This window comes from Pseudomonas sp. BF-B-30, assembly GCF_019956305.1.
Taxonomy (GTDB): Bacteria; Pseudomonadota; Gammaproteobacteria; order Pseudomonadales; family Pseudomonadaceae; genus Aquipseudomonas; species Aquipseudomonas jessenii.
Genome location: NZ_JAHBDG010000033.1, coordinates 57,380 through 113,509 on the forward strand (window position 1 = coordinate 57,380; position 56,130 = coordinate 113,509).

A 56,130-nucleotide genomic window follows, 5' to 3' on the forward strand; every position below is an offset into this window, starting at 1 on the left:
CAACCGCTGCTACCCCCTCGCGCGCAATCGCGCAACAGCAACGGCGAAGGACGCAATGTGTTGTTGGTCGAAGACAACCCGGTCAACCAGACCGTCATCGAAGCCATGTTGCGCAGCCTGGGCTTCAAGGTCAGTGTCGCTGCCGACGGCGCGCAGGCGGTGCGCAGTGCCGAGAGCCTGATCTTCGAAGCGATCCTGATGGATTGCCGCTTGCCGATCATCGATGGCTATGAAGCCACCCGACAAATACGCAAGCTACCCGGTTGCACCGACCTGCCGATCATCGCCCTGACCGCCAACGCCTTGCAGGGCGACCGCGAAGCCTGTCTGTCGGCGGGGATGAACGATTACCTGGCCAAGCCGTTCAAACGGACTGATCTGCAGCAAATTCTTCAGCGTTGGGTGCAGTAGTACAGGCCTTTCGACCATCTGCGACTGGCGTGAAAGGCGAAAGTGCGGCAGTCTTAGTCACCCGAACAGGCCCGAAAAGGGGCTTGAATAATAATTTCAGTGCACAAGTGTACATTCATGTCCTTGGTGCTGTGACTTTCACCACAACGCAATAGTCTATGAGTAGGCTGCCGGTTCGAGGCATGAACGCTTCGATCGGCCGGGAAGATTTGCCCCACCTGCCGCATGGGACTATTGAGGAGCTCGCATGACCAAACAAAACGCCTTTACCCGGGAAGATCTGCTGCGCTGCAGTCGCGGTGAGCTGTTCGGCCCTGGTAACGCGCAACTGCCCGCCCCGAACATGCTGATGGTTGATCGCATCACCCTGATCAGCGAAGAAGGTGGCAAGTACGGCAAAGGTGAATTGGTCGCCGAGCTGGATATCAATCCGGACCTGTGGTTCTTCGCCTGCCACTTCGAAGGCGATCCGGTGATGCCGGGCTGCCTGGGCCTCGACGCCATGTGGCAACTGGTCGGCTTCTTCCTGGGCTGGCAAGGCCTGCCGGGCCGTGGCCGTGCGCTGGGTTCGGGCGAAGTGAAATTCTTCGGCCAGGTCCTGCCGACCGCCAAGAAAGTCACCTATAACATTCATATCAAGCGCGTCCTCAAGGGCAAGCTGAACCTGGCCATCGCCGACGGTTCGGTCACTGTCGACGGTCGCGAAATCTACACCGCCGAAGGCCTCCGGGTCGGCGTGTTCACCTCCACTGACAACTTCTAAGGGTTATCCGCATGCGCCGCGTCGTTATCACTGGTCTGGGCATCGTTTCTTGCCTGGGCAATGACAAAGAGACCGTCTCCGCTAACCTGCGTGCAAGCCGCCCTGGCATCCGGTTCAACCCGGAATATGCCGAAATGGGTCTGCGTAGCCAGGTTTCCGGCTCCATTGACCTCAACCTTGAAGAACTGATCGATCGCAAGATCTATCGCTTCGTCGGCCACGCGGCAGCTTATGCCTACCTGGCCATGAAAGACGCCATCACTGACTCCGGCCTGACCGAAGAGCAGGTTTCCAACCCGCGTACCGGCCTGATCGCCGGTTCCGGTGGCGCATCGACCTTGAACCAGATGGAAGCGCTGGACATCCTGCGCGAGAAAGGCGTCAAGCGCGTCGGCCCATACCGCGTAACGCGGACCATGAGCAGCACCGTTTCCGCTTGCCTGGCCACTCCGTTCAAGATCAAGGGCCTGAACTACTCCATCGCTTCTGCCTGCGCCACCAGTGCTCACTGCATCGGTACCGCCATGGAACAGATCCAGATGGGCAAGCAGGACATCGTCTTCGCCGGCGGCGGTGAAGAAGAGCACTGGAGCCAGTCGTTCCTGTTCGACGCCATGGGCGCCCTGTCCAGCAAGCGCAACGACACCCCGGAAAAAGCTTCCCGTGCCTACGACGCTGACCGTGACGGTTTCGTCATCGCCGGCGGTGGCGGCATGGTCGTGGTTGAAGAGCTGGAACACGCTCTGGCCCGCGGCGCGAAGATCTACGCGGAAATCGTTGGCTACGGCGCGACCTCCGACGGCTACGACATGGTTGCCCCGAGCGGCGAAGGCGCGATCCGCTGCATGCAGCAGGCGCTGTCCACCGTCGACACCCCGATCGACTACCTGAACACCCACGGCACGTCGACCCCGGTCGGCGACGTCGCGGAAATGAAAGGCGTGCGTGAAGTGTTCGGCGACAAGGCTCCGGCCATCAGCTCCACCAAGAGCCTGTCGGGTCACTCCCTGGGCGCTGCCGGCGTTCACGAAGCGATCTACTGCATGCTGATGATGGAAGGCAACTTCATTGCCGGCTCCGCCAACATCGACGAGCTGGACCCTGAAGTGGCCGACCTGCCGGTGCTGACCAAGACCCGCGAAAACGCCACCATCAACACCGTGATGAGCAACAGCTTCGGCTTCGGTGGCACCAACGCCACTTTGGTACTGAAGCGCTGGGAAGGTAAGTAATTTCCCGCTGCTGAGTCGCACATGAAAACGCCCCGACTGGTTCGGGGCGTTTTTTTTTGCCTCAAGGAATTCAACACCACAACCATTGTGGGAGCGAGCTGGCTCGCGAAGAGGGAGTGTCAATCGACATCATTGCTGTCTGACCCACCGCCATCGCGAGCAAGCTCGCTCCCACAGCTTCCGTGCTCGACACTGGATTTGTGGTGCCTTCAACATGAAACGTTTGTCATGAAACTTAACGCCCCGCGACTGAATGTCGCGGATTCCGCTGGCTGCAGGACTGTTTCCATTTTTGCAAAAACCCGTTACCAAACTCAGTCATTTACTTAGCAAACTAACAAAACATATAACAGAGACCTGCACACGCCTTGCTGCAGATAACAGAGATTGGAGCTAGCAGATGACTGTAAAAGTAACTGAACGCGACGATTCACATAAATCCCACGAGGGTGTAGCCGCCGGTATCCGGATCTGGGACGTGCATCAACAAGACCTGCTGGTCGGGATGTTCCACTCCGAGATCGACGCGCAAAACTACAGGGCCGAACTGGAAATACTCGAGCGCAACCGCGAGCTCGCAACCGGTTGAATACAGACTCCACCACCGTGCAGCCTGCCCCTTCCCAACACGGGCAGGCTGCAACCGGAGCACGCGGCTCAGGCAATCTGAATGGCCGCTAAATGAAGGGAGTCGTCGATCACCACCGAAGGAACAACACCGACGATCCAGCCCGCCTCAAGCTTCACCACCTCGCACTCACCATCGCCCATGCCGTCATTGCGGACGGCAAACTGAAGCGAAGATAGATGACGCTTGCCGTAATCGAAGTCCATGCCACAGGCGATCAGGAAATCGATTTTGGCCCCCGCCAGTTCAATCTCCTTGTCCCGTTCACCGTCTTTCAACACCGCATAATCGAGGCACAAGTTGATGCCGAATGGGCAACCCACTACAAGACTATTAATAAATATTCCTTCGTAGCCACCAAAGTAACTGTGCTCGGCCTGTACACTACTGACCTTCTTTACCCGTACTACAACCTCATCGAACAACTTGAAAAACCAGTACCCGTCTTCCGAGCCTACATGTTTTCCAAAATCGATTCCTGACACATAACGCTTCGGCCACATCGACATCAGCGGCATGTCGACCTCATATTCCTTATTGGAAATTGTGAGCACATAATTAATGACATCGTAATAGCTCGACTCCCCCTCTCCCACCTTGATCAGCGTCGCACAACTTCCCGCCAACAAAACGATCTTGCCGTAGCGCTCCACTGGCAGATCACTTATCAACAGCGTCACACACTCGGTCACCTTCGTCAGATAAGCAGAGTTCAGTTCGTGAAGCTCCTGTTCATTACGGACTTCGTGCCAGGGAATGTTCCAGAAAAACTCAGGCAGGGTTACGAAAACGCACGCGGGCCTGCCGTGATCGTCGCGAGCAGCTTTCGCAGCAATTTTGATCTTTCGGCGCACAAGCTCCGCTCGTGCGACAAGCTCGTCGTCCAGATAATCGTGAATGGATTGATCGGGTTGTCGCGGCTGTGAAAGCTGCGATTTAAAAGTGGGTTGGCGTAACGAGGCGATACTTACCAGCATTGACAATATCCTTATTCATTTAATTTCATTCCATTAGTTCTCTCCCCTGAGAATACTTCGGGCAAAAGAAAACCCGAGAGATCGTATCGACGCGATCTTTCGGGTTCAATTCATTAATCCAGCAATGTACTAACAAACATGTAATGGAAGAGGAGCGATTACCACATCAGATCATCAGGGATCTTGTAGGCCGCATACGGATCGTCCTCGACGCTGACTTCTTCGGTCTGCACATTCAGCTGCACGATGCGTTGCGGGTCGCGCTCCTGAATCTTCAATGCCGCCTCGCGCGGAATCACTTCGTAGCCGCCAGCGTGATGCACGATGGCCAGCGAACCGCTGCTGAGCTTGTTGCGCATCAGGGTGTTGACGCAGATGCGCTTGACCTTTTTGTCGTCGACGAAGTTGTAGTAATCCTCGGTCGTCAATTTCGGCAGGCGAGAGACTTCGATCAATTGCTTGACCTGCGCGGCACGGGCCTTGGCCTCAGCCTTTTCCTGCTGCTGGCGGTTGAGTTCCTGGTCGCGCTTGACCTTCTCGGCCATGGCTTCCTGTGCCGCGCGCTGCTGGGAGTCATCCAGCTCGATCTGGCCTTTGTGGGCCAGGCGTTGCTGTTTCTGCTTGTCTTTGCTGACCTGCTTGGCCTGCTTCTGGTTGACCAGCCCTGCTTTGAGCAACTGGTCGCGAAGGGAAATGCTCATGGTGCTTATTACTCACTTAGGCCACTGCTCAACCGCAGCTGGGCAAATTCTTTTCCTGACGTTTGGCTTCGCCCCACAAGGCGTCCAACTCTTCGAGGGTGCAATCTTCCATGGGACGGCGGGTGTCGCGCAATGCCTGTTCGATAAAACGAAAGCGTCTTTCAAACTTGCCGTTGGCACCCCGCAGTGCGGTTTCCGGATCAACCTTGAGATGCCGCGCCAGATTCACCACGGAGAACAGCAGGTCACCGATCTCTTCGGCCACGGCCTCGGGATCATTTTCCGACATGGCTTCGAGGACTTCATCGAGCTCTTCACGCACTTTGTCGAGCACCGGCAAGGCGCCCGGCCAGTCGAACCCGACCTGCCCCGCGCGCTTTTGCAGTTTCGCCGAACGCGACAACGCCGGCAATGCAGCGGGGACGTCATCGAGCAATGACAGCTGTTCGGGCGCGCAGGACTTCTCTGCGCGCTCCTCGGCCTTGATCTCTTCCCAGCGCTGCTTGACCTGCTCTTCGCTGAGGCGCGGAACATCCAGCGGTGCGTAGAGGTCGCCCGTAGGGAACACATGGGGGTGACGACGGATCAGCTTGCGGGTGATGCTGTCGACCACACCTTCAAACTCGAAGCGCCCTTCTTCCCGGGCCAACTGGCTGTAATACACCACCTGGAACAACAAGTCGCCGAGCTCTCCCTGCAAGTGATCGAAGTCACCGCGCTCAATGGCGTCGGCGACTTCGTAGGCTTCTTCCAGAGTGTGGGGGACGATGGTGGCGTAAGTTTGCTTGATGTCCCACGGGCAACCGTACTGCGGGTCGCGCAGGCGATTCATCAGGTGAAGCAGGTCTTCAAGGCTGTACATCATTTATGTCTCACCACAAAACCATTGTGGGAGCGGGCTTGCTCGCGAAAGCGGTAGACCAGGCAACATTGATGTCGACTGACACCCCCTCTTCGCGAGCAAGCCCGCTCCCACATTGAGTTGACGTCGATCTTCACGGCGTCCGGTTACGCCGGGTTTCGATGATGTTCGGCAACTGGGAAATCCGCCCCAGCAACCGCCCCAATGCATCCAGCCCCGGAATCTCGATGGTCAGGGACATCAGCGCGGTGTTGTCCTCCTTGTTCGAGCGGGTGTTGACCGCCAGCACGTTGATCCGCTCGTTGAGCAGCACCTGCGAAACGTCACGCAGCAACCCGGAACGGTCGTAGGCGCGGATGATGATGTCCACCGGATAGGTGAGCACCGGCACCGGCCCCCAACTGACCTGGATGATTCGCTCCGGCTCCCGCCCACTCAGTTGCAGCACCGAGGCGCAGTCCTGGCGGTGAATGCTCACGCCGCGGCCCTGGGTGATGTAACCGACGATGGCATCACCCGGCAATGGCTGGCAGCAGCCGGCCATCTGGGTCATCAGATTGCCGACGCCCTGGATCTGGATGTCGCCGCGCTTGCCCGGTTTGTAGCCGGTGGCCTTGCGTGGTATGAGTTCAAGCTGTTCGTTGCCACGCTCCGGCTCGACCAGTTGCTGCGCCAGGTTGACCAGTTGCGCCAGGCGCAAATCCCCGGCGCCGAGGGCGGCGAACAGGTCTTCGGCGGTTTTCATGTTGGCCTTGTCGGCCAGCTTGTCGAAATCCACCGCCGGCAGGCCGAGGCGATTGAGTTCGCGCTCGAGCAAGGTTTTACCGGCCGCGACGTTCTGGTCGCGAGCCTGCAACTTGAACCAGTGAACGATCTTCGCCCGTGCCCGCGACGTAGTGACATAACCCAGGTTCGGGTTCAGCCAGTCACGGCTCGGGGTGCCGTGCTTGCTGGTGATGATCTCGACCTGTTCACCGGTTTGCAGGCTGTAGTTGAGCGGTACGATGCGCCCGTTGATCTTGGCGCCACGGCAGTTGTGACCGATTTCGGTGTGTACGCGGTAGGCGAAGTCCAGCGGGGTCGCGCCCTTCGGCAAGTCGATGGCGTGACCGTCCGGGGTGAAGATGTAGACCCGGTCAGGTTCGATATCGACCCGCAGCTGTTCCGCCAGGCCACCGATGTCGCCCAGTTCTTCGTGCCATTCGAGCACCTGGCGTAGCCAGGAGATTTTCTCTTCGTAGTGATTGGAACCGGATTTGACGTCGGTGCCTTTGTACTTCCAGTGGGCGCATACCCCCAGCTCGGCCTCTTCGTGCATGGCGTGGGTGCGGATCTGCACTTCCAGTACCTTGCCCTCGGGCCCGATCACCGCCGTGTGCAGCGAGCGGTAGCCGTTTTCCTTCGGGTTGGCGATGTAGTCGTCGAACTCTTTCGGGATATGCCGCCACAGAGTGTGGACGATGCCGAGCGCGGTGTAGCAGTCGCGCATTTCCGGCACCAGCACGCGCACGGCACGCACGTCGTAGATCTGGCTGAACTCCAGACCCTTGCGCTGCATTTTGCGCCAGATCGAATAGATGTGTTTGGCCCGGCCGCTGATGTCGGCATCGACGCCGGTGGCCTGCAGTTCGTTTTTCAGCTGGCTCATCACGTCGCTGATGAAACGCTCGCGATCCAGGCGCCGCTCATGGAGTAACTTGGCGATCTGCTTGTACTGGTCCGGCTCAAGGTAACGGAAGGACAAGTCTTCCAGTTCCCACTTGATATGACCGATACCCAGACGATGGGCCAATGGCGCGTAGATGTCGAAGACTTCACGGGCCACACGGTTGCGTTTTTCGTCGTCGGCGGTTTTCACCGCACGGATCGCGCACGTGCGTTCGGCCAGTTTGATCAGGGCGACGCGAACGTCGTCAACCATGGCCACCAGCATCTTGCGCAGGTTTTCCACCTGGCCCTGGGTGCCCAGCACCAGGGATTTTCGCGGACTCAGGCTGTCGCTGATCGCGGCCATGCGCTGCACGCCGTCGATGAGCTTGGACACCACCGGACCGAAGCGCTGGCTGACGGCCGGCAACTTGATCTGGCCTTCGCGCACGCCTCGATACAGGATCGCGGCGACCAAAGAGTCCTGGTCGAGTTTGAGATCGGCGAGGATCTCGGCGATCTCAAGCCCTGTACGGAAAGTCGAGTTACCTTCCGACCACAGATTCTGTGCCGCATTGGCTTGTTGTTCGGCCTCGCGAGCGTACTCGCAGGCCTCTTTCAAGGCTTCGCGATCCAGTGCCAGATCGACACTTACCGCGTGATCGAGCCAAGCCTCGAGATTGATACTGCCGTCGGTGTTGATCGGCTGGTGTGCTCTCACCTGTACCATCTTGCTTACCTTCCCTACGACGCAGATTCAATGCGTCAAATCGCTGACCTTCGTTGCCGGTGCGCCCACGTCGGGCTGGGTGCGCGGCTGCACGGGCGGGCCAGTCGGACCAGACGAGCATCCTAGCTCGCTTCAAATAACGCCATGGCCTCGACATGTGCCGTTTGAGGAAACATATCGAGAATCCCGGCACGTTTTAACCGGTAGCCCTGCTTGATCAATTCGACCGTGTCGCGCGCCAGAGTTGCAGGGTTGCACGACACATACACCAAACGTTCGGCGCCCAGGCTCCTGAGCTTGCGCACAACCTCGAAAGCACCGTCACGCGGTGGGTCCAAGAGTACCGCACAAAAGCCTTCGGCGGCCCATTCGGCGCCCGTCAAAGGCTGGGATAAATCGGCCTGAAAAAACTTCGCGTTATGCAGATTATTGCTGGCCGCATTCGCCGCGGCCCGATCGACCATCACCTGCACGCCTTCGACCGCCACCACTTCACGAGCGGCCTTGGCCAGCGGCAAGGCAAAGTTGCCCAGGCCACAGAACAGATCGAGTACGCGCTCATCCGCTGTCGGCTTCAGCCAGTCCAGTGCCTGGGCGACCATCGCTTCGTTGACGGCGGCGTTGACCTGGATGAAATCCCCGGGACGATACGCCAGCTCCAGGTCCCACTGTTCAAGACGATAGCCCAACGACTGATCGGCCTCGACCGGTTGTGGTTCTCCATCGCCATGCAGCCACAACTGGGCTTCATGGAACGCGCAGAATTCCTTGAGGATCGTCAGGTCGGCATCGGACAACGGCGCCATGTGCCGCAGCAACACCGCCAGCGTCGAGCCGCTGAACAACTCCACATGCCCGAGTGCCTGGGGTTTGCTCAAGCGCCGCAGCATCTCCGGCAAGCGGGCCATGATCGGTTGCAAGGGCTGTACCAGCACCGGGCAGTCATCGATGCCCACGATGTCCTGGCTGCCAGCGGCACGGAAACCGACTTCGAGTTTTTTTGCCTTCATGTCCCAGCGCACCGCGACGCGGGCGCGCCGGCGGTAAGCGAACTCCGCACCGCTCAATGGCGCTGCCCACTCATCGGGTTCGACCCCCGCGACTCTCGACAACTGCTCGGCGAGCATGCGCTGTTTCAGGGCAAGCTGTTCGTTGTGGGGCAGATGCTGCACGCTGCAACCGCCACAGCGACCGGCATGGGCGCACGGTGCAGGGCGGCGTAATTCGCTGGCCTTGAACACCCGTTCGGTGCGCGCCTCGACCACTTTGCCGTGGGCACCGAGGACGCGCGCCTCGATCTCTTCACCGGCCAATGCGCCGATGACGAACCAGGTGCGACCTTCGAAAAACGCGATACCGCGACCGTCATTGGCCAGGCGCTCGATGGTCAGGCGCTGCTTTTTGCCGGTCGGGACTTGCGGGGCCTTGCTGCCGCCGGTGGGCTGGAAGCGCAGGCCTCTTTCATGTTTGGCCATCAGTTGGGCGCGTCGAAAATGCCGGTCGACAAGTAACGGTCGCCACGGTCGCAGATGATCGCGACGATCACCGCGTTTTCAACTTCTTTGGACAGGCGCAGCATTGCCGCCACGGCACCGCCCGAAGACACGCCACAGAAAATGCCTTCTTCGCGGGCCAGACGACGGGTCACGTCTTCGGCTTCGCTTTGCGCCATGTCGACGATCCGGTCCACGCGGTCAGCCTGGTAGATCTTCGGCAGGTATTCCTGAGGCCAGCGGCGGATCCCCGGGATCGCCGAGCCTTCCATCGGTTGCAGGCCGATGATCTGCACGTTGTCGTTCTGCTCTTTCAAGTAGCGCGACACACCCATGATGGTACCGGTGGTGCCCATGGAGCTGACGAAATGGGTGATGGTGCCCTGGGTCTGGCGCCAGATTTCCGGGCCGGTGGTGGTGTAGTGCGCCTCGGGGTTGTCACCGTTGGCGAACTGATCCAGTACCTTGCCCTGGCCTTCGGCTTCCATCTTCTGCGCGAGGTCACGGGCGCCTTCCATACCCTGCTCCTGGCTGACCAGAATCAGCTCGGCGCCATAAGCTGTCATGGCTGCCTTGCGCTCGGCGCTGGAGTTGTCGGGCATGATCAGGATCATCTTGTAACCCTTGATCGCAGCGGCCATGGCCAGGGCGATCCCGGTGTTGCCCGAGGTCGCCTCGATCAGCGTATCGCCGGCGTGGATCTGCCCGCGCAATTCGGCGCGGGTGATCATCGACAGCGCCGGACGGTCCTTGACCGAACCCGCCGGGTTGTTCCCTTCGAGCTTGAGCAAAAGGGTATTGCTGGTGGCGCCGGGCAGGCGCTGCAAACGGACCAGCGGAGTGTTGCCGACGCAATCGGCGATGGTTGGGTACTGCAAGGTCATGGCGTATTCGCAATCCAGACTGCGGGGGGGCCTATCATACCGGCAAACGTTCCCAGGCCATATCACGCAAAGTGCGGTGCTTATGGCTTATGGGAATAAGGGCGAATTTGGCGATGAATGGGAGGATCTGGTCGCAGCTTTCCGACCCGCCTTGAAAAACGCGGGGTAAGGTAAGAAATCGCTGTCAGAAAACGCAATTTACTGTAGGAAAATAGAATGAATTCATCGGAAGTTTCCTGCACCTCATAACGACAGGCATGAACTAGTGCGCCCCCGAAGCAGCAGATAATCTTTTTCAATGCTCAGTCAAACAAGATGTCTGCCTGAGCATAGGGTGCCGGGCAACGCAGCAACTCGTTTGCGGTGCCGACGCCTTAAAGTTTTTCCAAGCTGGATTTATATCAAGGAAGAAAACAAATGAAGACTTTACTTGCCCTACCCTTCGCTGCTCTGATATTTGCGACCGGCCAAGCTTCTGCTGCATGCATTTACATTCAAAACACTTATAGCGGAATTGTGCCTGCCGACTCTGACGTTATCGTACAAGGCCCCTTTACCATCACTGGCGCAAATGGATGCCGACAAGCAAATATCACTTCTACCATTACGGCCTTGGGAGTGGGTTCCCCTCCGAGCCTTGTAATTGAAAAACTGGATGGCTCAACCTGGAAGCACGTTGACGGAGGCAATCGCAGCACTGCTTCGACACTTGGGCCACTAGGTACATATAGGGTTCGTCATGTAAATAATCATAACGTGGCCAGAGGATATTCCGGCACTACGCGTTATGGTCGATAAACAGTAAGCCTGCCAATGCCCGCCTGCTCCACGGCGGGCATTGGCAGGTCAGGCTTGGATGCTGACCGAAAGGTCACTTTGAGCCGAGTTCGCAAAATAAGAGAGCGCCCCCAAGACATGGTTCGCTTGAATCAAGCCCTTGGTTATTCTATGAAAACCTTCCGCGTGCGTTTCACCATCCGCCAGCCTGTCTTCAAGCATCTGATTGAACATGGCTATTGCATTGAATTTAACATCCGTTCCCGTTGGACGACCAGTTTCATCATAGGCCATCCTGCCGGAAGTAAAAAAGTGCGCCACATCGTCACCTAACAGGCCATGTTCAAAAAGCAAAGAACCTGCCATTGCAAGTTCATAGGTACTGACTGACGTGAAATCATACCCCTTCAATGAGTTTTTCAGCTCTTCAAGTGAAAGCTTGCCATTTAGTTTTAGCGCATCAACGGCATCATCGGCGCTCCCCTTTGTGTAGCTGTTGACTGTTTCGAGAGGATTCTTGACAAAATAGGCATCTGCCTTCATCGACAAGGCCGGATAATTAATATTCATCGACATCTCCTTGGCTTTTTATTCTCAAATCAGATATCGCCACTCAACTTTAAACCTTGAGGGTTTTATCCAAGGAATACCCTGTGAAGATGTTGCGAATTATCTCAAAACAAAAATCTGAATATCGCCCGTTAAACCGGCGACGTATGAACCAACAACCGCATATTCATCCGCAAACCGCTCCCGGTGTTCTGCGCCCAAAGCTGCCCACCCTGACGCTGCACCGCGTTTCGGGCGATGCTCAAGCCCAACCCAAACCCACCATCCCCCGGCCGCGAACCGTCGAGTCGGGTGAACGGCAGGAAGATCCGCTCCAGATCAGCTTCCGCCACGCCGCCGCCCTGATCCTCCAGCCATAGATGCCAGAAATCTCCATCACGTCGGCCGCCGAGCAGGACAACCCCACCATCAGGTGAATGCCGAATCGCATTGCGCAGAATGTTTTCCAATGCCTGGGCCAGGGTGTTGAGATGACCGCGAACCCAACAGGATGAATCTACGGTGCATTGCAACTGCGTATCGGGCCAACCACTTTCATAGCAGGCGTTCTCCGTGAGCATTTCCCACAAGGCCTGGATCTGGATCGCTTCGTCAGGCAATCGGGTGCGCTCGGTATCGAGCCACGCCAGTTGCAGCGTGTCTTCCACCAGGCGCTGCATGCCATCGACTTCACGGCCGATGCGTTCGCGCAATGGCTCCAACCCCTGCTCGCTTTCACTGGCCACCCGCAGGCGGCTCAAGGGCGTGCGCAATTCGTGGGACAAGTCGCGCAGCAGTTGCTGCTGCAAGGCCACAGTGCTTTGCAGGCGCTCGGACATGTGATCGAACGCCCTGCCCAACTCGCCCAATTCATCGGAACGGTTGGTGGTGCGGCTCGACAGGCGCACATTCAGTTGGTCGGCACGCCAGGCATTGGCCTGTTCACGCAGGCTGTTAAGCGGCACCACCAACAAACGATACAGCCCGACGCACAACAGCAAGGTGAACAACCCCGGAATCACGCCGTTGGTGATCACCCGCCAGAACACCCGGTAACGCCCGGGTACGAAGCGCTTGGGCAACTCGATCACCAGGCTGCCGACGGAGGGGTCACCGGGAAAGGGTATGCGCATCCACGGCCGGCCTTTCTTGTGGATGGGCCAATCGAGGCCGCGCAAAAAAGTCAGGCGTTCAACTTCCTTGTCCGTCAGCGATTGATTGCTCAAGGACTGCAAATCACCGCCGATGACACCGACCCAGCCTTTTTCCCGCTGATGCATGCCTTGCAGCCAGTCATCGATACCGGCGCTCTGACGCTGCTGCCATGCCTGCTCGGCTTCGGCAGCATAACCGGACAGGGTGCCGCGGGCCTCATCGGAGAGGAACTGGTTACGCTGCTCCATGTAACGGCCCCAGGACCAACTCAGCCAGATCATCAGCAGACAGAAAGCGACCAATAGACAGGCCAGTTTCCAGAACAGCGAATGCCTGCCCGGCAAGTTACATGTCATCGGAGGCGCTCAGGATGTAGCCCTTGCCCCAAACCGTACGCACTTCGCGCTCGGTATATCCAATGGCCTTGAGCTTGCGGCGGATCTGGCTGATGTGCATGTCCAGGCTGCGGTCATGGGCCGCGTAACCGCGCTGCAGCACCTGCTGATAAAGGAAGGCTTTGCTCAGAACTTCGTCGGCGCTGCGGTGCAGCGTCTCCAACAACCGATACTCGCTGCGGGTCAGGCCACCGGCCTGTTCGCCATAAAAGACCTCGAAGCTTTCATCGTCGAAACGCAGGCTGTCCATCGACGGGGCCGGCACTGCGGGTGCCGGTCGGCGGTCGAGTGCCACCCGCCGCAGAATGGCTTCGATGCGCACCCGCAACTCCACCATGCTGAAGGGTTTTGGCAGGTAATCATCAGCCCCCAGGCGAAAGCCGCTGATGCGATCGGCCTCGGCACCGAGGGCCGACATCAGCAACACCGGGGTGGAATGGCTCTGGCGCAATTGGGTCAGTACCGCCAGGCCGTCCATGCCTGGCAGCAGAATATCCATCAACACCACGTCGAATGGTTGCCGGCGGGCAATGTCCAGGCCTTCCTGACCGTTCTGGCACCAGGTCACCTGGAAGCCGCTGCGGTCCAGATGCTCATGCACGTAGGCTCCGAGCACAAGGTCGTCTTCGATGGACAGGATTCGGGGAAGGCCGGCAGTGATGGGAGTCATGACTATCTGCAAATAATTCTCAGTTGAAAGATTATTCAAGATTGCCTCGCCAGGAGCAACCCACCGTTTGTCCGTATTGCCAATGAGTCGTCCGGACCGACGAATGACGGCACCATTTTTACGAAGATTGCCCGCGAGCAAATCGCTACACTGCGCAAGTGGTGCATGGCGGATGCATGTGCAGGCCTATGAATAGCGGGATGCAGGAGAGATGCGTGCTCAAGAAACTGGGAATCAAAGGCCGCGTGCTGTTGCTGACCCTGTTGCCAACCAGCCTGATGGCGTTGGTGCTGGGGGGATATTTTACCTGGATGCAACAGGCTGACCTGCAAGCCCAACTCATGCAGCGCGGCGAAATGATCGCCGAGCAGTTGGCTCCACTGACGGCGCCTGCCATGGGCCATCAGGACAACGAACTGCTCGAACGCATCGCCACCCAGGCCCTGGAACAAACCGATGTGCGGGCCGTGACCTTCCTGGCTCCTGACCGCACGCTGCTGGCCCACGCCGGCCCGACCATGCTCAACCAGACACCCTCCGGCAGTGGCACGCAGATGCTGCGCCGCAGTGGCAACGATGCGACCCGCTATCTGCTGCCGGTATTCGGCAAACACCGCAACCTGGCCGGGGACGTGATTCCCGAAGAAGCCGACCGCCTGCTGGGCTGGGTCGAGCTTGAACTGTCCCATAACAGCATGCTGTTGCGCGGTTACCGCAGCCTGTTCGCCAGCCTGATGTTGATCGCGGCGGGGCTCATAGGTGCGGCACTGCTGGCCTTGCGCATGGGTCGCACGATCAATCGGCCATTGAGCCAGATCAAGCAAGCCGTGGCTCAACTCAAGGACGGTCATCTGGAAACCCGCCTGCCGCCGCTCGGCAGTCAGGAACTGGACGAGTTGGCCTCCGGCATCAACCGCATGGCCGGCACCCTGCAAAATGCGCAGGAAGAATTGCAGCACAGCATCGACCAGGCCACCGAAGACGTGCGCCAGAATCTGGAAACCATCGAGATCCAGAACATCGAACTGGACCTGGCGCGCAAGGAAGCCCTGGAAGCAAGCCGGATCAAGTCCGAATTCCTGGCCAACATGAGCCATGAAATCCGCACGCCGCTCAACGGCATTCTCGGCTTCACCCACCTGCTGCAAAAAAGCGAGCTCACCCCGCGCCAGCTCGACTACCTGGACACCATCGAAAAATCCGCCGACAGCCTGCTGGGCATCATCAACGAGATTCTCGACTTTTCGAAAATCGAGGCCGGCAAGCTGGTGCTCGACCATATTCCGTTCAACCTGCGCGACCTGCTACAGGACACCCTGACCATCCTCGCCCCGGCTGCCCATGCCAAGCAGCTGGAACTGGTGAGCCTGGTGTACCGGGACACGCCGCTATCGCTGGTGGGCGACCCACTGCGGCTCAAGCAGATCCTGACGAACCTGGTGAGCAACGCGATCAAGTTCACCCGCGAAGGCACCATCGTCGCCCGCGCCATGCTCGAAGAAGAACACGAAGACACCGTGCAGTTGCGCATCAGCATTCAGGACACCGGCATCGGTCTGTCGAACCAGGACGTACGCGCCCTGTTCCAGGCCTTCAGCCAGGCCGACAACTCGCTGTCGCGGCAACCGGGCGGTACTGGCCTGGGCCTGGTGATTTCCAAGCGCCTGATCGAACAGATGGGCGGTGAGATCGGCGTCGACAGCACGCCGGGGGAAGGGTCTGAATTCTGGATCAGCCTGAGCCTGCCAAAAACCCGCGACGATGCCGAAGACCTGCCCTCGGCACCCTTGCTCGGGCGACGGGTGGCGGTACTGGAAAACCACGAACTGGCACGGCAGGCGTTGCAGCATCAACTGGAAGACTGCGGCCTCACCACCACACCGTTCAATACCCTGGAAAGCCTGACCAATGGCGTCACCGCCGCCCACCAGACCGACCAGGCGATCGACCTCGCCGTGCTCGGTATCACCAGTAACGACATGCCGCCGGAACGCCTCAACCAGCACATCTGGGACCTCGAGCATCTTGGCTGCAAAGTGCTGGTGCTGTGCCCGACCACGGAACTGACGCTGTTCCATCTTTCCGTGCCCAACCCTCACAGCCAGCTCCAGGCTAAACCGGCCTGCACCCGCAAGCTGCGACGCTCCCTGTCTGACCTGGTCAACCCGCGGTCTATGCGCAGCGAGCCGGGCGAACCGGTATCCAGCCGTGCCCCGAAGGTGCTTTGCGTCGACGACAATCCGGCCAACCTGATGCTGGTGCAAACCCTGCTCGAAGACATGGGCGCCAAGGTACTTGCGGTGGAAAGCGGTTATGCCGCCGTCAAGGCGGTGCAGAACGAGACATTCGATCTGGTGTTGATGGACGTGCAGATGCCCGGCATGGACGGTCGCCAGAGCACCGAGGCGATCCGCCAGTGGGAAAGCGAACGCCATTGCACGCCCCTGCCGATCGTGGCCCTCACTGCCCACGCCATGGCCAACGAAAAACGCGCGCTGCTGCAAAGCGGCATGGACGACTACCTGACCAAACCGATCAGCGAACGGCAATTGGCGCAAGTGGTGCTGAAGTGGAGCGGCCTGGCGCTGCGCAATCACAGCCCGGAGCGCTCCGGCGATGGGCATGCTGGCACCCATGACCTGTTGGTGCTCGACCACGAGGAAGGATTGCGCCTGGCTGCCGGCAAGGCCGATCTGGCCGCGGACATGCTGGCGATGCTGCTGGCGTCACTGGAGGCTGACCGCGAAGCCATCCGACTGGCTCGGCAAAGCAATGAACACAACGCTCTGGTCGAACGGGTCCATCGCCTGCATGGCGCGACGCGTTACTGCGGCGTACCGCAATTGCGTGCGGCCTGCCAACGCAGCGAAACCCTGCTCAAGCAGCAGGACCCGAAAGCCAGCCTGGCACTGGATGAGCTCGACCGGGCAATCAATCGCCTGGCAGCCCAGGCGCGCATCAATGCTTGATGCAGCGCAATCGCGAAGGGCTGCCGGCGAGTTAACCTGAGGACTGTCGAATGCCGGCTTGCTCAACGGCGCAGGCCACCTTCAAGGAGCACCGCATGCGTACGATTCTTTTCAGCAGCCAGAACTACGACCGCGACAGCTTTCTCGCGGCCGGGCAACCGGCCGGCATCGAGCTGCAATTTCAGACTGCGCGCCTGAGCCTCGACACGGTAGCGCTCGCCCAAGGGTATGAAGCGGTCTGCGCGTTCATCAATGATGACCTTGGCGCTGCGGTACTCGAGCGCCTGGCCGCTGGAGGCACACGCCTGATCGCCCTGCGCTCGGCCGGTTACAACCATGTCGACTTGCCGACAGCAAAACGCCTGGGACTGGCCATCGTGCGTGTCCCGGCCTATTCGCCCCACGCCGTTGCCGAACATGCAGTAGCGCTGATCCTCGCACTCAACCGCCGCTTGCCCCGCGCCTACAACCGCACTCGCGAAGGGGATTTCAGACTACAAGGGCTGACCGGATTCGATCTGGTGGGCAAGACCGTCGGCGTGGTCGGCACCGGTCAGATTGGTGCCACCTTCGCCAAAATCATGAGCGGATTTGGCTGCCGGTTGCTGGCCTATGACCCCTACCCCGACCCGCAGGTCGAAGCCCTCGGCGCTCGCTACCTGAGCCTGCCGCAATTGCTGGCCGAATCGCAGATCATCAGCCTGCACTGCCCGCTCAACGAACAGAGCAGGCACTTGATCAACCGCGAGTCCCTGGCGCACATGCAACCGGGCGCGATGTTGATCAATACCGGGCGTGGCGGTCTGGTGGACACCCCGGCACTGATCGATGCCCTGAAAGACGGCCGCCTGGGTTACCTGGGGCTGGATGTGTATGAGGAGGAAGCGCAGCTGTTCTTCGAGGACCGCTCCGACCTGCCGCTGCAAGACGATGTGCTGGCACGGCTGCTGACCTTCCCCAACGTGATCGTCACCGCACACCAGGCCTTCCTGACCCGCGAAGCGCTGGACGCGATTGCCGCCACAACATTACACAACATTGCAGCCTGGACGGCGGGCACCCCGGAAAACCTGGTGACGGGAGACTGAAACGGATCGAAGGTCATCTACCTGCGCGATGCGGCGTACAAGCCCGTGCTAGCATATCGCGCATATTTGGAGGACCCATGGTCGAACACGATTTCCGCTACAGCCTGATGAACCCGCAACACACCCTCACTGAATGCCGCGCCCTGGTGCCGGGGCGCTATCAAGTCACCGGCAACGGTGGTTCGATTCGCAACAATGACGTGCTGGTTGTGACCCTCAAGGGTGCCAAGGACTTGTCCATGCGCCTGACCGTCGAAACGGTTCGCCACCTGATCAACCCGCCCGGCCAATGGGTCGCGGTAGCCAGTGGCCCGGTGTTCGGCGAACTGGCCATCCACACCTGGCAAGTGAACTGTGACAGCTGTGCCAAAGAGCTGAGCTTCGAGTTTGCCGTCGATGCCAAGCTGGGCAACAAGGCCGAAAAGCCTGCCGCCACCGCGCGGATCGCCGAGCTGGGCTGGACCAGCGTTGGCGAGAAACACCTGTGCCCGAAATGCCAGGAGCCTGCGTGATGAAAGGCCTCGCTCTGACCGCCATGGTCGGTGCCGGCCTGCTGGGCTGCGCCGCCGAGCCGGTGCAACTGCAACAGAACCGCAGCTACATTCTGGAGTGGATCGGCGAGCGGCCGTTGATGGACTACAGCCACCTGACCGTCACCCTAGACGAAGATGGCCGGGCCTACGGCAATGGCGGCTGCAACCACTGGTTCGCGCCGTACACCCTCGATGGCGATAAACTGACCTTCGGCAAAATCGGCAGCACCCGCAAATTGTGCGCGCCGGCACTGATGGAACAGGAAAAACGCTTCCTTCAGGCCCTGGAAAACGTCCAGCGCTGGGACGTCTCCCCGATCGAGCAGATACGCTTCTGGCCAGCCGAAGGCAAGCCGTTGCGTTGGTGGCTCGAGGAGGGTTGATCGCCCTTTCAGCACGGTGAAACCTGTGGGGAGGGGGCAAGCCCCCTCCCCACAAAAAGCCCCTGACCACAATGAAAACGATCATCTGATCAATTCTTCGCCTGCAACGCCTCAAGCTTCGCCATCACCCCCGCCGCCGTCTGTTCACCCATCAACTGCTCACGCACCTTGCCCTTGTTATCGATGATGTAGGTCACCGGCAATGCTTCGCTGCGCGGCAGCTCGAACAGTTCGGAAGGGTCCTGGGCAAGCACGGTGAACCTGATCCCAAGCTTCTCGCTCGCGTCCTTCAGCTCTTGCCCCTGAACATTGTCGAAGTTGACCCCGAACACACCGATTTTCTTGTCCTTGAGCTGCTCAGCCAAAGCATTCAACTCCGGTATCTCGGTACGGCAAGGCCCGCACCATTCTGCCCAGTAGTTGAGGACCAGCCATTTGCCGTCCAGTCGGTCGGCGGCGATCTTGTGGCCGTCCTGGTCGATGCCATAGTCATTACCGCAGCCCCCCAGCATCAACGCTCCGATGATCGCCAATGCTGCTGCCAGTCGCCTTGTCATGTCGTGTTCCTTGTCAAAAATTGAATGCACCTGCGACCCATCGCCTCTTACGGTTCTGGATTGCGCGCTGCACAGTTAGAATAGCCGCCACCTTACGCAAGATGCGACCCGCTCATGACCGATCTGACGCTTTATCACAATCCGCGCTGCTCGAAATCCCGCGGTGCGCTCGAACTGCTTGAAGCCCGTGGCCTGACCCCGACCGTGGTCCGCTACCTGGAAACCCCGCTGGACGCCGCGCAGATCCAGAGCCTGCTGGGTAAACTCGGGATCAGCGCCCGGCAACTGCTGCGCACCGGCGAGGACGAGTACAAGACCCTTGACCTGGCCGACAGCAGCCTGAGCGAAGCGCAATTGATCTCTGCCATCGCCGCCCACCCGAAACTGATGGAACGACCGATTCTCGAAGTCGGCAACAAGGCCATCATCGGCCGCCCACCGGAGCAGATCCTGGAACTGTTGCCATGAGTGCACCGTACATTCTGGTTCTGTACTACAGCCGCAGCGGCTCGACCAACGAAATGGCCCGGCAGATCGCCCGTGGTGTCGAACAGGCCGGGCTTGAGGCCCGCCTGCGCACGGTGCCGGCGATTTCCAGCGAGTGCGAAGCCGTTTCGCCGGAGATTCCCGACGAAGGCGCGCTGTATGCCAGCCTCGACGACCTGAAGAACTGTGCCGGCCTGGCACTCGGCAGTCCGACCCGCTTCGGCAACATGGCGGCACCACTGAAGTATTTCCTCGACGGCACCAGCAACCTGTGGCTGACCGGCGCCCTGGTGGGAAAACCGGCGGGTGTGTTCACCTCCACCGCGAGCCTGCACGGCGGCCAGGAGACCACGCTGCTGTCGATGATGCTGCCGTTGCTGCACCACGGCATGCTGATCACCGGCCTGCCCTACAGCGAGTCGGCACTGCTGGAAACCCAGGGCGGCGGTACGCCATACGGCGCCAGCCACCACGCCGGCGCCGACGGCAAAAGCGGTCTGGATGCCCATGAAGTGGCGTTGTGTCGCGCGCTGGGTCTGCGCCTGGCCAAGACCGCACAGAAACTGGAGAGCTGAGGTGGCCAAGAAGCCGAAGATCCTGCCCGCCCTCGAATGGCTCGAACCACGCGTCAAGGCGATGCGCGCCATCAGCCTGCTGTGCTTTTTCGGCCTGGTGGGACTGCTGTGTGTTTACTACCTGGCGATTGCCGATCTGCATGGGGCACGCCCCTGGGTGATCCTGTTGATCGAACTGGTGCCACTGCTGATTCTGGCACCGGGGATGATCGTCGGCAGCCCTCGCGGGCATTCGTGGATGTGCTTTGTGGTGAACCTGTACTTCATCAAGGGCGCATTGGCTGCCTATGACCCGAACCGGCAAGTCTTCGGCTTGCTGGAGATGGGCGCGAGTCTGGCGGTGTTTTGCTCGGCGCTGTTGTATGTGCGCTGGCGGTATCAGTTGAATCGCAAGCTGGCTGGCGAGGGCGAGATTTCTATCGCCTGACCTGACGCCTTCGCGAGCAAGCCCGCTCCCACATTTGAAATGCGATCAAATGTGGGAGCGGGCTTGCTCGCGAATGGGGCGACGCGGTCTTAATGGTTGACGGTATAAGCCAGCATCATCGAAATCTGGCTCATCGGCCGCCCGCCACTTTCCTCATGCCACTGGTTGAACACGTCCTGCACCAACGCCAGGTCGCGCAGACTGCTCGGCACCTTGTCGATGATGTCCTGCGCATTCAGCGCCGCCACCACGTCATAGCTCGGTACAAAGGTGTCCTTGCCGATCATCCGCAAGAAGCGCGGGGCTGACAGCCCGCCCAACTGATGTCCACGTTTTTTCAGGAAGGTCCAGAGCCCGACGATATCGGTCACCGGCCAGTCGGCGATGAGCGCGCCGAAGCTGCCCTTTTCATGGGCCACGTCCAGTATGAACTGCGCATTGCGCGGCACGCTCTTGAGCTTGCCCAAGTGACGGATGATCCGCGTGTCCTGCATCAGGCGCTCAAGGTGCTCGGCGCTCATCAGCACGACTTTTTCCGGGTCGAACCTGAAGAACACCTCTTCGAAGGCCGGCCACTTGGCATCCACCAGGCTGTGCTTGAGCCCGGCGCGGAACACCCGTAGCGCCATCATCGAGAGGTAGCGATCGTCGCTGATCTTGCGCAGTTGCGCGGGAGTCTTGGGAACGGGCAGATGGGCTTCCAGTTCTGCCGCCGAACCGAAGCGGTTCAAGCAGTACTCATTCAGCCACTTGTAGTCGCGCATGCCCTCTCCTGAGGTAAACGAAAAACCTGTGGGAGCGGGCTTGCTCGCGAAGACGTAGTGTCAGCCAACATCAATGCTGAAGACACACCGCTTTCGCGAGCAAGCCCGCTCCCACAGTTTGGTCAGAGGTTGACCACGTTGACGAAGCGCGATGCGGCGCTTTCGTCGATCTTGAGGCTGGTGAAGTCGAACAGGTTGCGATCCGCCAGTTGGGACGGGATCACGTTCTGCAGGCTACGGAAAATGCTCTCGGTACGGCCCGGGGTCTTGCGTTCCCAGTCCAGCAGCATTTCCTTGACCACCTGACGCTGCAGGTTCTCCTGGGAACCGCAGAGGTTGCACGGAATGATCGGGAATTGCTTGAAGTCCGAGTAGGCCTGGATGTCTTTTTCGTTGCAGTAGGCCAGCGGGCGGATCACCACATTACGACCATCGTCGGCGCGCAGTTTCGGTGGCATGGCCTTGAGCGAACCATTGAAGAACATGTTCAGGAAGAACGTTTCGACGATGTCGTCGCGATGGTGACCGAGGGCCATCTTGGTCGCGCCGATTTCATCGGCGAAGGTGTAGAGCGTGCCGCGACGCAGGCGCGAGCACAGCGAGCAGGTGGTCTTGCCTTCCGGGATCAGTTCCTTGACCACCGAGTAAGTGTCTTTCTCGACGATGTGGTACTCGATCCCCAGTTCCTTGAGGTAGGCCGGCAGCACGTGCTCCGGGAAACCCGGCTGCTTCTGGTCCATGTTCACGGCCACGATCTCGAACTTGATCGGCGCGACCTTCTGCAAGTGCATCAGCACATCGAGCATGGTGTAGCTGTCCTTGCCACCGGACAGGCAGACCATGACCTTGTCGCCGTCTTCAATCATGTTGAAATCGGCAACTGCCTCACCGGCCAGTCGGCGAAGGCGCTTTTGCAGTTTGTTCTGGTTGACCGTGAGAGTGCCCATGACGCGAAATCCGTGAGGTGTGACGAAAGGCCGGCATTTTACGCAAAAACGCCTCAGGGGCGAAGTGCCTCGCCAAAAGGGCTGTTCGCCACAGACCCTGCGGCGATTAACAACTGCGTTTACAGCGCGATTTGCTCTAAAGCCCTTACTCCCTCTGGGGAAACTCCTCCCTATACTGCGACATAAGGTCACATACAAATTCAGACCTATGACTTGCTTGGCCGCATTGGCCCGTAGGCGCTCCACTGGGGGGCGACGGTAAAAACAAGAGGAGTGACTGGCATGATCCATCACGTAGTGGGGCTCTTCACCCACCCTGACCAAGAATGGAAAGAAATCCGTGGCGACCAGGAGGAAAGCATCAGCCACATGTACCTGACCCATACGCTGATCCTGGCGGCGATCCCCGCCGTGTCTGCCTTTATTGGCACCACACAGGTCGGCTGGGTCATCGGCAATCGACCTCCCGTAATGCTGACCGTAGAAAGCGCGATATGGATGACGGTCATGTCGTACCTGGCGATGCTCGGTGGTGTGGCCGTAATGGGCGCCTTCATCCACTGGATGGCCCGCACCTATGACGCCAACCCAAGCTTGGCCCGCTGCATTGCGTTTGCCACCTACACCGCTACACCGCTGTTCATCGGCGGCCTCGCCGCCTTGTACCCGCACCTGTGGCTGGGGATGATCGTCGGTACCGCAGCGATCTGCTACACGGTGTACTTGCTGTATGTGGGCTTGCCGACATTCATGAACATTCCATCTGACGAGGGCTTCCTGTTTTCAAGTTCGGTGCTCGCCGTAGGCCTGGTGGTGCTGGTCGCCATCATGGCGTTCACAGTAATTGTCTGGGGACTCGGCGTGGGCCCGGTCTACACCAGCTAGCCGCTCATCACTGAAAATCAGAACTGCCGACAAAGGCCGCCGCAAGGCGGTCTTTTCATTCTTCAGCAACGAGAACGCACACGACCATTCGGCAACCTGGTGATTCGCAAGGTCCGAGGGTTGCGGCATACTCGACCGCTCTGGAGATCCATCAAGCATGCCCGAGCAACTCAATACCCGCGTCGAAGACTGTTTCCAACTAGCCGAATCCTTTTTCAAACGACCTTTCAAGCGCCCCGTGGTGAGCCTCAAGCTGCGCGGGCAAAAAGCCGGTGTCGCGCATTTGCACGAGAACCTGCTGCGCTTCAACCCGCAGCTGTACCGGGAAAACACCGAAGATTTCCTCAAGCAGACCGTGGCCCATGAAGTCGCGCACCTGATCGCCCACCAACTGTTCGGCGACCGCATCCAGCCCCATGGTGAAGAGTGGCAACTGATCATGCGCGGCGTGTACGAACTGCCACCCAACCGCTGCCACACCTATGACGTCAAACGCCGCAGCGTGACCCGCTACATCTACAAGTGCCCGTGCGTCGACAGCGACTTCCCGTTTTCGGCACAGCGCCACAGCCTGGTTCGGCAGGGACGGCGGTATTTGTGTCGGCGGTGCCGCACTACGTTGGTGTTCAGTGGCGAGATGCGGGTCGAGTAGTTGGATTTTCGGTGTTTGTGCTGCCGCTATCGCGAGCAAGCTCGCTCCCACAGGGAATCTGTGGCGTGACACAAACCCAGTGTGGGAGCGAGCTTGCTCGCGATGGCGGCCTGACAGGCACTAAAGAATCGCCTTGGCCCGCCGCAACTGCTCGATCCGCTCAGCACTGAACCCCAACTCTCCCAACACCTGATCCGTATGCTGCCCCAGCGCCGCGCCAATATGCCTGGGCTCAGGCAAACCTTGCGAAAACTTCAGCGGACAAGCCATCTGCGCCTGGGTCGAGCCATCGCCACGAGGTACGTCGGCCACCAACTCCCGCGCCTGCAACTGCGGATGACCGAGCGCTTCTCCCAGGCTCAACACTGGCTCGACACACGCATCCAGCTCTGCGAACAGCGCCCGCAACTCGGCAAAGTCATGCTTTTCGAATTCGACCTTCAGCGCGTCCTTAAGCTGTTGCTGATGCGCCGGTTGCGGTGACAGGCCGAGGCCGGCCAACTCCTCCAGCCCCAACGCCGCGCACAACTGCTTCATGAATGCCGGTTCCAGACTGCCCACAGATAGCCAGCGCCCATCCCTGGAGCGGTAGTAATCGTAGAAGCTGCCGCCATTGAGCACCTGGTTTTCCGGTCCCGGCTCGACGCCGCAGGCCAGATACCCGGCACCGGCCATCGCATTCAGGCTGAACGCGCAGTCGGTCATGCTGACATCCAGGTGCTGGCCCTGCCCGGTTTGCTGTCGGGCGATGACTGCCGCCAGCAAGCCAATCACCCCGTGCAGCGAACCACCGGCGACATCCGCCACCTGCATGCCCAACGGCAACGGCCCAGTGTCGGCTCGGCCGGTGTAACTCGCCAGCCCGGACAGGGCCAGGTAGTTGATGTCATGACCAGCGCGGTCCTTGTAGGGGCCCGTCTGGCCATAGCCGGTGATCGACACATAAATCAGTCTCGGATTGATCGCCTTCAGGGCTTCGTAACCCAGGCCCAGACGCTCCATGACACCCGGACGGAACTGCTCGAGCACAATGTCGTAGTCCTGCAGCAACGACCTGATCACCTCCAGCGCCTCAGGCTGCTTGAGATCCAGGGCCAGGCTGCGCTTGTTGCGATTGAGATAAGCATGACTGGCTGACACACCTTGATCGTGGGGCGGCAACACCCGCAGCAAATCCATCCGGGTCGGCGATTCGATGCGCAGCACTTCGGCGCCCATGTCCGCCAGCAGCAACGAGGCGAACGGCCCCGGCAGCAATGTCGAGAAATCCAGAACCTTGAGTGATGCCAGTGGACCGAGCATGAGCATTCTCCCTTGACGATGTCCACAGCCTAGGCAGCCGATCGCTTTGCAGCAATCACCTTATACGCCACGTGCAGTGACCGTTACGCTCAAGCACCGGGCATGAAAAAACCCGCCGAAGCGGGTTTTTCATCAGGACCAGGCTTACTTGGCGGTAGCCGGGGCTACCTCTTCGACGTGGCCCAAAACATCGTCTTTAGGCTCGTCGGCAATGCCACGACCGCCAGAAGCCAGTTCGGCTTGCAGCACGTCGGTGTCCAGTTCCTTGACCCACTTGGCCACAACGATGGTGGCAACGGCGTTACCAACCAGGTTGGTCAGGGCACGGGCTTCGGACATGAAGCGGTCGATACCGAGGATCAGCGCCAAGCCGGCAACCGGCAGGTGGCCCACGGCGGACAGGGTGGCAGCCAGTACGATGAAACCGCTACCGGTCACGCCCGCAGCGCCCTTGGACGACAGCAGCAACACCACCAGCAGGGTGATCTGGTGCGTGATGTCCATTGGGGTGTCGGTTGCCTGGGCAATGAACACCGCAGCCATGGTCAGGTAGATGGCGGTACCGTCGAGGTTGAACGAGTAACCGGTCGGGATCACCAGACCCACGACAGATTTCTGCGCGCCCAGACGCTCCATCTTGATCAGCATGCGTGGCAGCACCGATTCCGAAGAAGAAGTACCGAGCACGATCAGCAGTTCTTCACGGATGTAGCGGATCATTTTCACAACGCTGAAGCCGTGCATGCGGGCAATGCCGCCCAGCACGATCAGGATGAACAGCAGGCAAGTGATGTAGAAGCAGGCCATCAACTGACCCAATTGCACCAGCGAGCCGACACCGTAGGCACCGATGGTAAAAGCCATGGCACCGAAGGCACCGATTGGCGCGAGCTTCATGATCATGTTGATGATGTTGAACATCACGTGAGCGAAGCGATCGATGAAGTCCAGCAGCGGCTTGCCGTAGGCACCCAGGCGATGCAAGGCAAAACCGAAGATCACAGAGAACATCAGCACTTGCAGGATGTCGCCGGTGGCGAAGGCGCCGACGATGGTGCTCGGGATCACGTTCAGCAGGAAGCCGACGACGCTTTGGTCAGCACCGGCCGCCACATAAGCGGCAACCTTTGAGGCATCGAGAGTGGCAACGTCGATATGCATGCCATTGCCCGGCTGCACGATGTTGACCACGACCAGACCGACCAGCAGGGCGATGGTCGAAACGATCTCGAAGTACAGCAGCGCGTAGCCGCCTGTCTTGCCGACCGATTTCATGTTCTGCATGCCGGCGATACCGCTGACAACGGTACAGAAGATGATCGGTGCGATGATCATTTTGATCAGTTTGATGAACCCGTCACCCAGTGGTTTAACAGCCACACCGAGCTGTGGATAGTAGTGACCGAGCGCGATACCGATGACAATTGCAACGATCACCTGGAAATACAGGGATTTGTACAGTGGCTGACGAGTCGTCATTGCAAAGTTCCTCAAAGGTGCCCGGTGACAACATCCAGCTGTTGCCCGCAACACCGCGATTGCGAACCCTCCTGCACTGGAGGGATTTGTTTTTTCGAGCTGCGCAACGGCAGGCATCTGCTCGTTGTATCGCAAGGCCCGTGCCACCTTCCGTAAAATCCCTGCAAGCCTTTTTATATCTGGGGTTGCAGCGAATTCCCTGTCACCGAATGGGTACAAGCATGTGGCGGATTTCCGCCCACACAATGAAAGTCGTCCTGCAATTTGGCGGATATCCGCCCTGTTCACGCCCGCGGCGCGCAGCTAACATCCGTCGATCAACGGTCAGATCTGCTGCCATGCGCGAACGTACCATCGCCAGTCACTTCGCCCGCGCCGCCCTGGGTGGTGCGCGTCGGCACGGCTACGACTATTCGGGCCTGCTACAGCAACTGGGAATCAGCCCCGAGTTGCTGGACGAACCCCGGGCACGCATCGCTCCGGAGCAATTCACCCAACTGATCCAGGCGTTATGGCTGGCACTGGACGACGAGTACCTCGGGTTCGGGCAAGCCCCAAGCAGGCCGGGCAGCTTCGCAATGATGTGCCATGCCGTGATTCATTGCCGCAGCCTGGATAAGGCACTCCATCGCGGCTTGTTGTTTTATAGCCTGTTCCCCGGGGCGCCGCGTTTGACCCTGAGCCGTGAAGATGAATGGGTGCGCCTGAGCCTGGACGACTCGCAGCTCTGGGACCCGGATCATTTCCTCAGCGAAAGCCTGTTGGTGATCTGGCACCGTTTCGGCAGCTGGCTGATCGGTCAGCGCATTCGCCTGGAACAGGCCACGCTCAGCTACCCCCGGCCGGAACACGGCGCCGAGTACGACCTGCTGTTTTCCTGTCCGCTTGAGTTTTCCAGGCCCCAGAGCAGCCTGTTGTTTCACAGCCGCTACCTGGCCATGCCGTTGTTGCAGGATGAACGCACCCTCAAGCATTTCCTCGAACGCTCCCCCGCCGACCTGCTCTCGCGCCCGGACGATGGCGACAGCTTGAGCAGCCGCCTGCGGCGCTTGCTCAGTCGCGATAGTTCACACTGGCCCGACCTGGAAGCCGTGGCCGCCCACCTGCACATCAGCCCGCAGACCTTGCGCCGGCATTTGCGGGAAGAGGGTTCCAGCTTTCAGGAATTGAAGGACCAGTTGCGCCGGGACATCGCGATTTATCACCTGAGCCGCGCTGACCTGTCGTTGCAACAGATCGCCGAGCAGTTGGGGTTTTCCGAGCCGTCGGCGTTTCACCGGGCGTTCAAGAAATGGACGGGGCTGACGCCGGGGGCTTATCGGGCGCAGGAGAACTGAATTTTCAGCACCCGCGTTACACCCCGTCCAGATTTGGCGAACGCTTACCCTAAAGGCGGGATGATCAGTGACAGGCCAGGGTAAATTTTATCTGGATGATCCAGCACCGACCTGTTCGCATTAAAGATCAGTAGGTATTTGGCAGCATCACCATAAAACTCTCTGGCAATTGTGGACAATGTATCGCCCCTTACAACCACATACATATTCGACTGACTGACCGGCGCAATCGCCAGTGTGGCCGGTGACTCGAAGTCCACATCGCCCAGCAGGTTTACTTGTCCGATGAACCGGCCAAGATTATTGGCCGTGGTCGCATGAATGTCGTGCATCAGCACAATGGAATTCTTTCTTTTCCTTATTTGCTCAACACCATGGGATACCCAGCCCCCCGGTTGGTAGTTGCTGCTCCAGTCCAGGGTATCCACGTTCCAGAGAACCTGCCGATACCCCAACTCGGCGACAGTGCGATCGACCATCGCGTCGTGAGCGCCATAAGGCGGCCTCATGATCAGGTCCGGCTGCTGGTAGGGAGTCAGCGCCTGTTCCGTCATTTTGACTTGATCGATGATGGTGTCTTTGTCCTGGCCGACCAGCCTTAGATGATCGTAAGTGTGATTGCCGATCCGGTGCCCTTCGCCCAGGATGCGCTTGATACGCTCGCCATGTCTGGCAACAAGATTGCCAACAATAAAAAACGTTGCCTTGATATCAAACAGCGCCAGTGTTTCCAGCACGGTTTCGGTCTGTGCTTGCCGAGGACCGTCGTCAAACGTCAGCCAAACTTTCTTCCTTTCCATCTTTATCTCCTTTGGTGGCTTGTAACGCTTCAGCCCCTATCCCCTCATGCAACCAACTCAGACTCTGCGTGTGCATGTCGTTAATAAGGCGAGGCTTATTACTTGCCACCAAACGGCTGAACGCCAACAAAATATTGTTGCCGGTCGTTTAACGCTTGATGCCTGTAGCCCGAAAAGACTGCTATCAAATACCCCTTCACACCGCCGGAAAATAAATCCGGAACGCCGCTCCGCCCATCGGTGAATCCCCCAGGGTCAGCTTGGCGCTGTAGCTTTCGATGATGTCCTTGACCACCGCCAGGCCGATACCCTGCCCCGGGTGCTGGCGATCCAGCCGTTCTCCGCGCTCGAGAATCCGTGCGCGCTGATCCTGTGGTACGCCAGGGCCGTCGTCCTCGACACACAACTGCGTGCCGCTGAGGGTTTCACGCACACTGATGCGTATTTCGCCCAGGCACAGGCGATAGGCGTTTTCCAGCAGATTGCCCATCATTTCCAGCAGAGCGCCCTGCTCGATCGGTACGTAACATGGGTCGGGCAAATCGAACGCGACGTGTACGCGCTTGTCGCGGTAAACCTTGTCCAGCGTGTCGCACAAGCTTTTCAGTACCGGCCGCAAATGCACCTGATGACGTACCAGGCCGCTTTTGCGCAGGCTGGCGCGCTGCAACTGGTAGCTGATCTGCTGGCTCATGCGTTCGATCTGGGCTTGCAGCACCCAGGCCTGATCGCGATCCTCGGGACGCTGGGCCATGTCTTCACTGACGCCTTGCAGCACCGCCAAAGGCGTTTTCAGGCTATGAGCCAGGTCGTCGAGGGAATCACGATAGCGACTGCGCTGCTCACGCTCACTATGCAGCAAACGGTTGAGGGAACCGGTCAGGCGCAGCAATTCCCGGGGATGTTCCTCACTGAGGCTTTCGCGGGTGCCACCTTCGATCTGGTCCAGTTCCTGGCTCAAGCGCCGCAATGCCTGCAAGCCCCAGGTCAGGCCGATCCACAGCAACGCCAGCAGCACCAGCAGTGCCGCGCCAAAACCCAGATAGAGATTTTCCCGCAGGCCTTCGAGGGTCAGTTCGTACTCGCGAACCGGCTGCAACGCCACGATGCTGAAGGCTGCACTTTTGCCGCCGAGCAACTTGACCTCGACGTCGTAGACGAAGAACTCCTGGCCATTGGCTTCGCGGATCCGCGCAAACTCGCTGCCACGTCCGTCGTAGCGCGGTTTGTAGTTGATGCGTTCTTCCTGGGTCGCCTTCGAACGCCAGACCAGTTGCCCTTCACGGTCATAGATATAGCCGAGCAATCGGCTGTCGGTGAGGTTGAAGCGCTCGTCGGGCAATTGCGCTGGCATCTGCAGGCTGTTGTTCTCCACCCGGGCGGCCGAGATCAGCGTGGTCACGTCGGATGCCAGACGCTGCTCGATGGAGTCCTGCAGCGCCAGGCTGAAGGCACCCTGCATCGCAGGCAGCAACGCCAGCATGAACAACACCGCCAACAGCGTGGCGGCGAGCATCAAGCGTATGCGCAGCGAACGGATCAAGTGCAACGCTCGTTGAACAGGTAGCCCAGGCCGCGCACGGTGTCGATCGGTTTGAACCCGCCCGGCCCCTCCAGTTTGCGGCGCAGACGGCCGACCAGCACCTCGATCACATTCGGATCACGCTCGTCGTCATCCGGGTAGAGCTGTTCCATCAAGCGATCCTTGGGCACCACTTGCTGATGGTGACGCATCAGGTATTCGAGAATGCGGTACTCATACGCGGTCAGTGCCAGCGGCTGTTCGTCGAGGGACGCCTGCTTGCGATTCAGATCCAGCAGTAGCGGGCCAGCGACGATGGTCGACTGGGTGAAACCGCTGGAGCGTCGCAACAAGGCATTCAGGCGGGCCTCCAGTTCTTCGAACTGAAACGGCTTGACCAGATAATCATCGGCGCCGGCGGCCAGGCCTTCGACCTTGTCCTGCCAGTTACCGCGCGCGGTGAGGATCAGGATCGGGAAGGTTTTGCCACCTGAGCGCAACTGCCGGATCAGGTCGAGCCCGCTCATGCCCGGCAGACCGAGGTCGATCACCGCCAGGTCAAAGTTGAACTGCGCTGTCTGGTAAAGCGCCTCCTCGGCGTTGGCCACGGACTCGACCACGTGGCCGCTCTCCGTCAGGCGGGTTTGCAGGTGATGACGCAGCAGCGCTTCATCTTCGACGACCAGCAATTTCATATTGCTCTCCCGGGCAAATCAACATCTCCAGAGGCGCAACGTCGCACCTCAAGAGCTAACATGGCAACGCCGGATCAGTCACTCGGGCTGATCCGGCGCAGGCCGTTCACGAAGCGCTTGTCAGAAAGCGTAGTTGGCGGACAGGTAAGTCTGGGCGCTACTGGTCAGGTCCAGCGAACCCTGCTTGCTGCCGCCACGCTCACTCATCTCGGTGCTGGCGTTGCTGCGCAGGTAACGGTAACCCAGTTCAACCGAGGTGTTTTGCGAAACCTGTTGCAGCACACCCACCTGGCCACCGATGGCGTAGCCGATATCACTGTCGCGGCTGAAGCCTGGCGACTCCTGAGTCATTTTGGTCAGGCCGGCCGTGGCGCCACCGAACAGCCTGGTGCTAGCGCCCACCGGGTAGAACAGATCGTAGCTGCCCAGGAGATTTTCCTGACGCAGTTTAATGCCGTTGTGCGAGCCCGACACATTGTCGTAAGTGGCGTAGTAGCGGCCCTTGGTGTTTTGCTGGCCCAGACGAACACCCCAGGTGGTGTCCTTGCCGATTACGCCATCGGCGTTCGGGTGATTGAGGTTGTCGTTCAGGGCGTGGGATTTTTTAACCTTGTCGCTGGTCTGTCCAAGAGTAAGGCTGGCGAAGTTGTCGTCGGACGCGAAAGCCGCGGTGCTTGCGCTCAGAACCGTGAATGCCAGAAGCAGTTTTTTGAATCCAGTCATTGGGGAGTTTCCTCATGTGCCGATTGTTTTTTGGGTACGAGGCAAGGTTACGCACCGCGCCCTGAACTCCCCCTGAACGCACCCTGAACCTGGGCTGAACCGACCCGCCCCGAATATTTCGACACGTTTCAGCAGCAGATCCGACTATGTAATGGACAAGGCCGGCGCCGACTACCAACTCGTCAGAAGCTTTGCACTACCCAGCCTCAAGCCAACCCGGCAAAATGCCGGATATGAACTCAACCCCCGCCCTGCCCGTCTGCTGCACGCCCCTCGATGACCATTGGCCGCTGCCGTTTGTGCTGCCCGATACGGTCCTGCTGAGTACTCATTTCGATAGCGCCCGACTGGACAGCGATGACTTTCAGCGCAGCGCTGTCGAAGCGCCGGCGAGCATCCAGCGCTCGGTGGCCAAACGGCAGGCGGAATTTCTCGCCGGGCGAGTGTGTGCCCGGGCCGCGTTACAGCGACTGGAAGGCTTGAGTTTCATTCCGGCCATCGGTGAAGACCGGGCACCGGTCTGGCCTGCTCATATCACTGGCTCGATCACCCACAGCACTGGCCGGGCCGCAGCGATCGTGGCGAACAAAAGCCATTGGCGCGGCCTGGGCATGGACCTGGAAAACCTGCTCAATGCCGAACGGGCCGAACGCCTGGCCGGGGAAATCCTCAATCCGCCGGAGCTACAGCGCATGGCGGCCGGTGATCACGATCAACGGGCGTTGCTGGTCACCCTGACGTTCTCGGTCAAGGAAAGCCTGTTCAAGGCGCTCTATCCGATCGTTCAGCAACGCTTTTATTTCGAACACGCCGAAGTGCTGGAGTGGCGTGAGTCGGGTGAGGTGCGGTTGCGATTGCTCACTGACCTGTCCAGCGAATGGCGCAATGGCACCGAGCTGGATGCGCAGTTCGGGGTCAAGGACGGGCAGTTGCTGAGTCTGGTCAGCATCAAGGCCTGAAGCTTTTTGGCGCATGGCGAGCCCCCTTCGCGAGCAAGCCCGCTCCCACATTGGGCTTTGTGAACACCACCGATCCAGTGGGGGAGCGGGCTTGCTCGCGAAAGCGGTTGAACATTCACCGAGAATCTCAGCGCTTCTCCTGATTCCTCGGCCAACTCAGGCTAAAGCACGCCCCGCCCAGGCTCTTGCTCTTGCCGATCAACGCGCGCCCGCCATGCCAATGGATGATGCGCCGTACAATGGACAGGCCTAACCCATGGCCTCCAGACGCGCGGGTACGGCTGTCGTCGAGACGCAGGAACGGCGTAAAGATCTTCTCCCACGCCGACTCCGGCACACCCGGCCCGTCATCCTCGATATCCACTCGGCATCGCTGCTGCCCCACTTGATAGCTGATGGTTACCCGTGATTGCGCATGGCGCATGGCATTGCTCACCAGGTTCTGGATCGCCCGATGCAGATAGCGCGGTTCAGCCTCGACCCAGGCATCGTCGTTATCGGCAGCCGATAGACACAAGCCCCGTTGCACCGTGACGTCGGCGCGCAACGGCGCCAGTTCTTCGATCACCTGATCGACCAAGGCATCCAGATCGATCCGCTGAAAGTTCAGTGCCGGCGAGCCCTGCTCCAACCGCGCGTAAGTCAGCATCTCGTCCACCAGCCGGTCGAGGTCCTCGATGTCGTGGTCCATGCCCTGGCAGTATTTTTCCAGGGCTTGCGGTGTGGTGGCCGAGCCGATCATCTCCAGGCCAAAGCGCAGGCGTGCAACCGGCGTGCGCAATTCGTGGGACACCGCACGCACCAGTTCGCGCTGGATCGCCAGCAACTGCTGCAAGTGTTCGGCCATGCCGTTGAACGCCGAGGCCAGCCGTCCCACCGAGTCCGCGCCGCGCGCAGGCACACGGGTTTCCAGGCTGCCTTTGGCAATGCGCGTGGCGGCGGCTTCCAGGCCACGCAAGCGTCGCTCCAGCTGACGCACCAACAGATAGACGATCAAACCGATCAGCGTCAGGCCCAGCGCGGCGATCAACACCAACCACTCCGGCGGATAAGGATTCATCTGATACAAAGGGCCGATTTCCAGGACCCACGGCGTGCCCACCATGCCGGCAAATACCCGGATCGAATCCCCCCCCTTGCCCAGCGCCATCACCGTATCGCCCTCGGATACCCGACGGCTCTGGTCTTCATCCATGTCCGCCTCGTCAACCGTGACCAGGCGCAGATCGAAGCCGAAACCCTTGCTTTCCTTCAATTGCGCTAGGCGCAAGGGTTGGTCGGCGACCGGAGTGCGCACCAGTTCATCGGTCAACAGGTAGATGGTCGCCCGAGCCAGTTGCTCGCTGATCTGCTGCACTTCCCCGGTGAGCATCAACTGTTCCTTGTCGCTGACCAGCTTGTAGACCTTCGCTGCGTGCGGCCCGGTCTGTTCCACCAGTGCCTGACCGCGCAACACACGGGTGCGCTGGGTCAGGTCGAGGTCGGTCTCGGCAAAGGTTTTCAGCGCCAGCGGAATCCCCAGCAGCCGCTCCCACACCAGCAAGGCCCGATGTCGTTCGGTCTGGTTCATCGGTTGCAGGTTGTCGGCCATCAGCGAGAACGTGCCGTGGGCCAGGCGCTCGCGGTACTGCTCGCTGCGCACCTCATTCAGCAGGTGCAACGCCAGCACACCGAGCACCGCCACCAGAATCAGCGCGGCGCACATGCCGCCATAGATACGCAGGAAGATCGAGTTCACAGGGACGGATCTACGCAAGCCTCGGGAACGAACAGATAGCCTTTGCTGCGCACGGTCTTGATCAGCCGTGGATGCTCCGGGTCATCGCCGATCTTCGGGCGGATGCGCGAGATGCGCACATCGATGGAGCGGTCCTGACCGTCATAGCCAATGCCCCGCAGCGCGGTGAAGATCTCTTCCCGGGAGAGAATACGTCCGGCATTGGCCACCAGTAGCCAGAGCAGGTCGAATTCGGCGCTGGTCAGCTCGATGCCGTTGCCCTGCAGCCAGGCTTCGCGCAAGGCGTTATCGACGATCAGCGGGCCGAACTGTAGACGCCGCTGTTTTTCCGGGGCGACTTCGGGCGTTTCGCTACGGCGCAGCAGCGCCTGGATGCGCGCCAACAGCAGGCGCGGGCGTACCGGTTTGCAGACGTAGTCGTCAGCCCCCAGGTCCAGGCCGAGAATCTGGTCGGTGTCATCGGTGCGGGCAGTGAGCATCAGGATCGGGCCGTCATATCGGGCGCGGACCTTGCGGCAAATGCTCAGGCCATCTTCACCGGGGAGCATCAGGTCGAGGATCACCAGGTCCGGTTGTTCCTTGATGATGCGATTCGCAGCGAGCGCACCATTGCCTTCGATCGAAACACGCAGGCCATTGGCTTCCAGGTAATCGCGGGTCAGTTCGGCCAGTCGCTGGTCGTCCTCCACAATCAATACCTGCCAGGCTTCTTGCTCCACGGGTGACCTCTGCTTGCCAAAAACACTAATAAGGAAGGATCCGCCCCTCTTTTTGTAATGATTCGGGGGGATAAATATGTATACACACTGGGCCGATTGTATAAACGCCGCCCGTCGAGAACACAAGCGGGTAAATGCGTTCGGACAACAGGGTTTTTTGTGATAGGGTTCGCGCCCTTAAAAATCCGCCCGAGCGTTTTCGATGGTTGAAAATCGCTGAAAAAAGGTCCGGTCCAGCAGCGTCGCGGCCTACACGCCGGTTACCTCTTTCACACACAATTTACGCACAGGTTTATCCACAGGCAGTACGTTGCATTCGCCCCCCAAAACGCATTATCTTGTACCCCGGCGCTAAAAAACCCCTAGATGTAGGGTTTTGCGCGAGAAACCAAACACAAACCAGACACCAATTTCAAGCGCTTTTATTGCCTCTGTCCGGTTGAACCATACGTATTTTTGAAAGACCAAACCGCGCGTGCGGATGGCTACTGTATTTCGGCCCCGAGTGGTGAAAACGGTACGGGTGTTGCAGTCCCAACTGTCACCTTCAAAGGACTCCGGTCTCAGGCCCAAGGCGTGAGACCAAAGACTTCGGCATGGAAGCGGCGCCCTATAGCCCCCTTCCTACTGTCCCGAAGTTGTTATGCCCGGCGCTCGCCGGTTGTAGTGCTTCAGGACGGAACGGTGGGCACCGTGATGGTGCCCAAACAAACATAGAGAATGTGGAGACACCCCCCCATGCAAACCGACACAACTCGCGAGAACCCGCAGGGCACCTTGCCGCAGGCCGCTGATTCGAATTCGGATCTGTCCGCCACCGCGCCAGGCCAACTGCGTGTGATCAAGCGTAACGGCACTGTCGTTCCCTACACCGATGACAAAATCACCGTCGCCATCACCAAAGCGTTTCTCGCAGTTGAAGGCGGCACCGCCGCTGCCTCGTCGCGAATCCACGACACCGTTGCCCGCCTGACCGAACAGGTCACCGCGACCTTCAAGCGTCGCATGCCATCTGGCGGCACCATCCACATCGAAGAAATCCAGGACCAGGTCGAACTGGCCCTGATGCGTGCCGGCGAGCAGAAAGTCGCCCGCGACTACGTAATCTACCGTGACGGTCGTTCGAAAGAACGCGCTGCCCACGCCCCGGCCGAGGAAGCGGTCAACGCTCACCCGTCGATCCGCATCACCCGCGCCGACGGCAGCCTGGCGCCACTGGACATGGGTCGCCTGAACACCATCGTCACCGAAGCGTGCGAAGGCCTGGAAGAAGTCGACGGCGACCTGATCCAGCGCGAAACCCTGAAGAACCTGTACGACGGCGTGGCCCTGACCGACGTCAACACCGCCCTGGTAATGACTGCCCGCACCCTGGTTGAACGCGAGCCGAACTACTCGTTCGTGACCGCGCGCCTGCTGATGGACACCCTGCGTGCCGAAGGCCTGGGCTTCCTCGGTGTGGCCGAGAGCGCCACTCACCACGAGATGGTCGACCTGTACGCCAAGGCGCTGCCGGCCTACATCGCCAAGGGTATCGAATACGAGCTGCTGAACCCTGAGCTGGCCAAGTTCGACCTGGAAAAACTCGGCAAGGCGATCAACCACGAGCGCGACCAGCAGTTCACCTACCTGGGCCTGCAAACCCTGTACGACCGTTACTTCATCCACAAGGACGGTATCCGTTTCGAACTGCCGCAGGTGTTCTTCATGCGCGTGGCCATGGGCCTGGCGATCGAAGAGAAAGACCGCGAAGCCCGTGCCATCGAGTTCTACAACCTGTTGTCGTCCTTCGACTACATGTCGTCGACCCCGACCCTGTTCAACGCCGGCACCCTGCGTCCACAGCTGTCGAGCTGCTACCTGACCACCGTGCCGGATGACCTGTCGGGCATCTACCACGCGATCCACGACAACGCCATGCTGTCCAAATTCGCCGGCGGCCTGGGCAACGACTGGACGCCAGTCCGTGCACTGGGTTCGTACATCAAGGGCACCAACGGCAAGTCCCAGGGCGTTGTACCGTTCCTCAAAGTAGTGAACGACACCGCCGTCGCCGTTAACCAGGGTGGCAAGCGCAAAGGCGCTGTATGTGCCTACCTGGAAACCTGGCACATGGACATCGAAGAGTTCATCGAACTGCGCAAGAACACCGGTGATGATCGCCGTCGTACCCACGACATGAACACCGCCAACTGGATCCCTGACCTGTTCATGAAGCGTGTCTTCGATGACGGCAAGTGGACCCTGTTCTCGCCATCCGAAGTGCCGGATCTGCACGACCTGACCGGCAAGGCCTTCGAAGAGCGTTATGAGTACTACGAAGCCCTGACCGAGTACCCGGGCAAGGTCAAGCTGTTCAAGACCATCCAGGCCAAAGACCTGTGGCGCAAGATGCTGTCCATGCTGTTCGAAACCGGCCACCCATGGCTGACCTTCAAGGACCCGTGCAACCTGCGCAGCCCGCAGCAGCACGTGGGCGTGGTCCACAGCTCGAACCTGTGCACCGAAATCACCTTGAACACCAACAAGGACGAGATCGCCGTTTGCAACCTGGGCTCGATCAACCTGCCGAACCACATCGTCGACGGCAAGCTGGACACCGCCAAGCTGGAACGCACCGTGAACACTGCCGTGCGCATGCTCGATAACGTTATCGACATCAACTACTACTCGGTGCCGCAAGCGAAGAACTCCAACTTCAAACACCGTCCGGTCGGCCTGGGCATCATGGGCTTCCAGGATGCGCTGTACCTGCAGCACATTCCTTACGGTTCCGACGCTGCCGTCGAGTTCGCCGACAAGTCGATGGAAGCGGTCAGCTACTACGCGATCCAGGCTTCCTGCGACCTGGCTGATGAGCGTGGCGCCTACGAGACCTTCCAGGGTTCGCTGTGGTCCAAAGGCATCCTGCCGCTGGATTCGCAACAAATCCTGATCGAAGCCCGTGGCCAGAAGTACATCGATGTCGACCTGAAGGAATCCCTGGACTGGGCACCGGTTCGCGCCCGTGTGCAGAAAGGTATCCGTAACTCCAACATCATGGCCATCGCACCGACCGCAACCATCGCCAACATTACTGGCGTATCGCAGTCGATCGAGCCGACCTACCAGAACCTGTATGTGAAATCGAACCTGTCGGGCGAATTCACCGTGATCAACCCGTACCTGGTTCGCGACCTGAAGGCTCGCGGTCTGTGGGACTCGGTCATGATCAACGACCTGAAGTACTACGACGGTTCGGTGCAGCAGATCGAGCGCATCCCGCAAGAACTCAAAGAGCTCTACGCGACTGCCTTCGAAGTGGACACCAAGTGGATCGTTGACGCCGCCAGCCGTCGTCAGAAGTGGATCGACCAGGCTCAGTCGCTGAACCTGTACATCGCTGGCGCTTCGGGCAAGAAACTGGACGTGACCTACCGCATGGCCTGGTACCGTGGCCTGAAAACCACTTACTACCTCCGTGCCCTGGCTGCGACCAGCACCGAGAAGTCGACCATCAACACCGGCAAGCTGAACGCGGTTTCCAGCGGCGGCAACCATGGTGACGACTCGGTCCTGGCGGCTCCTGCAGGTCCCGCTCCAGTGCCAAAGGCTTGCGCCATCGACGAGCCGGATTGCGAAGCTTGCCAATAAGCTGAGCCGGTAACACAAAACCCCCGACAGGCCTTCGGCTTGTCGGGGGTTTTCTTTTGTCTGCCTGCAGGAGCGAGCTTGCTCGCCCCTACAGGGGGCCGGGCTTTTCCTGGATAAACACCATCAACTGTAGGAGCGAGCTTGCTCGCGATGGGCGCTAACGATAACGCGTGCCAACTGGTTAAACGTGGCGCTCTTTAGTCCATCGCGAGCAGGCTCGCTCCCACAGGGGGGCGTTTTTTTCCCTGACAAATACGATCAGCTGTGGGAACGAGCCTGCTCGCGAAGAGGCGGCCATCACATCCAACACAAAACCTCAGGCCACAAAAAAGCCCCTCTAATGAGGGGCTTTTCATGCAGCGCAGTCCAGCATCAAGTCATCTGAATGGTGGTCTGCATGATGGTGCTCTGGGTGGAGATGGTCTTGGCGTTCGCCTGGTAGTTGCTCTGCGCCTTGATCAGGTCGACCAGTTCGTTGGTCAGGTTGACGTTGGACTCTTCCAGGGAGTTGGAAACGATCGAACCCAGGGTGCCAGTCTCCGGCGCATCGTAGCCCGGAATACCCGAGGTGTAGGTTTCTTTCCAGCTGGTGCCACCTACCGGCTGCAGACCTTGTTCGTTGGTAAAACTGGCCAACGAAATCTGGCCGATGGGCTTGGTCTGGTTGTTGCTGAAGTTGGCCAGAAGTACGCCGCTGCCGTCGATGGTCAGGTTGGTGATCTGGCCAGTGGCATAGCCATTCTGCGATGGAATCGAACGCGCGGTGTCGGCGTTGAACTGGGTGGTGCTGCCCATGGCGATGGTCACGCCCGCCGGATCGGCTGCCGCGCCGTTGGCTGCCCAGACACCATTGGTGACGGTACCCGGAGTCCAGTTGCTGATTTTCAGTTCATTGCTGATGATCGATGTTGGCGGGGTCGTCGGCGGCGTCACTGGAGTGCTGACCGAAACCAGTTTGCCGGATGTATCAAATGTCATTGTCGAAGCAATTGGATCAACTGCACCCGTACCGGTAGGCGAGGAACCGTCCGGGTTGCGACCGTCGATCAGGGTATAGGTATCCCAAGTGTTCGCCCCAGTCTTGACCATGTATTGATCCATGGTGTGCTGGTTACCCTGAGTGTCGAAAATCGGGGTACTGAACTGCTTGGTGAAAGTTTCCTGTTTGGACGGATCGAATTTGTTGGTGGCGACCGACTGGTCAATCTCCGCTGCCGTAGAGTTCAGGTTGATCGTCGACGAAACAGTGCTGGTGGATTTCGGCGCCAGGTTGGAGGTGTCGATCCGCAGGTCGGTCAGCACGCCATTGACGATCTTGCCGTTGGAATCCACACCGTAACCTTGCAGGCGGGCAGTACCGTCGCTGTTGGTGACATAGCCGTCCTTGTCGGTCTTGAACGTACCGGCACGGGTGTAGGTCAGCGAACCGTTGTTGCTCAGGACGAAGAAGCCATTGCCCTGGATACCCATGTCGAGCACGTTGCCAGTGTTGCTCACGTCACCCTGGCCGAACTGCTGGGAAACGTTGGCCAGGCGCACGCCGTTGCCGACGGTCTTGCTGCCGGTGCCCAGGCGGGTCGCCGAGTACACGTCTTCGAATTCTGCGCGGGACGATTTGAAACCGGTGGTCGCGACGTTGGCGATGTTGTTGCCGGTCACGTCCAGTTGTTTGTTGGATGCAAAGAGACCGCTAAGGCCGATATTAAAAGACATGATCCACTCCTTTGTGCCGGGTTAGTCGGCTTTACATACCAATGGTTTGTACTTTGGACAGAGCGATGGTGCCCAGCCCGGCCAGATTGAGCATCAACTCACCGCCAGTCTGGCTGATGGTCACGCTGTTGACGGTCGCTGGCAGGTTGGTGATCAGCGCCACGGACTGCCCATCGATCGTGCTGGTAGCGCCGAAGGTGTAAGTACCTGCTGCTACCGTTTCGCCCGCGTCATTCTTGCCGTCCCAGATAAAGCTGGCGTTGCCTGCTTTCTGAGCACCGAGGTCGATGGTGCGTACGGTCTTGCCGTCCGCATCAGTGATCTTCAGGGTGGCGGCGGCCACCGACGATGGCACCACCACCGTACCGCTGAGGCTCTTCGACGTGTCGACCACAGCCTTGTCACCGGGTGCAATGACCGAACGCCCCACCAACGACGAAGCCTGCAACGCCTGGGACGAGTTGTAGTTGCTGGCCAGCCCGCTCACGGTGTCGTTGAGCGTGGTAATGCCTTCCAGGCTGCTGAACTGCGCCAACTGGGCCACGAAAGCGCCGTTGTCCTGCGGCTCCAGCGGGTTCTGGTTTTTCAGCTGGGTCACCAGCAACTGCAGGAATGCATCCTTGCCCAGGGCCTTGTTGCCCGTGGCGCTGCCGGTTGCCGATGCCAGGCCATCAGTCGTGGTGGTCTTGATCGAAGAGTTGGCCAGGATATCGTTGAGGCTCAAACCACTGGTGGAATCGGTAACACTCATCTGAGTCGCCCCTTATCACTGACCGAGGGTCAGGACCTTCTGCATCATGGTTTTGGCGGTGTTCATCATTTCGGCGTTGGTCTGGAAAGAACGGCTTGCGGAAATCATGTCGGCCATTTCCTCCACCACGTTGACGTTCGGGTAGTAGACGTAACCCTTGGCATCGGCCGCCGGATGGTTCGGCTCGTAGCGCGCGTCAAGATTGCTCTGGTCTTCGACTACACCCAGCACCTGAACACCCTGACCGGCGGCGTCCTGGCTCTGGAACAGCGAATCGCTGCCGCCGCTCTGCCCGCCCTGGAACATGGTGGCGAATACCGGGTGACGCGCACGGTAGGTCTGGTCGATGCTCGACGAGACCGTTTCGGCGTTGGCGATGTTCGAAGCGACGGTGTTCAAACGCGTGGTCTGCGCACTCATGCCGCTACCGGCAATGTTGAAAACACTGGATAGAGACATGGCTTACTCTCCGCGCAGGGCTGACACCAGCCCTTTGAATTTGCTGTTGAGCAGGGTGAAGCTGGCCTGGAAACCGATCGCGTTTTCCGCGTAGTTCGACTGCTCCAGCTGGGCGTCCACGGTGTTCTGGTCAATCGACGGTTGCATCGGCGTGCGATACAGCAACGACTCGTCGCCATTGCCCAGGCCTTCAGCCTCGATATGACGGCTGTTGGTCATGTTCAAGGCGAAAGTGCCGCTTTTGGTTTTCTCGTTCTGCTCGGCGAGCACTTTCGAGAAGTCCAGGTCCCGAGCCTTGTAGTTCGGGGTATCGGCGTTGGCGATGTTGTTGGCCAGGACTTCGGCACGCTGGGCTCGGAAGCCCAGGGCTTGTTCGTGGATACCGAGCGCTTTATCGAAGCTGATGCTCATGTCGGGAAACCTTCGGGTGACCTGATTTTTCGTAGGATCAACTTAGCAAGCCCCATGCCAATTCAAAACCCCCCGGAAACCGGGGCCTTGCAGGCCATGGCAACACGGCAATGCCAGAAAAGCGGCAACGGTTTTCCGCCGGATGCCGCTTTTCTGCCGCTTCCAACATGCGCAAGGACACCATCTGCTCCTGTGGGAGCGGGCTTGCTCGCGAATGCGGAGTATCAGTCGACATAAACATTGACTGGCACACCGTATTCGCGAGCAAGCCCGCTCCCACACTGGATCGCGGAGTGTCAGCAAAAAACATCAGGCATAAAAAACGGGAGCCACTTGGACTCCCGTTTTTTTGATACTGCCAAAAAATCACTTCGCCTGGTAAATGATCCCCGGGCTGCACTGGACCATCTGGTAATGATCCGGCAAACCGTTCAGCGCTTCGGAAGCACCGAGGAACAGGTACCCCCCCGGCTTCAACGTACTGTGGATACGCAACAGGATGTCCTTCTTCACCTCAGCGGAGAAGTAGATCAACACATTGCGGCAAAACACGATGTCGAACTTGCCGAGGCTCGCGTAGCTGTCCAGCAGATTGAATGAACGGAACTCCACCCGGCTCTTGATCGGCGCCTTGATCGCCCAGCGTCCCGGCCCTTTCGGGTCGAAATAACGCTGCAGGCGCTCAGGCGACAGGCCGCGGCCGATGGCCAGGCTGTCATACTCGCCGGTCTTGCAGTTGTTCAGCATGGTACCGGACAGGTCGGTGGCAACAATCTGTACGCCCATCCTCAACTGGCCCATGTTGACCCGCTCGAACTCGTCGATGGACATCGACAGCGAATACGGTTCCTGGCCCGACGAGCATGCTGCCGACCAGATGCGCAGGCGCTGACCGGGACTGGCCTTGATCGCCTCGGGCAGTACCTTGTTCTTCAAGACTTCAAACGGGTAGGTGTCACGAAACCACAGGGTTTCGTTGGTAGTCATGGCATCCACCACCTGCTCGCGCAAACCGCTGCGCGGCTGGGTCTGCATGCGCTGAACCAGTTCCCCCAAAGACTTGATGCCTTGCTGTTCCATCAGTTTGTTGAGACGGCTGGAGACCAGGTACTGCTTGTTTTCACCGAGCAAAATGCCACAGGCTTTTTCCAGGAACACCCGGAACTGTTCGAAATCCAAATTACCCGTAGACAATGATGCCGCCTCTTAAATCGTGTTGACTGCCAGGGGCGCAGACCCCTAGCTGATATCTGCTGCCTTGATCCGGTCGACTACCCGGGATGCCAGGTCATCAGGACGGAATTTGGCCAGGAAGTCATCGGCACCGACCTTCTTGACCATCGCCTGATTGAAAACCCCCGACAACGAAGTATGCAGGATGATATGAAGCTTTTGCATGCGCGGGTCGTTGCGGATCTCCGCCGTCAGGGTGTACCCGTCCATCTCCGGCATCTCGATGTCGGAGATCATCATCAGGAACTCTTCTTCCGGCTTCTTGCCCTCGTCGACCAGTTTGCGCAGGTAGTCCAGCGCTTGCCGACCGTCGTTCAACGCCACCACTTCGACGCCGACCGTTTGCAGGCAACGCGTGACCTGCTTGCGCGCCACCGACGAGTCGTCGACCGTCAGCACGCGCAACGAAAGCGCCTTGTGCTGGGTTTCGACATCCACCACGCCGACGGAAATCGCTTCCGGCGTCGGCGCCACTTCCGCCAGCACCTTCTCGACGTCGATGATTTCGACCAACTGATTGTCGACCCGCGTCACTGCCGTCAGGTAGTGATCGCGCCCCGTGCCCTTGGGCGGCGGATGGATCTCCTCCCAGTTCATGTTGACGATGCGTTCCACCGAGCGGACCAGGAAACCCTGGGTCTTGGTGTTGTACTCCGTGATGATCACGAAGGGGTTGTTCTTGTCTTTCAACGCGCCGGAACCGGTCGCCATCGCCAGATCAAGGATCGGAATGGTCGCCCCCCGGATGTTCGCCACGCCGCACACGACAGGACTGGATTTGGGCATCAGCGTCAGTTTGGGGCATTGCAGCACCTCCCGAACCTTGAACACGTTGATCCCGTACAGTTGCTGGCCGTCGAGACGGAACAACAACAGTTCAAGGCGATTCTGCCCCACCAGTTGCGTGCGCTGGTTTACCGAATCCATTACACCAGCCATGCCAGACTCCTACGCCAACGCCAAGTGTTGTTGCGACGCGCCTTCATCACTAAACGGCACGGCGCTTGCTTTTTTAATCGTTATGAACACAAAGCCGACATTTTTTCGACGCCTGACCACACCGTACCGCAAATTGCTCGGCGTGCTGGCGGCTGTTTGCCTGTTCAACGCTGGCAGCCCTGCCCTTGCTGACGCGGTTACCTTGCCTGACATGCTTATCGGCGTCACTCAGGGCTTTCTTGAATTCACCGTAGAAGACTATCTGGCGACCAGTCAAACGGAGGGTCGCTACGAGATCCAGGTCAACCAGCTCGATCCGCGCATGCACATGCCCATGTGTGACAGGGAATTGACAGCAACACTCGAGAGTCCCAAGCCGCTGGGACGGGTTACGGTCAAGGTTCGCTGCGAGGGCGCTTCCCCCTGGACGGTGTTCGTACCCGCTCAAGTCCGCCTGTTTCGCGATGTCGTGACCAGCGCCCGGCCACTGCGCCGTGCCGCCATTGTCGAGCCTGGGGATGTGGTCCTGCGCGAGCGCGATATCAGCCTCATCGGCCAGGGCTACCTGACCGCCCTCGATCAGGCGATCGGGCAGCGACTGACCCGACCAATGGTCGCCGACCAGATGATTACCCTGGTGCATATCGAACAGGCCGAAGTCATCCGCAAGGGTGATCAGGTGGTGATAACCGCCCGCAGCGGTACCCTCAGCGTGCGCATGCCGGGCGAAGCCCTGTCAAACGGCAGTCTGAGCGAGCAGATCCGGGTGAAAAACCTCAACTCCCAACGAGTCATCAAGGCGCAGGTCATGGCGCCGGGGCAGGTGGAAGTGTCCATGTAATTCGCTCTGTTCATCAGAATGTGGCGCTTGCCGCGGCTGTTCCCTAGACTGTGCTCCATGTAGGGCATGCGCTGACGCGCGCAAGGTTCATTGATAAATGAGTCTAAAGTTTTCCAGGGAATGGCCGAAACCATGGCAAGCGTCCAAATTCCCAGAGGTTTTTTATCATGGTCATCGATTTCAGCCGTTTGAACAGCTCCTCGTCCCTGACGGGCAGTACACGTACCAGCGCCAGCAAGGAAAGTGCCGAGGCCGGCAAATCCGCGCCGCTGGAGTCCGCGGCCGAACAGGCCGGTACCGTAAAAAGCGGGGAATCGGTTCATCTCAGCGATGAGGCTCAACAGTTGCAGAAGGTCACTGAACAGCTGCGCGATCAACCTGCCGTCGACAAAGCCCGCGTGGCCGAATTGAAAGCAGCGATTGCCGATGGCAGCTACAAAGTCGACAGCAACCGTGTAGCCAGCAAACTGCTCAACTTCGAAGCCCAGCGCTAGGCCACCGCCGGCGCCAGGCTTTTGGACGCTTAAAACCCAAGGCCAGCCATGCACGACACTCATTTACTGCAACTGATCACCGACGACTTTGCCCCAGCGCAACACCTGCTGGAGTTACTGCAGACCGAATCCCTCGCATTGCATGGCCGTGACATGCCATTGCTCGAGAACATCCTGGCGCAGAAACAGGCATTGGTTGTTTTGCTCGAACAGCATGGCCGCAAGCGCAGTGAAATCCTCGCCAGCCTCAACCTGCCGAGCAACCGTACCGGCCTGGAGCAATTGGCCAGCCAGTCGAGCCTTGGTGACCAGTTGCTGGCGCAAAGTGACGTGCTGACCGATCTGCTGACCCAGTGCCAGGCCATCAATGCCAACAACGGCCAGTCGATCCTCACTCAGCAGGCCGCTACAGCCACCCAGCTGAAAATCCTCAACGGCGGTGAAACCCCGGCGCTTTACGATGCCAGCGGAACATTCTCCAAGCTTGCCAAGCCGCGCCCGCTCAGCCAGGCATGAGCCGGTCAATGCCCCCGCTCTATCAAGACGCGCAACATACTGGCAAACTGCTAGCCAGTCGTAGTCAAATTTTGTCTGGAGATTGATTAACCGTGTCCAATGCCTTATCCGTGGATGATGCTCCGCAGCCACCCAAGGTGCTCTCCACGCCCTTGGAAATCTCCAGCAACCTGCGCCAGCTGCTCGAAAGCCATGACCCGCTGATCATCACGTTCCACGAGCGCAGCCAGCGCTTCCAGAGCTACCTGGTGGACCTGGACCGTGACAGCAACATGATTTCCCTGGACGAAATGATTCCCCGTGACGGCGAGCGTTACCTGCTGGCGGGCGAACCATTCAGGGTCGAAGGCTTCCACGAAGGCGTACGCATTGCCTGGGAAAGCAACGGCCAGTTGAACATCGACGAATCCGGTGGCAGCCGCTGCTATCGCGGCCCCATGCCCGATGAAGTGGTGTACCACCAGCGCCGCAATGCCTTCCGCGCCGCGCTGAAGCTGGCACAACTGGTCAACGTCAACCTCGATGGCGAAAAACTCAAGGCGCCCATCAGCGGCAAGCTGCTGGATATTTCCGCCACCGGGTGCAAACTGCGCTTCGACGGCGACATCACCGGCAGCCTGCAACTGGGTCAGGTTTACGACCGTTTCAACGCCGACCTGCCCTTCGGCAAGATGACCGCGCCGGTCGAGTTGCGTTATCTGCACTTCGAAGAAAGGATTTCCACCACCTTCGCCGGCGTTCGCTTCCACAACATGAGCGGGCTGGTGCAGCGTCAGGTCGAACGCTTCGTCTACCAGTTGCAACGCGAAGCGCGTCGCTTCGACAAAGACGACATCTGATAGCGCGTCAACAAAAAACGGGCAGTCCCTTGCGGTGACTGCCCGTTTTTTTGTGCCCAGGTTTTAAGGCCTGGCCTCGCTGAAGTTAGGATCCCGCCCTGTATCAGGGTCTTGCGGCGGCTGATCGGTTTCAGTTTCGGTGACAGGTTCTGATTCAGGCTCTGGCCCGGTACTCACCGGACTGTGCATCTGATCCTGCACCACCTGCTCGTCAACACGCGGGTCAAGGCAGGCCACCAGTGGCGAACTCGTCATATTGTCCGGCATGGCCACGTGATGCAGCGGTGCGTCGTCGACCTGATGCAGGTTGGTCACTGCTTTCGGACGAATCCGCCATACCAGCACCAACGCAAAGAAACTGAAGAACGCATAGAGCATCTGGCTGCCGAACAGCTTCATCAGCACACCTGCCACCAGCGGCCCGATACTCGCACCCACGCCATAGGTGACCAGCAACATCGCCGTCAGGGACACCCGGCGATCACCTTCGACGTGGTCATTGGAGAACGCCACCGCCAACGGATACAGGCAGAACTGCACCAGCGAACAGAGGAACCCGGCGATGAACAATACCTCCAGCGGCACCTGCGGCATGATCGCCAGCGGCAGTGCAGCCAGTGCCAGGCTGAACGCGAAACTGCGGATCAGCACGGCCCGATCGTAGCGGTCGGACAACCAGCCCAACGGCCACTGCACCAGCAGCCCGGCAAAAATGCAGCTACCCATGAACAGACCGACCTGCTCGGTGGACAACCCTTGCTGCGAGGCATACAGCGGCGCCAGACCGTAGAATGAACCAACGATCAGGCCCGCTCCGAGCACCGTGCTCAGTGACTGCGGCACGCGCTTGATAAAGAACCGTGGCTCCATCGGTGCCGGGTGCAAGGGTGCCGGGTGAATGCGCCGGGTCAGGGCCACGGGTACCAGGCATAGCGCGAAGCACAGGGCGACCAACATCAGCAATTCAAGCCCCAGCCCTGGGTGCATGACCAGAATCAACTGCCCCAGCACCAACCCCAGGTACGAAGCGATCATGTAGCCGCTGAAGACCATGCCACGCTGATTGGCATCGGCCTGTTCATTGAGCCAGCTCTCGATCACCATGTACTGGCACATCATGCCGAGGCCGACGATCACCCGCAAAAACAGCCAGGCCGGCAACCAGTCCACCAGGCCATGGCCGAGCACCGCCGCGCCAACGATCCCGGCACACGCCGAATAGGCCCGGATATGCCCGACCCGGGCAATCAACCGGTGACCGATCTTGCCCCCCAGCACCAGGCCGAAGTAGTTGGCAGCCATCAGCGCACCGACCCACAGACTGTCGACATGGTCGGCAGCCAGGCGCAACGCCAGGTATGTACTCAACAGGCCCGAGCCGATCAACATCATCAGCGAGGCGAAATACAATGCTCGAAAGGATTTCCAGATTTGGCGCATCGGCGTTCCGAGCGGCTCCTTGCAGTGAGAATCGGCTATCGCTAAACGATAGCCGGATGTCGAGGGAACGTCAGGCCTGGGCTGCTAAAACACGTCTTTCCCAGGGAGTAATTTCATCATGGAAACTGGTCAGTTCCAGGGTCTTCGAAGCGATGTAGCCTTCGATGAATTCCGCGCCGAACAGTTCCTTGGCCAACTGGCTACGTTTCAGACGCTCAAGTGCCGCATGCAAGGTACACGGCAACGAAAGATTGTCCGGCACCTCGAACTCACCCTGGATCGGCGCGCTCGGCTCCAATGTCTTCTCGATGCCATGCAACCCCGCCGCCAGGCTTGCGGCAATCGCCAGATACGGGTTGGCATCGGCCCCCGGCAAGCGGTTCTCGACCCGACGGGCCACCGGCAAACTGGCCGGAATGCGCAGGCCGGCCGCCCGGTTGTCGTAGGACCAACAGGCATTATTCGGTGAGGCGTAAGGGTGGCACAAGCGCTGATAGGAGTTCACGTTCGGCGCAAACAACGCAGTGAAATCGGCCATGCACGTTTGCTGACCGGCAATGAAGTGGCGGAAGGTGGCCGTCTCCTGCCCCGCCTCGTCGCTGAACACGTTACGCCCGGAATCGATCTCGACCACGCTCTGATGGATATGCATCGAACTGCCCGGCGTATGCGCCAACGGCTTGGCCATGCACACCACGCTCAGGCCGTGCTTGAGGGCCACTTCCTTGAGCAGGTGCTTGAACAGGAATGTCTGGTCGGCCAGCAACAGCGGATCACCGTGCAGCAGATTGATCTCGAACTGGCTGACACCCATTTCGTGCATGAAAGTATCGCGAGGCAACCCCAACGCAGCCATGCACTCGTAGACTTCATTGAAGAACGGCCGCAAGCCGTTGTTGGAACTGACGCTGAACGCCGACTGACCATCCTCGCGACGACCGTCCAGCCCCAGTGGCGGTTGAAAAGCCAGGGTCGGATCGGTGTTGGGTGCGAAGACGAAAAACTCGAGCTCGGTCGCCACCACAGGCGCCAGGCCGCGGGCCGCGTAACGGGCAATCACCGCCTTGAGCTGACCACGGGTCGACAGCTTGGAGCTGGTGGTGGTGCCCAGTTCATCCGCATCGCAAATGGCCAAGGCCCGCGGTGGATGGCTCCAGGGCAAGCGATGGATTTGTGCAGGGTCCGGGATCAGTGCCAGGTCGCCATCGTCGCTGCCGTAAAACCGCGCCGGCGGATATCCGCCCATGATGCATTGCAGCAGCACGCCCCGCGCCATCTGCAAACGTCGACCGTCGAGAAACCCCTCGGAGGTCATCACTTTGCCCCGTGGTACGCCATTCAAATCCGGCGTGACACATTCAACTTCATCAATGCCCGTCAATCGCTGCGCGAGTGAACTCAGGCCAACGGTGGTCATGACACTATCCTTGTTATTGTGCGGGCCGCGAACGGCGACCGTACAAAATAGGCTCCACGTGTTCGGAATTTCAAGCAGCGTCGAAAAAAATGCTGCCTGTCAGGGCAGGTAAAGGCGGAACACCCCACCGCCCAACGGCCCGCCATTGCTGATTTCGGTACGTCCACCCACGCCGTTGCGCTGATGCAGCGCAGCAATTCGCCCGGCAAAGTACAGGCCCAGCCCGGTGCTACCGGTGCTTTGATTGATACCCTGCACGTAATCGGCCTGACGTTCGATCATCTGCGCCGGATACCCCTCGCCATCGTCATTGATGGTCAACACCAGTTGCCCGGCTTCGTCGCTGACGCTGATCAAAACGGCATGCCGTGCAAAGCGAATGGCGTTGTTGATGCAGTTGGCCAATACCGACGCGATCAACTCACGGTCGAAGAAACCCAGCGGGCTCAGCGGGTCCACTTCATAGGTGGCCATGATCCCGCGGCTGGCGAACACCTCCTGATGACAAGCCAGTTGCGCTTCGATGAAATCGTCCAGTTCATGGTAGGCCGGTTGCAGCGGCATCTGGTTGACGCCGAGTTTGTACAACCCCAGCAACTGCACCAGCATGCCGTTGAGGTGGGCGAATTCGAAGTCGATCACGCCCTGCTCCGGCGCCTGCCGCGCCGACTCCGGCAATCGCCCCAGCCACTGGCTGTGGGCCTGCATCAGCATGGCCAGCGAGTTCTTCATATCGTGCACGGTCGAGGCGATCACCGTGGAGAAATCCAGTGCCGGTTCGTTGTCGTTCATTGGCCAAACGCCTTGCTTTTCAGCTTCTGGTAACGCGGATAGCGCGCGTCGGTGTCAGGCATCAGGCCGACCATTTTCAGGCAAACCCGGCACTCCTCCAGCTCTGCCGAGGAAACGCTGGTATCGGTGCCGTGCAACAACGACTGCGCCATGTTCAGGGCGATACTGATGTTCTTCGGTTGCATCGCCAGGGCCCTGCGAAATACCTGCCGGGCCTCCACCAGGTTGCCGGTCTTGTACACGCGCACGCCCTGACGGTTGAGTTCCGCGGCGGCGTTGCCGGAATTGAGGATGCTCGGGTCGTCGGTCTGCTTGGCGATGTCCTTCATGACCACCGGATCGTCACCGTAGATTTCCACGCAGTTTTTCAGCATCGCGGTACCGGCCTCTGTCTGCCCGAGCAGTTTCAGTTGCTTGGCCACCAGCAACGCCGCTTCGGCGCTCATGAATTGCTCCATGCCGTCCAGACGCAGCAAGGCTTGCTCGGTAAGCTTGTCGGCCGTCTCGGCGTCGTTAAGCAACAGACTGGTGGCCTTCATCAGGCGCGCGCGGATTTGCAGGCCCGGATCGGAAGGGTTTTCCTTGGCCACGGCACTCAATGTGGTGTTGATTTCCAGGCGGGTCCGCGTGTCCAGTCCCCGTTCGCTGCCCTTGCTGATCAATGCATGGGCCAGGCCGAGGTTGCTCTCGGCATCCTTGAACCGCGACTGGGCGCCCTGGCTCACGGCCTGGCGATAGGCCTTGGCCGCCGTGTCGAAGTCCTCGTTGGTCATCGCCAGCTTGCCCAGCAACGCCTGGCGACGCACCGCCAGCGGCGACAGGCGAATCGCCTCCTCCAGAATGCGCTGCGCCCCCTTGGTATCCCCTTCGGCGACCAATACATCCGCCATGCCGTCATACAGCGACGGCATCATCGGGAAGACTTTCAGGGCTTTCTCATAAATGCCCTTGGCCTGCCCGACCTGACCGCGCTTGAACAGCAACTTGCCCAACCCGGCAAACGCCCAGGGCAACGGGCGGTCGGCGATGATGCCGTCGTAGAGGCGCTCCAGCGCTTCGTTCTGATTCAGGTCGCGCAGGGCATCGGCGCGATAGCGCAGGCACAACGGCGAGTAACGAATATCTTGTTTGCACAGGACGATACAGGCGTTGAGCACCTCCATCGGCTTGCCCCGATCGAGGGCCTGCAGGATCGGCTTGAGCAGAGTCTTGCGCTGCTCCAGGCGCTCCAGGCGCTGGGCCAGGCTGGAACGGTTGAAGGGTTTGGTCAGGTAGGCATCGGGCTCATGCTCCAACGCACTGAGCACCATGGCCTGGCTGGTTTCGGCGGTGACCATGACGAACACCGCCTCATGGCTGATCAGCTTTTCTTCCATCAGGTCTTCGAGCACCTGCTGGCCGTTCTTCTTGCCGTCACCCAGGTGAAAGTCCTGCAGGATAAAGTCGTAGGCCTTCTGCGAGCACATTTTCAGCGCCTGCTCACCGGTATCGGCAGTGTCCACTTCCTTGACGCCCAGTTCCCGCAGCATCGACCTGACCGAACTGCGGAAGTCCGAGAAATCATCGACGATCAGAAAACGCTTTTGGTGATACGACAGCATCGAAGATTTCCAGGCAATTTAAGAAGAAAAACCCAAAGGCAAATACACGGACGGACTCAGCTTCGCAGCCCCTGTTTTGGCGCGCTGATGATAACTGGTGGCACTAGGCCATCAAACACCTTCTCATAGAGAGTGCGCCCCATGTCGACCGGAAGAGACGAACAAGTCCCTGACTGCCCGTGTTATCGGCCAGCCATGGCATTCCCTTGAGAACCTTCCCCAACGCCCGTTCTGAATAGGTGTAGGCCTTACTGAAAACGAGACATCGCGCACAAAAAAGTGCTGATACATGAACACCAGCGATACATGAACACCCGCAAATGCCGGTGGCTGACCAGACAGGGATCGCCGATAAATTGACTAAGCTGATATTAGCGTTCCTAAGTGAACACCACTCGTCGATTAATTGACGAACGCAATCCGGATCAGACCTTGGCCATTGGCCACCCATGGCGAGCCTAATACCTTGATTTTCGAGGTTTACTCCCCTCCTTGAGTACATCGCTCAGGTCTGTCCGCACCGGGCTTGTATCGAGGACTGACGGATGGACAGGTTGGCAGCGCTCCGGGCTGACCTAGAATCAGTTGAGAGGCGGGAGGGAGCACATCATCATGCGTAAACCACTGATAATTATTTGTATTGAACTTCTCTCCCGGGCTTTGCCTGCCTTATGGAAAAGTTCGCCCCACGTGCCAGTGCTGTTGATGGAAATGGCCCCCGGGTCGCTGGTTGCCAATGCCTGGGCGGGCATCATCACGGCCTCCCGGCGTTCGAATCCATCCTTCAATCGCTGCGCCCCGGTGAGCAAGTTGCTGACCCGGGAAGGCCAGCGGGTGGAGGCCATCATTGGTTTTTCAAGGAGGTCAGGAAGATCATGACTGACCAAAAAGAGCCAATTGGTGTGATGTTGATCGATTGTCGCCCCCTCGTACTCAAGGGCCTTCACGACCTGATCAATGCCAGAATGCCCTGCATGGAAGTGACAGGACAGGCCACCACCTATACTCAGGCGCTGGATCTTGCCGATCAGCTGCGGCCCGATGTCATTTTTTTCAGTTTCTTTCCGGATGCGCTGAACCCTCTGGATGTCGTCGCGGGACTCACCCGTAGCGCCGAAATGAAAGTGCTGCTGCTCAAGGGCCTGTACGAAGTCGTCCCCGCTGCCCAGGCGATAGAGGCTGGCGCTCGCGGCATCGTGCTGGCGGAAGACCCGACGGAATCGATCATCCAGGCCATCCTCAAGGTCCACCATAGCGACATCGCAATGGATAGAGCCTGGGCTGGCGGCCTTTCCGGCTATGCCGCGTCCGGACATACACCCATGAAATGCAATCTGGAGCGGGCGAAACAGGCGCGGTTGACTCTGCGCGAGAGAGAACTGATTCGCGCCATCGTGGGCGAACCGTCCGCCAAATATGTGAGCATCGCCGGGCGCCTGGGGATCAGCGAGCACACCGTGCACAACCACCTCAGCAACATCTATCAAAAGCTAAATCTCATCAACCGCATCGACTTGTTGATGTATGCGCTCAAACACGGGCTCACCAACGAAGCACCGACCGAGTCCGCCTGGGTAGAGCTGGATTGAATTTCAAGTCGATACAAGACGGTCTGCCCCTCACTTTTTCAGGGGGGTAGGTCGTCACCGTTTCGCCGTCCTTGTCGGTGGCCCGGGACTGAGTGCCCGCAATACTGATGTCGTTCCCGGTAAATCCTGCCGCACCAACCTGTACCTACTCCCCCGCGCACTCCCAGACGGGATGGGAGATTCAGACTACGTGGGAGAGGAGGCGCAAAGGCGCGAAGGTAGAGTTGAAGGCTTCGATAAATCCAAGGCGCCTGAATTTGCAGAACTTTATCTACAAGTCGTGAAAAGGAAGCATTGAAACAGGCGGGGGGAGCTGAAAAATATGGTGTCCCAGGGCAGGTTCGAACTGCCAACCTTCCCCTTAGGAGGGGGATGCTCTATCCAATTGAGCTACTGAGACACAGGTTGACCGCGACGATACGCGGTGCGATGGACGGCGTGCATGTTAACGGCCGGGCTGGCTTTTGTCATGTCGTCCGTAGGCTTTTTAAGTGTAGGCAGACGCCTCGGCCGGGCGCGGACTTGTTTACCATGCAAATTGCATCACTGCAAAAAGCCATCATTGCAAAGTGCAATATGGCGCTTTACCAAAAATAACTTAATTCATTGTTTTTAAAGAATTTAATTGTCGATAGACTCTGGCATGCGAGCTGCTTCTGCTGTTTTCACAGAACAACCGAGGCCCGTCCCATGAAGAGCGCCCTTTCACTCTCGTATGCATTCGCACTGGCGATTTTACCGGGCGTTCATTTTGTTCCCGAGAGCAGCGCTACGCAGGTTGCCCAACGTATGCCGCGCTACCTTCAGTTGCAGAAGGCGCCGCAGCTGGCAGTGACGAGCGACCGGCACAGCCTTGTCAGTCAGGAGATAGGTCAGGAAAACATCCTGGTGCCGGCTCCGTCTGCCGAACGTTTGGTATTTTGAATGACCTTTACCAGGAGCACAGCATGTCCAGATCAGCCGCGAGTTTCTTCGTCCTCGCCTTGTTGAGCGGCATTTTCCATCTGTCATTGACCCAGGACATGGTCGTCACCCTCCCCCTGATCGCCTGTGGCGTATTCAGCGCGCTGTTCGTGCTCGCATTGATCGCTGGGCGCAAGATCAAGTTTGATCCGGTACTGCGTTGATCCTGACACGGCAGACCCGCTGCAAGGGCCTGCCATCCATCCTGAATTCACCCCCGCTATACGACTTCCCCTAGTAAATCGGCAATTTGCCACTATCCTATAAAAGACAAGGAACGGGGTCCGAGTTCACTTTTTCCTGCCCGCCTGAAACCTTTCGTCGGGTGGAGAAAGCGATAAGCGATACGGCCTGGTCGAACTTTTCAAACCAGTCCGCATTTCTGATAATTGGTGCTGGCAGAACGCCTTTATCCAGTTCAATATTTGTCACATAATTGGCGCCAAGGATCTGGCTGCTTTGAGGCATGATGCGCGCCTCTATGAATTCAGGTTGAACATTTGGTCAGAGCGCTTGTCCTACCAGACATCCTGCGGCCAATCCCGAAAACCGCTCCCCTGAACTAACCGGTTAAATATATGCGCCCATTGAAACAGGCAATTTATTCCAGCCGTACGGCTGACAAGTTCGTCGTACGTCTGCCAGACGGAATGCGTGAACGCATTGCCGAGGTGGCTCGCAATCATCATCGCAGCATGAACTCCGAAATCATTGCGCGCCTTGAACAGAGTCTTATTCAGGAAGGCGCACTGGGAGAAGAGTTGAGCATGCGCCTGGACAGCCCGGAGCTTTCCTTGCACGAACGGGAGTTGCTGCAGCGCTTCCGCCAGCTCTCCCATCGACAGCAGAACGCCCTGGTTTCGCTGATCGCCCATGACGCTGAAATGACCGCCGACGCTTCCTGATTCAGCCAGTAAGCCCAAGCCAGCCTGATCGCTGGCTTTTTTTTTGCCTGAAATCCAGGCACAAAAAACCCGCCAAAGACATAACGCTGTAGGAGCGAGCTTGCTCGCGATGGACTCAAGAGCGCCGCGTTTAGTCAGTAAACACGCGGCATCGTTAACGACCATCGCGAGCAAGCTCGC

The 56,130-nt window shown here is 59.2% G+C and carries 56 protein-coding genes and 1 tRNA gene (1 of these 57 running past the window's edge); 25 read left to right on the forward strand and 32 right to left on the reverse strand.

Translation table 11 applies throughout. From position 1 onward, the window contains the following. The 4 genes from KGB29_RS17540 to KGB29_RS17555 all read left to right on the forward strand — a co-directional run. Positions 1-411: the 3' end of an ATP-binding protein gene (locus KGB29_RS17540; RefSeq protein WP_154946998.1), read on the forward strand. Its footprint begins 1,491 nt before the window's first position; 411 of the gene's 1,902 nt are visible here — the last part of the coding sequence; the start codon falls outside the window, past its left edge; its stop codon occupies positions 409-411. Between the two features lie 247 nt (positions 412-658). After that, a complete protein-coding gene (fabA, locus tag KGB29_RS17545; RefSeq protein ID WP_003227150.1) occupies positions 659-1,174 on the forward strand; it encodes a 3-hydroxyacyl-[acyl-carrier-protein] dehydratase FabA in 516 nt (171 codons plus the stop codon). An 11-nt stretch (positions 1,175-1,185) separates the two neighbouring features. Beyond that, positions 1,186-2,406, forward strand: coding sequence for a beta-ketoacyl-ACP synthase I (gene fabB / locus KGB29_RS17550; RefSeq protein WP_007974551.1), 1,221 nt, complete (start codon positions 1,186-1,188; stop codon positions 2,404-2,406). 400 nt (positions 2,407-2,806) lie between these two features. Beyond that, on the forward strand, positions 2,807-2,995 hold the full coding sequence (locus KGB29_RS17555; RefSeq protein ID WP_154860357.1) for a hypothetical protein: 189 nt from the start codon (positions 2,807-2,809) through the stop codon (positions 2,993-2,995). A gap of 68 nt (positions 2,996-3,063) precedes the next feature. Here KGB29_RS17555 and KGB29_RS17560 read toward each other — a convergent pair whose 3' ends face one another. From KGB29_RS17560 to KGB29_RS17600, 9 genes are all read right to left on the reverse strand, one after another. Continuing rightward, on the reverse strand, positions 3,064-4,011 hold the full coding sequence (locus KGB29_RS17560; protein WP_223616464.1) for a hypothetical protein: 948 nt from the start codon (positions 4,009-4,011) through the stop codon (positions 3,064-3,066). A gap of 158 nt (positions 4,012-4,169) precedes the next feature. Continuing rightward, positions 4,170-4,712, reverse strand: a complete 543-nt coding sequence (locus KGB29_RS17565; protein ID WP_008051468.1) for a DUF2058 domain-containing protein — start codon at positions 4,710-4,712, stop codon at positions 4,170-4,172. Positions 4,713-4,740: 28 nt separating this feature from the next. Further along, positions 4,741-5,574 (reverse strand): nucleoside triphosphate pyrophosphohydrolase, encoded by an 834-nt coding sequence (mazG, locus tag KGB29_RS17570; RefSeq protein ID WP_218543370.1) that lies wholly within the window; start codon positions 5,572-5,574, stop codon positions 4,741-4,743. A 133-nt stretch (positions 5,575-5,707) separates the two neighbouring features. Further along, positions 5,708-7,951 (reverse strand): GTP diphosphokinase, encoded by a 2,244-nt coding sequence (relA, locus tag KGB29_RS17575; protein ID WP_090457279.1) that lies wholly within the window; start codon positions 7,949-7,951, stop codon positions 5,708-5,710. Between the two features lie 122 nt (positions 7,952-8,073). Then, complete coding sequence (rlmD, locus tag KGB29_RS17580) at positions 8,074-9,426, reverse strand: 23S rRNA (uracil(1939)-C(5))-methyltransferase RlmD (protein ID WP_150812159.1); 1,353 nt, start codon at positions 9,424-9,426, stop codon at positions 8,074-8,076. Continuing rightward, the gene (gene cysM / locus KGB29_RS17585; protein ID WP_057713655.1) at positions 9,426-10,328 is read right to left on the reverse strand and encodes a cysteine synthase CysM; all 903 of its coding nucleotides are present in this window, start codon (positions 10,326-10,328) and stop codon (positions 9,426-9,428) included. Before cysM ends, rlmD begins: the two co-directional genes overlap by 1 nt. A gap of 846 nt (positions 10,329-11,174) precedes the next feature. After that, positions 11,175-11,675: a hypothetical protein gene (locus tag KGB29_RS17590; RefSeq protein WP_218543274.1), complete on the reverse strand. Its 501-nt coding sequence runs from the start codon at positions 11,673-11,675 to the stop codon at positions 11,175-11,177. Between the two features lie 131 nt (positions 11,676-11,806). After that, positions 11,807-13,165 carry a sensor histidine kinase gene (locus tag KGB29_RS17595; protein ID WP_154860361.1) on the reverse strand — a complete coding sequence of 453 codons (1,359 nt, stop codon included), beginning with the start codon at positions 13,163-13,165 and terminating at the stop codon, positions 11,807-11,809. Then, the gene (locus tag KGB29_RS17600) at positions 13,155-13,874 is read right to left on the reverse strand and encodes a response regulator transcription factor (protein WP_218543272.1); all 720 of its coding nucleotides are present in this window, start codon (positions 13,872-13,874) and stop codon (positions 13,155-13,157) included. Before KGB29_RS17600 ends, KGB29_RS17595 begins: the two co-directional genes overlap by 11 nt. A gap of 215 nt (positions 13,875-14,089) precedes the next feature. On the opposite strand from KGB29_RS17600, the gene KGB29_RS17605 reads away from it, so the two are divergent. From KGB29_RS17605 to KGB29_RS17620, 4 genes are all read left to right on the forward strand, one after another. Next, positions 14,090-16,843 (forward strand): response regulator, encoded by a 2,754-nt coding sequence (locus tag KGB29_RS17605; RefSeq protein WP_154860362.1) that lies wholly within the window; start codon positions 14,090-14,092, stop codon positions 16,841-16,843. A gap of 95 nt (positions 16,844-16,938) precedes the next feature. After that, positions 16,939-17,931: a 2-hydroxyacid dehydrogenase gene (locus tag KGB29_RS17610; protein WP_154860363.1), complete on the forward strand. Its 993-nt coding sequence runs from the start codon at positions 16,939-16,941 to the stop codon at positions 17,929-17,931. A 77-nt stretch (positions 17,932-18,008) separates the two neighbouring features. After that, complete coding sequence (locus KGB29_RS17615) at positions 18,009-18,443, forward strand: hypothetical protein (protein ID WP_056728017.1); 435 nt, start codon at positions 18,009-18,011, stop codon at positions 18,441-18,443. Then, on the forward strand, positions 18,443-18,847 hold the full coding sequence (locus KGB29_RS17620; protein ID WP_057713650.1) for an META domain-containing protein: 405 nt from the start codon (positions 18,443-18,445) through the stop codon (positions 18,845-18,847). Before KGB29_RS17615 ends, KGB29_RS17620 begins: the two co-directional genes overlap by 1 nt. A gap of 89 nt (positions 18,848-18,936) precedes the next feature. Here the strand turns inward: KGB29_RS17620 and KGB29_RS17625 are convergent, their stop codons facing one another. Beyond that, positions 18,937-19,404 carry a TlpA disulfide reductase family protein gene (locus KGB29_RS17625; RefSeq protein ID WP_057713649.1) on the reverse strand — a complete coding sequence of 156 codons (468 nt, stop codon included), beginning with the start codon at positions 19,402-19,404 and terminating at the stop codon, positions 18,937-18,939. Positions 19,405-19,518: 114 nt separating this feature from the next. On the opposite strand from KGB29_RS17625, the gene arsC reads away from it, so the two are divergent. Genes arsC through KGB29_RS17640 form a run of 3 tightly spaced genes read left to right on the forward strand, consistent with a single transcriptional unit; the run spans position 19,519 to position 20,892 of the window. After that, entirely contained in the window at positions 19,519-19,872 is a 354-nt protein-coding gene (gene arsC, locus KGB29_RS17630) for an arsenate reductase (glutaredoxin) (RefSeq protein WP_102669950.1), read from the forward strand. After that, positions 19,869-20,465, forward strand: coding sequence for an NAD(P)H:quinone oxidoreductase (wrbA, locus tag KGB29_RS17635; RefSeq protein WP_057713647.1), 597 nt, complete (start codon positions 19,869-19,871; stop codon positions 20,463-20,465). The genes arsC and wrbA overlap by 4 nt, the downstream gene beginning before the upstream one ends. 1 nt (position 20,466) lies before the next feature. After that, on the forward strand, positions 20,467-20,892 hold the full coding sequence (locus tag KGB29_RS17640) for a DUF2069 domain-containing protein (RefSeq protein WP_102669951.1): 426 nt from the start codon (positions 20,467-20,469) through the stop codon (positions 20,890-20,892). A gap of 89 nt (positions 20,893-20,981) precedes the next feature. On the opposite strand, the gene KGB29_RS17645 is transcribed toward KGB29_RS17640, so the two are convergent. Continuing rightward, the gene (locus KGB29_RS17645; RefSeq protein ID WP_057713645.1) at positions 20,982-21,656 is read right to left on the reverse strand and encodes a DNA-3-methyladenine glycosylase I; all 675 of its coding nucleotides are present in this window, start codon (positions 21,654-21,656) and stop codon (positions 20,982-20,984) included. 122 nt (positions 21,657-21,778) lie between these two features. Beyond that, positions 21,779-22,603 carry a tRNA 2-thiocytidine(32) synthetase TtcA gene (gene ttcA / locus KGB29_RS17650; RefSeq protein ID WP_008051493.1) on the reverse strand — a complete coding sequence of 275 codons (825 nt, stop codon included), beginning with the start codon at positions 22,601-22,603 and terminating at the stop codon, positions 21,779-21,781. A gap of 282 nt (positions 22,604-22,885) precedes the next feature. On the opposite strand from ttcA, the gene KGB29_RS17655 reads away from it, so the two are divergent. Next, positions 22,886-23,488, forward strand: coding sequence for a Yip1 family protein (locus tag KGB29_RS17655; RefSeq protein ID WP_007988750.1), 603 nt, complete (start codon positions 22,886-22,888; stop codon positions 23,486-23,488). A gap of 157 nt (positions 23,489-23,645) precedes the next feature. Next, entirely contained in the window at positions 23,646-24,140 is a 495-nt protein-coding gene (locus KGB29_RS17660; RefSeq protein ID WP_150812153.1) for a SprT family zinc-dependent metalloprotease, read from the forward strand. A 120-nt stretch (positions 24,141-24,260) separates the two neighbouring features. Here the strand turns inward: KGB29_RS17660 and KGB29_RS17665 are convergent, their stop codons facing one another. Next, positions 24,261-25,442: a CaiB/BaiF CoA transferase family protein gene (locus tag KGB29_RS17665; protein WP_150812152.1), complete on the reverse strand. Its 1,182-nt coding sequence runs from the start codon at positions 25,440-25,442 to the stop codon at positions 24,261-24,263. Between the two features lie 144 nt (positions 25,443-25,586). Continuing rightward, positions 25,587-26,921, reverse strand: coding sequence for a dicarboxylate/amino acid:cation symporter (locus KGB29_RS17670; RefSeq protein WP_150812151.1), 1,335 nt, complete (start codon positions 26,919-26,921; stop codon positions 25,587-25,589). A gap of 338 nt (positions 26,922-27,259) precedes the next feature. On the opposite strand from KGB29_RS17670, the gene KGB29_RS17675 reads away from it, so the two are divergent. Continuing rightward, positions 27,260-28,258 (forward strand): AraC family transcriptional regulator, encoded by a 999-nt coding sequence (locus tag KGB29_RS17675; RefSeq protein WP_150812150.1) that lies wholly within the window; start codon positions 27,260-27,262, stop codon positions 28,256-28,258. Between the two features lie 44 nt (positions 28,259-28,302). Here the strand turns inward: KGB29_RS17675 and KGB29_RS17680 are convergent, their stop codons facing one another. The 4 genes from KGB29_RS17680 to KGB29_RS17695 form a co-directional block, all read right to left on the reverse strand. Further along, positions 28,303-29,058 carry a polysaccharide deacetylase family protein gene (locus KGB29_RS17680; RefSeq protein WP_102669956.1) on the reverse strand — a complete coding sequence of 252 codons (756 nt, stop codon included), beginning with the start codon at positions 29,056-29,058 and terminating at the stop codon, positions 28,303-28,305. Positions 29,059-29,254: 196 nt separating this feature from the next. Then, entirely contained in the window at positions 29,255-30,601 is a 1,347-nt protein-coding gene (locus KGB29_RS17685) for an ATP-binding protein (RefSeq protein ID WP_150812149.1), read from the reverse strand. Beyond that, a complete protein-coding gene (locus tag KGB29_RS17690) occupies positions 30,598-31,275 on the reverse strand; it encodes a response regulator transcription factor (RefSeq protein WP_046043028.1) in 678 nt (225 codons plus the stop codon). The genes KGB29_RS17685 and KGB29_RS17690 overlap by 4 nt, the downstream gene beginning before the upstream one ends. A 120-nt stretch (positions 31,276-31,395) precedes the next feature. After that, a complete protein-coding gene (locus KGB29_RS17695) occupies positions 31,396-31,998 on the reverse strand; it encodes a hypothetical protein (protein ID WP_057713637.1) in 603 nt (200 codons plus the stop codon). Positions 31,999-32,231: 233 nt separating this feature from the next. On the opposite strand from KGB29_RS17695, the gene KGB29_RS17700 reads away from it, so the two are divergent. Further along, positions 32,232-32,957, forward strand: coding sequence for a 4'-phosphopantetheinyl transferase (locus KGB29_RS17700; protein ID WP_202982161.1), 726 nt, complete (start codon positions 32,232-32,234; stop codon positions 32,955-32,957). 127 nt (positions 32,958-33,084) lie between these two features. On the opposite strand, the gene KGB29_RS17705 is transcribed toward KGB29_RS17700, so the two are convergent. Then, positions 33,085-34,695: an ATP-binding protein gene (locus tag KGB29_RS17705; RefSeq protein ID WP_150812147.1), complete on the reverse strand. Its 1,611-nt coding sequence runs from the start codon at positions 34,693-34,695 to the stop codon at positions 33,085-33,087. Continuing rightward, the gene (locus KGB29_RS17710) at positions 34,692-35,414 is read right to left on the reverse strand and encodes a response regulator (protein ID WP_008051517.1); all 723 of its coding nucleotides are present in this window, start codon (positions 35,412-35,414) and stop codon (positions 34,692-34,694) included. The genes KGB29_RS17705 and KGB29_RS17710 overlap by 4 nt, the downstream gene beginning before the upstream one ends. Before the next feature lie 738 nt (positions 35,415-36,152). Between KGB29_RS17710 and KGB29_RS17715 the strand changes: the two genes are divergently transcribed. Further along, positions 36,153-39,047, forward strand: coding sequence for a ribonucleoside-diphosphate reductase subunit alpha (locus KGB29_RS17715; RefSeq protein ID WP_150812146.1), 2,895 nt, complete (start codon positions 36,153-36,155; stop codon positions 39,045-39,047). Between the two features lie 372 nt (positions 39,048-39,419). Here the strand turns inward: KGB29_RS17715 and flgE are convergent, their stop codons facing one another. From flgE to KGB29_RS17745, 6 genes are all read right to left on the reverse strand, one after another. Beyond that, on the reverse strand, positions 39,420-40,760 hold the full coding sequence (gene flgE, locus KGB29_RS17720; protein WP_150812145.1) for a flagellar hook protein FlgE: 1,341 nt from the start codon (positions 40,758-40,760) through the stop codon (positions 39,420-39,422). A 31-nt stretch (positions 40,761-40,791) separates the two neighbouring features. Continuing rightward, entirely contained in the window at positions 40,792-41,511 is a 720-nt protein-coding gene (gene flgD, locus KGB29_RS17725; protein ID WP_150812144.1) for a flagellar hook assembly protein FlgD, read from the reverse strand. Positions 41,512-41,526: 15 nt separating this feature from the next. Further along, a complete protein-coding gene (gene flgC, locus KGB29_RS17730; RefSeq protein WP_057713632.1) occupies positions 41,527-41,970 on the reverse strand; it encodes a flagellar basal body rod protein FlgC in 444 nt (147 codons plus the stop codon). Positions 41,971-41,973: 3 nt separating this feature from the next. Further along, the gene (gene flgB, locus KGB29_RS17735; RefSeq protein ID WP_008051530.1) at positions 41,974-42,381 is read right to left on the reverse strand and encodes a flagellar basal body rod protein FlgB; all 408 of its coding nucleotides are present in this window, start codon (positions 42,379-42,381) and stop codon (positions 41,974-41,976) included. Between the two features lie 366 nt (positions 42,382-42,747). Then, entirely contained in the window at positions 42,748-43,575 is an 828-nt protein-coding gene (cheR, locus tag KGB29_RS17740) for a protein-glutamate O-methyltransferase CheR (protein ID WP_007980127.1), read from the reverse strand. A gap of 45 nt (positions 43,576-43,620) precedes the next feature. Continuing rightward, entirely contained in the window at positions 43,621-44,553 is a 933-nt protein-coding gene (locus KGB29_RS17745; RefSeq protein WP_007980130.1) for a chemotaxis protein CheV, read from the reverse strand. Between the two features lie 82 nt (positions 44,554-44,635). On the opposite strand from KGB29_RS17745, the gene flgA reads away from it, so the two are divergent. From flgA to KGB29_RS17765, 4 genes are all read left to right on the forward strand, one after another. Continuing rightward, a complete protein-coding gene (gene flgA / locus KGB29_RS17750; protein ID WP_150812142.1) occupies positions 44,636-45,394 on the forward strand; it encodes a flagellar basal body P-ring formation chaperone FlgA in 759 nt (252 codons plus the stop codon). A 167-nt stretch (positions 45,395-45,561) separates the two neighbouring features. Then, positions 45,562-45,888 (forward strand): flagellar biosynthesis anti-sigma factor FlgM, encoded by a 327-nt coding sequence (flgM, locus tag KGB29_RS17755; protein ID WP_057713629.1) that lies wholly within the window; start codon positions 45,562-45,564, stop codon positions 45,886-45,888. A 48-nt stretch (positions 45,889-45,936) separates the two neighbouring features. Next, positions 45,937-46,404 (forward strand): flagella synthesis protein FlgN, encoded by a 468-nt coding sequence (locus KGB29_RS17760; protein WP_150812141.1) that lies wholly within the window; start codon positions 45,937-45,939, stop codon positions 46,402-46,404. A gap of 92 nt (positions 46,405-46,496) precedes the next feature. Further along, positions 46,497-47,243: a flagellar brake protein gene (locus KGB29_RS17765; RefSeq protein WP_150812140.1), complete on the forward strand. Its 747-nt coding sequence runs from the start codon at positions 46,497-46,499 to the stop codon at positions 47,241-47,243. A gap of 63 nt (positions 47,244-47,306) precedes the next feature. On the opposite strand, the gene KGB29_RS17770 is transcribed toward KGB29_RS17765, so the two are convergent. The 4 genes from KGB29_RS17770 to KGB29_RS17785 form a co-directional block, all read right to left on the reverse strand. Continuing rightward, positions 47,307-48,683: an MFS transporter gene (locus tag KGB29_RS17770; RefSeq protein ID WP_102669972.1), complete on the reverse strand. Its 1,377-nt coding sequence runs from the start codon at positions 48,681-48,683 to the stop codon at positions 47,307-47,309. 70 nt (positions 48,684-48,753) lie between these two features. After that, complete coding sequence (locus KGB29_RS17775) at positions 48,754-49,998, reverse strand: glutamine synthetase family protein (protein ID WP_174245553.1); 1,245 nt, start codon at positions 49,996-49,998, stop codon at positions 48,754-48,756. 201 nt (positions 49,999-50,199) lie between these two features. After that, positions 50,200-50,892: a sensor histidine kinase gene (locus tag KGB29_RS17780; protein WP_150812138.1), complete on the reverse strand. Its 693-nt coding sequence runs from the start codon at positions 50,890-50,892 to the stop codon at positions 50,200-50,202. Continuing rightward, entirely contained in the window at positions 50,889-52,493 is a 1,605-nt protein-coding gene (locus tag KGB29_RS17785; protein ID WP_150812137.1) for a tetratricopeptide repeat-containing response regulator, read from the reverse strand. The genes KGB29_RS17780 and KGB29_RS17785 overlap by 4 nt, the downstream gene beginning before the upstream one ends. A gap of 612 nt (positions 52,494-53,105) precedes the next feature. Between KGB29_RS17785 and KGB29_RS17790 the strand changes: the two genes are divergently transcribed. Then, positions 53,106-53,372: a hypothetical protein gene (locus KGB29_RS17790; RefSeq protein WP_154860374.1), complete on the forward strand. Its 267-nt coding sequence runs from the start codon at positions 53,106-53,108 to the stop codon at positions 53,370-53,372. Continuing rightward, complete coding sequence (locus tag KGB29_RS17795) at positions 53,369-54,082, forward strand: response regulator transcription factor (protein WP_150812135.1); 714 nt, start codon at positions 53,369-53,371, stop codon at positions 54,080-54,082. The genes KGB29_RS17790 and KGB29_RS17795 overlap by 4 nt, the downstream gene beginning before the upstream one ends. Positions 54,083-54,405: 323 nt before the next feature. On the opposite strand, the gene KGB29_RS17800 is transcribed toward KGB29_RS17795, so the two are convergent. After that, positions 54,406-54,482 (reverse strand) — tRNA-Arg (locus KGB29_RS17800). A gap of 290 nt (positions 54,483-54,772) precedes the next feature. Between KGB29_RS17800 and KGB29_RS17805 the strand changes: the two genes are divergently transcribed. Further along, positions 54,773-55,006: a hypothetical protein gene (locus KGB29_RS17805; RefSeq protein ID WP_150812134.1), complete on the forward strand. Its 234-nt coding sequence runs from the start codon at positions 54,773-54,775 to the stop codon at positions 55,004-55,006. Positions 55,007-55,029: 23 nt separating this feature from the next. Continuing rightward, positions 55,030-55,209 carry a PA3371 family protein gene (locus KGB29_RS17810; RefSeq protein ID WP_007992795.1) on the forward strand — a complete coding sequence of 60 codons (180 nt, stop codon included), beginning with the start codon at positions 55,030-55,032 and terminating at the stop codon, positions 55,207-55,209. A gap of 97 nt (positions 55,210-55,306) precedes the next feature. Here KGB29_RS17810 and KGB29_RS17815 read toward each other — a convergent pair whose 3' ends face one another. Further along, on the reverse strand, positions 55,307-55,513 hold the full coding sequence (locus tag KGB29_RS17815; RefSeq protein WP_150812133.1) for a hypothetical protein: 207 nt from the start codon (positions 55,511-55,513) through the stop codon (positions 55,307-55,309). A 110-nt stretch (positions 55,514-55,623) separates the two neighbouring features. Between KGB29_RS17815 and KGB29_RS17820 the strand changes: the two genes are divergently transcribed. After that, positions 55,624-55,950, forward strand: coding sequence for an Arc family DNA-binding protein (locus KGB29_RS17820; protein WP_008066583.1), 327 nt, complete (start codon positions 55,624-55,626; stop codon positions 55,948-55,950). The last annotated feature ends 180 nt before the right edge of the window (positions 55,951-56,130 follow it).

Coding starts and splice junctions, on each gene's coding strand:
- KGB29_RS17625 (WP_057713649.1), bottom strand. CDS start 19,404: ATGACAAGGCGACTGGCAGCAGCATTGGCGATCATCGGAGCGTTGATG.
- KGB29_RS17700 (WP_202982161.1), top strand. CDS start 32,232: ATGAACTCAACCCCCGCCCTGCCCGTCTGCTGCACGCCCCTCGATGAC.
- KGB29_RS17680 (WP_102669956.1), bottom strand. CDS start 29,058: ATGGAAAGGAAGAAAGTTTGGCTGACGTTTGACGACGGTCCTCGGCAA.
- flgA (WP_150812142.1), top strand. CDS start 44,636: ATGAACACAAAGCCGACATTTTTTCGACGCCTGACCACACCGTACCGC.
- KGB29_RS17745 (WP_007980130.1), bottom strand. CDS start 44,553: ATGGCTGGTGTAATGGATTCGGTAAACCAGCGCACGCAACTGGTGGGG.
- KGB29_RS17795 (WP_150812135.1), top strand. CDS start 53,369: ATGACTGACCAAAAAGAGCCAATTGGTGTGATGTTGATCGATTGTCGC.
- rlmD (WP_150812159.1), bottom strand. CDS start 9,426: ATGGCCAAACATGAAAGAGGCCTGCGCTTCCAGCCCACCGGCGGCAGC.
- KGB29_RS17775 (WP_174245553.1), bottom strand. CDS start 49,998: ATGACCTCCGAGGGGTTTCTCGACGGTCGACGTTTGCAGATGGCGCGG.
- KGB29_RS17615 (WP_056728017.1), top strand. CDS start 18,009: ATGGTCGAACACGATTTCCGCTACAGCCTGATGAACCCGCAACACACC.
- flgC (WP_057713632.1), bottom strand. CDS start 41,970: ATGTCTCTATCCAGTGTTTTCAACATTGCCGGTAGCGGCATGAGTGCG.
- KGB29_RS17805 (WP_150812134.1), top strand. CDS start 54,773: ATGAAGAGCGCCCTTTCACTCTCGTATGCATTCGCACTGGCGATTTTA.
- flgE (WP_150812145.1), bottom strand. CDS start 40,760: ATGTCTTTTAATATCGGCCTTAGCGGTCTCTTTGCATCCAACAAACAA.
- KGB29_RS17790 (WP_154860374.1), top strand. CDS start 53,106: ATGCGTAAACCACTGATAATTATTTGTATTGAACTTCTCTCCCGGGCT.
- KGB29_RS17665 (WP_150812152.1), bottom strand. CDS start 25,442: ATGCTCGGTCCACTGGCATCACTCAAGGTTCTGGATTTCTCGACATTG.
- KGB29_RS17600 (WP_218543272.1), bottom strand. CDS start 13,874: ATGACTCCCATCACTGCCGGCCTTCCCCGAATCCTGTCCATCGAAGAC.
- relA (WP_090457279.1), bottom strand. CDS start 7,951: ATGGTACAGGTGAGAGCACACCAGCCGATCAACACCGACGGCAGTATC.
- mazG (WP_218543370.1), bottom strand. CDS start 5,574: ATGTACAGCCTTGAAGACCTGCTTCACCTGATGAATCGCCTGCGCGAC.
- KGB29_RS17820 (WP_008066583.1), top strand. CDS start 55,624: ATGCGCCCATTGAAACAGGCAATTTATTCCAGCCGTACGGCTGACAAG.
- flgD (WP_150812144.1), bottom strand. CDS start 41,511: ATGAGTGTTACCGATTCCACCAGTGGTTTGAGCCTCAACGATATCCTG.
- KGB29_RS17620 (WP_057713650.1), top strand. CDS start 18,443: ATGAAAGGCCTCGCTCTGACCGCCATGGTCGGTGCCGGCCTGCTGGGC.
- flgB (WP_008051530.1), bottom strand. CDS start 42,381: ATGAGCATCAGCTTCGATAAAGCGCTCGGTATCCACGAACAAGCCCTG.
- KGB29_RS17660 (WP_150812153.1), top strand. CDS start 23,646: ATGCCCGAGCAACTCAATACCCGCGTCGAAGACTGTTTCCAACTAGCC.
- KGB29_RS17715 (WP_150812146.1), top strand. CDS start 36,153: ATGCAAACCGACACAACTCGCGAGAACCCGCAGGGCACCTTGCCGCAG.
- KGB29_RS17690 (WP_046043028.1), bottom strand. CDS start 31,275: ATGAAATTGCTGGTCGTCGAAGATGAAGCGCTGCTGCGTCATCACCTG.
- KGB29_RS17610 (WP_154860363.1), top strand. CDS start 16,939: ATGCGTACGATTCTTTTCAGCAGCCAGAACTACGACCGCGACAGCTTT.
- KGB29_RS17785 (WP_150812137.1), bottom strand. CDS start 52,493: ATGCTGTCGTATCACCAAAAGCGTTTTCTGATCGTCGATGATTTCTCG.
- KGB29_RS17670 (WP_150812151.1), bottom strand. CDS start 26,921: ATGACGACTCGTCAGCCACTGTACAAATCCCTGTATTTCCAGGTGATC.
- KGB29_RS17595 (WP_154860361.1), bottom strand. CDS start 13,165: ATGACATGTAACTTGCCGGGCAGGCATTCGCTGTTCTGGAAACTGGCC.
- KGB29_RS17565 (WP_008051468.1), bottom strand. CDS start 4,712: ATGAGCATTTCCCTTCGCGACCAGTTGCTCAAAGCAGGGCTGGTCAAC.
- KGB29_RS17560 (WP_223616464.1), bottom strand. CDS start 4,011: ATGCTGGTAAGTATCGCCTCGTTACGCCAACCCACTTTTAAATCGCAG.
- KGB29_RS17810 (WP_007992795.1), top strand. CDS start 55,030: ATGTCCAGATCAGCCGCGAGTTTCTTCGTCCTCGCCTTGTTGAGCGGC.
- cysM (WP_057713655.1), bottom strand. CDS start 10,328: ATGACCTTGCAGTACCCAACCATCGCCGATTGCGTCGGCAACACTCCG.
- KGB29_RS17770 (WP_102669972.1), bottom strand. CDS start 48,683: ATGCGCCAAATCTGGAAATCCTTTCGAGCATTGTATTTCGCCTCGCTG.
- arsC (WP_102669950.1), top strand. CDS start 19,519: ATGACCGATCTGACGCTTTATCACAATCCGCGCTGCTCGAAATCCCGC.
- KGB29_RS17695 (WP_057713637.1), bottom strand. CDS start 31,998: ATGACTGGATTCAAAAAACTGCTTCTGGCATTCACGGTTCTGAGCGCA.
- KGB29_RS17555 (WP_154860357.1), top strand. CDS start 2,807: ATGACTGTAAAAGTAACTGAACGCGACGATTCACATAAATCCCACGAG.
- fabA (WP_003227150.1), top strand. CDS start 659: ATGACCAAACAAAACGCCTTTACCCGGGAAGATCTGCTGCGCTGCAGT.
- KGB29_RS17815 (WP_150812133.1), bottom strand. CDS start 55,513: ATGCCTCAAAGCAGCCAGATCCTTGGCGCCAATTATGTGACAAATATT.
- KGB29_RS17780 (WP_150812138.1), bottom strand. CDS start 50,892: ATGAACGACAACGAACCGGCACTGGATTTCTCCACGGTGATCGCCTCG.
- wrbA (WP_057713647.1), top strand. CDS start 19,869: ATGAGTGCACCGTACATTCTGGTTCTGTACTACAGCCGCAGCGGCTCG.
- KGB29_RS17675 (WP_150812150.1), top strand. CDS start 27,260: ATGCGCGAACGTACCATCGCCAGTCACTTCGCCCGCGCCGCCCTGGGT.
- flgM (WP_057713629.1), top strand. CDS start 45,562: ATGGTCATCGATTTCAGCCGTTTGAACAGCTCCTCGTCCCTGACGGGC.
- fabB (WP_007974551.1), top strand. CDS start 1,186: ATGCGCCGCGTCGTTATCACTGGTCTGGGCATCGTTTCTTGCCTGGGC.
- KGB29_RS17590 (WP_218543274.1), bottom strand. CDS start 11,675: ATGAATATTAATTATCCGGCCTTGTCGATGAAGGCAGATGCCTATTTT.
- KGB29_RS17655 (WP_007988750.1), top strand. CDS start 22,886: ATGATCCATCACGTAGTGGGGCTCTTCACCCACCCTGACCAAGAATGG.
- ttcA (WP_008051493.1), bottom strand. CDS start 22,603: ATGGGCACTCTCACGGTCAACCAGAACAAACTGCAAAAGCGCCTTCGC.
- KGB29_RS17645 (WP_057713645.1), bottom strand. CDS start 21,656: ATGCGCGACTACAAGTGGCTGAATGAGTACTGCTTGAACCGCTTCGGT.
- KGB29_RS17760 (WP_150812141.1), top strand. CDS start 45,937: ATGCACGACACTCATTTACTGCAACTGATCACCGACGACTTTGCCCCA.